The organism is Amycolatopsis sp. NPDC031561 (genome assembly GCF_055580625.1).
Genome location: NZ_JBVILA010000017.1, coordinates 82,932 through 140,136, shown reverse-complemented (window position 1 = coordinate 140,136; position 57,205 = coordinate 82,932). Strand labels below are relative to the sequence as shown.

The window sequence follows — 57,205 nt, the reverse complement described above, 5'->3', positions numbered from 1 at the left end:
CATCACCCAGGAGCCCCAACGCGTCGTCACGGTCGGACTGACCGAGCAGGACGCGCTGCTCGCCCTCGGGGTGGTCCCGGTCGGGGTCACGGAGTGGCTCGGCAAGTTCCCCGGCACCATCGCCCCGTGGGCGACCGACAAACTCGGTGGCGCCGCGCTGCCTGAGGTCCTCAAAGACGTCGACGGGCCGCAGTACGAGAAGATCGCCGCGCTCAAGCCGGATCTGATCATCGCGCTGTACTCGGGGCTCACCAAGGAGCAGTACGACAAACTGGGCCAGATCGGCGTCCCGGTCGTCGCGCAGCCCAAGGAGTACAACGACTACGGCATCCCGTGGCAGGAGGCGACCAAGAAGGTCGGCCAGGCCGTCGGGCGCACGACCAAGGCGAACGAACTGGTCAAGGGCGTCGAGGACAAGTTCGCCCAGGTCCGCAAGGAGCACCCGGAGTTCGCGGGCAAGTCGGGCCTGATGGCCTCGACCTACGAGGGCTACTTCGTCTACGGCAGCCAGGACCCGCGCTCGCGCATCCTCGAATCGCTCGGCTTCAAGCTGCCCGCCGACCTCGACGCCGCGATCGGCGACAAGTTCGGCAAGGCCATCAGCGCCGAGCGGACCGACCTGCTCGACCGCGACGCGCTCGTGTGGCTCATCGACACCCCGGCCAAGGCGCAGGAGATCTTCGGCAAGGACGCGCTCTACACCGGGCTGAAGGTGGCGAAGGAAAAGCGTGAGATCTTGATCGAGAACGAAGGCACCTACGGCAGCGCCGTCTCCTTCGTGACCGTGCTGAGCCTGCCTTACGTGGTCGACCGGATCGTCCCGCAGCTCGCCGCTGCTGTCGACGGCGATCCGAAGACCGAGGTGAAACCCGCTTCCTGAGCCGTTCCGGGCAGGAACAGGGCCGCGAGCTTTCCGCTCGCGGCCCTGTTTCGTGCTGTGGGTCTTTGTCGAGCACGCATTTAGTCCTCTAAATGCGGGGGTGGCGCCACCCGCTCCGTGTCATGAAAGGGGCTTTCAAGACGTTTTTCGTCCTGAAAGCCCCTTTCATGACACTCGCGCGCGCCCGCGGGTCCTGAGAGTCCGCGTTTAGTCCTCTAGATGCGAGTCGGGCGAAGCGGGTCAGGACTCCATGGCCTTGACGAGCGAAGCGGGCCGCAGGTCGGTCCAGTTGGTCTCGACGTACTCGAGGCACTCCGGACGCGAGGCCGGGCCGAACTTCGTGGTCCAGCCCGCCGGGACCTCGACGAACTCGGGCCACAGGCTGTGCTGACCCTCGTCGTTGACCAGCACCAGATACGTGCCGTCGGGGTTCTCGAACGGATTCGTCATGCCTTGTTCTCCTTCTGTGTATCCGGTGAATCGGCCCCGGCCGGTCAGGCGGGCCCGATGCCGCTCACCGCGTACTCGGGCCGGGACGCGTCGGCGGTGCGCCGGTCCACAATGGACTCCAGGATCTCGCCGACCCGGACGGCGGTGTTGGACAGCAGCGACGACGTGATGCCGTGCGAGTGTTCGGTGCCGCCCTGCAGGTAGATCCCGCCGTCCAGCGGCGGTTCGGTGACGATCCGGTAGTCGCGTTCGATCCGGAGCCTGCCCTCGTCGTCACGCAGGCACGCGGAGGCGAGCTCGCCGAGCAACGGGGTCGGATCCGCCGGGCTGTACCCGGTGGCGTACACGACGAAATCGGCATCCAGCCGGGTCCGCTCCCCGGTCTCCAGTGCCTCGATGGTGACCCGGACCTCGGATCCGGTGTCGGTGACTTCGGTGGGACGGGAGACGTTGATCAGCTTCAGCCGCTCGATCCCCTGCACCTTCTCGCGGTAGACGCGGCGGTACAGGTCGTCGATCAGGTCGATGTCCACGGCCGAATAGTTGGTCGCGCCGTGGTAGCGCATCAGGCGCTCCTTGACCTCTTCCGGTGCCGCGTAGAACCGCCCGACCGCCTCGGGGTCGAAGATCCGGTTGGCGAACGCGCTGTCGTCGGCCGGGCTGTAGCCGTAGCGCGCGAACACCGCGCACACCTCGGCCCGGGGGAAGCGGTCGTGCAGCAGCGCGCTGACCTCCGCCGCGCTCTGACCGGCGCCGACGACGACGAACCGGCGCGGCTCCTCGGCGGCCATGCCTTCGAGGCGGTGCAGCATCTCGCTGTTGTGCCAGATCCGAGTGCCCGGCGTCACACCGTCGGGAAGGTTCGGCCGCAGACCGGTGCCCATCACCAGGTTGCGGGCGCGCAGGTTCACCAGTTCACCGTCGGTGCGCGCGTGGACGTCGAAGAACACGATCTCGTCGCCGTCGAAGACCGGCGTGACCGAAAGCACTTCGGTGCCATAGGAAACCAGGTCGTCGACCTTCTCCGCCGCCCATTCGAAGTAGTCGTGGAACTCGATCCGCAACGGGAACAGGTTCTTGTGGTTGATGAAGTCGACCAGCCGGTCCTTGCTGTGCAGGTACGACAGGAAGCTGAAGGAACTCGTCGGGTTCCGCATCGTCGCCAGGTCCTTGAGGAAGGAGACCTGCATGGTGGCGTTGTCGATCAACATTCCGCGGTGCCAGCCGAAACGCGCCTGACGCTCGAGGAAGTGAGCCGTGACGGTCTCCGCCCCCGGCGTGGCGTTGTGTTCGGTGACGGCGATGGCGAGCGCCAGGTTCGACGGCCCGAACCCGACTCCGACCACGTCGTAGACCGGAACCCGTTCGCCGACCACTGCTCGTGCCATCGTGAACCCCTTGCGCGGCTCAGCCGCATCTCGTTAGCTCGCTATGAAGACCAGGGAACCCTAACCTAAGTTAGGTGAGGCTCAACTAGTACTTTCAGTGGTGATGTTCATCCCTCGACCAGGAGGAGGCCGGTCCCATGCGGGTCGCCATGTTCGGATACCAGACCTGGGGACACCGCACCCTGCGGGCGTTGATCGACGCGGGCCACGATGTCGCCCTCGTCGTCACCCACCCGAAGAGTGACCACGCCTACGAGAAGATCTGGTCCGACTCCGTCGCGGATCTCGCCGAGGCCAACGGGATCCGCGCGCTGCTGCGTCAGCGTCCCGACGACGCGGAACTGCTGGCGGAGCTGAAGGAAGCCGATCTCGACCTCATCGTCGCCAACAACTGGCGCACCTGGCTGCCACCCGAGATCTTCGAGATGCCGCGCCACGGCACGCTGAACGTCCACGACTCGCTGCTGCCCGCCTACGCCGGCTTCTCGCCGCTGATCTGGGCGCTCATCAACGGCGAGCCGGAAGTGGGTCTCACCGCCCACATGATGGACGCCGAACTCGACGCCGGCGACATCGTGCTGCAGCGGTCCGTCCCGGTCGGACCGAAGGACACGACGACGGATCTCTTCCACCGGACGGTCGATCTCATCGCGCCGATCACCACCGACGCCATCGAGATCATCGCGAAGGGGGACTTCACGCCGGTCAAGCAGGACAGGTCGAAGGCCAGCTTCTTCCACAAGCGCGCCCTCGAAGACAGTCTCATCGACTGGTCCTGGCCCGCCGAGGAGATCGAGCGGCTGGTGCGCGCGCAGTCCGACCCCTATCCCAACGCCTTCACCCACCACCGCGGCAAGCAGCTTCGCGTCGTCCGTTCCTCGGTGTCGGTGGGCCGCTATGGCGGCACCCCAGGCCGGATCTTCATCCGCGAGGGCGAAGGTGTCGTGATCGTCGCCGGCCCCGAAGCACGCCGCGGCCGGTCGCACGGGCTCGTCATCGAGCGGGTCCGGACCGAGGACGGCACCGAGCTGGCCGCCAACGAGTACTTCCGCACCATGGGCGGTTATCTCACCAACCGGCCCTGACCTGCGATTTCGTGGTCCCGCGAAAAAAGTCATCGCGGGACCGATGAGTCCGGCCGAAGGGCGCCGTTACATCGGGTAAGAACACTCGATGGGAGGCGCCATGACCGAAACGATCGCCGCGGCGAAGGCGGGGGACGAATCCGCCTTCGCCGCGCTCACCGGACGGCACCGGCGGGAACTGCACGTCCACTGCTACCGCATGCTCGGCTCGTTCGACGAGGCGGAAGACGTCGTCCAGGAAGCGCTGCTCAACGCCTGGCGCGGGCTGGACACGTTCGACGGCGGGAACTTCCGCGCGTGGCTGTACCGGATCGCGACCAACGCCTGCCTCGACACGATCCGCAAGAGCGAGCGGCGGGTGCCGTCACTGCGCTCGTTCGCAGAAGTCCCCTGGATCCAGCCGTATCCGGACAGGCTGCTCGACGAGATCGCCCCGCCCGAAGCCGGGCCGGACGCGCTCGCCGTCGCCAGGGAGACCATCGAGCTCGCCTTCCTCGCGGTCCTGCAGATGCTGCCGCCGCAGCAGCGCGCGGTGCTGATCCTGCGCGACGTGCTCGGCTGGCAGGCCAGTGAAACCGCCACCCTGCTGGATCTCTCGGTCCCCGCCGCGAACAGCGCGCTGCAGCGCGGCCGGGCGACCCTGCGCGAACGCCTTCCGCAGCAACGCGGCGACTGGTCCGCCTCGGCACCGTCCGAAGAGGAACGGGCGCTGGTCCGGCGCCTCATCGACGCCCACGACAGCGGCGATTTCAGCACACTGAGCAGCCTGGTCCGCGACGACGTCCGCGTCACCATGCCGCCGGAACCGAACTGCTACATCGGGCTCGAACACCTCGCCAGGCACGGCAGGATCGCCGAAGAGATGGGCGAGTGGCGCGCCGTCGCGGTCGACGCCAACCGGATGCCCGCGTTCGCCTCGTACCTGCGCCGCCCCGGCGACACCGAGTTCCGCGCCTTCAAACTCGACCTCCTCCGTGTCGTGGACGGCAAAGCGGCGGAGTTCACCACGTTCGACAGCCACCTGTTCCCGGCCTTCGGCCTGGACGCCGTTCTGAAGGGATGAAGCGATGCCGGAGAAGATGACCGACGAACAGCGCCGCGCCTTTCTCGCCGAAGGCACCCGCACCGCCGTCTTCGCGACGGTCCGCCCGGACGGCAGGCCGCACGCGGTCCCCGTCTGGTTCGCCCTGGACGGGGACGACGTCCTGGTCAACCTGGGCGCGGACACCGTCAAAGGCAAGGCGCTCAAGGAGAATCCGTGCGTGTCGGTGGTCGCCGACGACCCGCTTCCGCCGTACTCGTTCGTGAGCGTCGAGGGTGTCGCGGAGATCGTTTCGGACCCCGACGGGGTGCGTCGCGGTTCGGAGCTGATCGCGCGGCGGTACCTCGGGGAGGCCGGGCAGGAGGCGATGGAGGGCTGGCTGGCCTACGCGACCTCACCGGGAAAGGTGCTCGTGCGGGTGCGGCCGGAGCATTTCGTGGCGATCGCGAAGGTCGGTGGCTGACACGTCCGGTCCCGTCTCGTGAGTGGTAAGGACGGTTAGAACCGTCCTCACCACTTACGAGGCCCACCGCCCGATGTACCGCTAAGCGGAAGCCGCCTGGCCCCTGTCGCGCATCGGCACCAAGATGGCCTCGTGGCCGAGATCGTTTTCGACGAGAGCACCCGTTCCTGGCTCATCCGCACGGCGGCGACGAGCTACGCGCTCAGGCTGACCGAGGACGACACGCCCGCCCACGTCTATTGGGGTCCGGCGCTCACCTCCGACCAGCTCGCCGACGTCCTCCCCCGGACCAAAGAACGCTGGGACGCCTTCAACGATCCCAACGAGGGACTGGACGAACTCGCCGCCGACGGCGGGACCCGCTACTGGACTCCCGCGCTCCAGGTCCGGTTCGCCGACGGGACCCGCGCCCTCGAATGGCGCTACCTCTCCCACGACATCGGCGACGGGGTACTGCGCGTCCACCTCCGCGATCGCCACTATCCCCTGCGCGTCACGCTCGGCTATCGCGTCCCGGCGGGCACCGACGTCATCGAGCGCTGGACCGAACTCACCCACGGCGGCACGGAAGACCCGATCGAGGTCATCCGGGCCGACTCCGCGACCTGGGTCGTGCCGGTCCGGCCGGACTACCGGATCAGTCACGTCACCGGCCGTTGGGCCGCCGAGAGCCAACTGCTCCGGGAGGCGGTGCCCCACGGCGAGACCACCTTCGGCAGCAGGCGCGGGATCACCAGCCATCACGCCAATCCTTGGGTGATGCTCGACGACGGCGAAGCGACCGAGCGACACGGCGAGGTCTACAGCGCCGCGCTCGCGTGGAGCGGTTCCTGGCGGATCACCACCACCCGCTCGTCCGCCGGCCGCCTCACCGTGACCGGCGGCTTCGGGCAGGACGGCGTCGTCCCCCGGCTCTCCCCTGGCGACACGCTGACCACGCCCGTCTTCGCCGGGCTCTACACCGAAGGCGGGTTCGGCGCCGCGAGCCGCGCATGGCACGCGTACACGGTCGACCATGTCCTCCCGCACCCCGGCGAACTCCGGCCCGTGCTCTACAACTCCTGGGAAGCAACGGGTTTCGACGTCACCGAAGCAGGCCAGCGCGGGCTAGCAGAACAGGCGGCGGCGCTCGGTGTCGAACTGTTCGTGATGGACGACGGCTGGTTCGGCGCGCGGGACAACGACCACGCCGGACTCGGCGACTGGTACGTCAACCGCGACAAGTTCCCCGGCGGCCTCGGTCCGCTCATCGGCGACGTGCACCGGCTCGGCATGAAGTTCGGGCTCTGGGTCGAACCCGAGATGGTCAACCCGGACAGCGACCTCTACCGCGCGCATCCGGACTGGGTCCTGCACTATCCACAAAGGACACGCTCGGAACTGCGGCAGCAGCTGGTCCTCAACTTCGCCCGTCCGGACGTCGCCGAGTGGGCGTTCGGCAGCCTCGACTCCCTGGTCGGCGAGCACGGGATCGACATCCTGAAATGGGACATGAACCGTCCGTTCAGCGAAGCGGGCTGGCCCGCCGACGGCGACCCTGACCGGCTGTGGGTGGAGCACACCCGCGCGGTCTACCGGATCATCGACCGGCTGCGCGCCGGGCATCCCGGGCTGCGGATCGAGGCGTGCAGCGGCGGTGGCGGGCGGATCGACCTCGGGATCATGGCCAGGACGGACCAGGTCTGGACCTCCGACAACACCGACGCGCTCGACAGGCTCGTCATCCAGCACGGCTACGGCCAGGTGTACCCGGCACGCGCGATGGCGGCCTGGGTCACCGACGACCCCAACTTCGTCACCCACCGCTCCACCCCGCTGCGGTTCCGGTTCCACGTCGCGATGGCGGGAGTGCTCGGTATCGGCGGCGACATCGTCAAGTGGCCGTCGGACGACCTCGACCACGCCCGCGAACAGATCGCGCTGTACAAGGAGATCCGGCCGGTCGTCCAGCACGGCAGGCTGTACCGGCTCGTTCCGCCGTCCACAGACGGGGTTTCCGCGCTGCAGTACGTCGCGACCGATGGCGGGCGCGCGGTCGTGTTCGTGTTCCGGCAAGCGGCACATTTCCCCACTCCCGAACGACCGGTCCGGCTCGACGGTCTCGACCCCGCCGCCGGCTATCGCGACGAGGACACCGGAAAGGTGTGGCACGGCGCCTCGCTCCTGGCACACGGCCTGATGGCGGGCCTGCCGGAGGGCGATTTCGCCAGCGCGGTGATCCGGCTGAGCAAGCTCTGAGCACACCGATAGATCAGATGTATCGCCCGTTTCGGGTGCCAGAAGGGGCATCCGGCCGCTTGACATCGCCCTAGACATCCGATCGAATGCCGTCGCAGATGAGACGCCGTGCATCGCCGCGAGAAGGGTGACTGGGGCATGAGAAGGTCCTTCGCGTTGGGAGCGGCGCTACTCGTCGCCGCGAGCCTCACCGGCTGCACGGTCGGCGGCGGGACGGGGACTTCCGGCGGCGAGATCTCCTTCCTGACGTTCGAAACACCGAACCTGCCGCCGTCCTACTGGGACACCGCCATCAAACGCGTGACGGACCGGAATCCCGGCCTCAGCGTGAAAAAGCTGGTCGCCCCGTCGACCGATCGCACCGGGTACGCCAAGCAACTGCTGCAGTCCGGGCAGTTCCCCGACGTCGCGATCGCCGTCGACTCGGCCGGTTTCGCCGAATCGGGCAACCTCTACGCGTGGACGCCCGAGGAGCTCAAGGACTTCCAGTTCCCGGCCGCCAACCCGATCAAGGGCGGGCATCACCAGTTGCCCGCCAACACCCAGACCATCCCGCCGGTCTACTACAACAAGAAGCTCTTCGCCGACGCCGGGATCACGTCGGCTCCGGCGACCTGGGCCGAACTCCTTGCCGCGTCGGAGAAACTGAAAGCGAAGGGCATCACGCCGTTCACCATCGGCGGCGGCAAAGAGGGGTTCCCGTCCGCGATGCTGCTGGACGGGCTGGTCAGTGTCGAGGTCTACGGCAAGACCCCGGACTGGCTTTCCCAGCGGCGGGCCGACAAGGTCAAGTTCACCGACCCGGCCTTCCAGCAGGCGTTCGGCAAGTTCGCCGACCTGGTGGCCAAGGGCTACGTCGACAAGACGCAGGTCTCGCGGGACTACTCGGCGACCGAAGCGGCCTTCCTCAACGGCGAAGGCGCGATGTACCCGATGGGCAACTGGTTCGCCGCCAGCGCCGACGCCAAGAAGCCGTCGTTCGACATCGGCGTCTTCAACTTCCCCTCCGAGGACGGGAAACTCGTCGTGCCCGCCTACACCGGCGGCGGCATCGTCGTGAACGCCAAGTCCCCGAACCTCGACGCGGCGAGGAAGTTCGCGCTCGCATTCCAGCTCGACAAGGAGCAGATCGACGCCTCGGTCAAGGCCGACGGCCTGTTCCCCGCGATCAAGGGTTACACGCCGCCGTCCGACGCGGGCCCGGTTTTCAAGGCGGGCTACGAGCTCTACCGGGAGGCCGTGGCGAAGAACGCTGTCGTGAACGCCTTCAGCTGGGAGACCGCGGACGACGGTCTCCTGCCGGGGATGAAGGACAAGGTCTACCAGGCCGCCCAGGACGTCATCACCGGCCGCAAGACGGTGGCCGACGTGTGCGCGTTCCTGGACGCCGAGTGGGCGAAGGCGCGCTGACGCCACGATGCGGAGAAAACCGATCCTGCCACGGGTGTGGCACTTCGCCTCGTTCGGCGCACCCGGCGTCCTCATCTATCTCTGCTTCGTCATGGCGCCGATCCTCATCAGCTTCGGCTACAGCCTGACGAACCACAACCCGTTCAACCCGCCTTCGGAGTTCGTGGGCTTCGAGAACTACAAGCTGCTGTTCCAGGACGAGCAATTCCTGACCGCGCTCTGGGTCACCACGATCCTGACCGTGATCGTGGTGGTCGTGCCGAACGTGCTCGGCCTCGGCGTCGCGTTGCTGCTCGACCGGAAAGGCTTGCTGTACAACGCTTTGCGGAGCGTGTTCTTCACGCCCGTGATCCTCAGCTCGGTCGTGGTCAGCATCATCTGGACGAAACTGCTCGACGACCGGGGCCCGGTCAACGACCTCCTCCGCTCGATCGGCGTCGACCATCCGCCGGGCTGGTTGTCGGATCCGGATCTCGCGCTGTACTCGGTCGCGTCGATCGTGTGCTGGCAGATGCTGGGATTCTGCGTGGTCGTGTACCTCGCGGGCCTGCAAGGCGTCCCGGCCGAACTGCTGGAGGCGGCGGAGATCGACGGCGCCGGGCCGGTTCGGCGGTTCCGCGCGGTGACCTGGCCGCTGCTCGCGCCGTCGCTGACGATCAACACGGTCGTCCTGCTGATCTCGGCGTTCAAGACCTACGACCACGTCAAGGTCGTCACCAACGGCGGGCCGGGTTCGGGGACCACCGCCACCATCGCCTTCAACGTCCTCGCCACCGGCCTCGACGCGAACCACGTCGGCTACGCGTCCGCGATGGCCGTGGTGATGCTGGTGATAGTGGCGACGCTGACCACGATCGTGCTGCGGTTCCTGCGGCGGCGGGAGGTCGACCTGTGACCACAGTGGACGGTTCACGGCGTTCGTGGCTGCGCCCCACCGCGGCGATCCTGGTGAGCGCGATCTTCTTTGTGCCGCTGTACTACGTACTCGTCAACGTCTTCAAACCCGGCGATCGGATCGCCCAGGAGCCGGCGTCGGTCCCGCTGCCACCGACGCTGACCAACATCCACGCCGTGCTCACCCGGCCCGACGGCCTGTTCTGGGTGAGCCTGGCGAACAGCATGCTCGTCACCCTGCTGTCGATCATCGTGCTGACGGTGCTTTCGGCCATGCTCGGGCACTACCTGGCGCGCTCCGCCAAGCGATGGACCAAGGTACTCGCGCTGATCCTGCTGGCGGGTTTGATGATCCCGCCGCAGGTGATCCTGATCCCGGTCACCGAAGTGCTCCGGCTGACCGGGATGATGGCGACGCTGCAAGGCCTGGTGCTGTTCAACGTCGGGTACTACGTGCCGTTCGGCGTCTTCGTGTTCACCGGGTTCATCCGCGGGGTTCCGGTGGAACTCGAGGAGGCCGCCCTGCTCGACGGGGCGAGCAGGGGCCAGGTGTTCTGGCGGATCGTGTTCCCGCTGCTGCGCCCGGCCACGGCGAGCGTCCTGATCTTCCTCGGGGTGTGGATCTGGAACGACTTCATCGACCCGCTGATCATCCTCGGCCCCAGTCAGGGGACCACGATCACCACCGGGATCTACCGGTCGATCGGCCAGTACCAGGCCGATCTCGGCAGCGTGTTCGCGCTGATGTTCCTGGCGACCCTGCCGGTGCTGATCTTCTACCTGGCGCTGCAGAAGCAGTTCGTGAAGGGACTCACCGGCGGCGCGACCAAAGGCTGACCCAGATAGACCGCGTTTAGTCCTCTAGTTGCGGTAGTGCGTGATGCCAACTACCGCAACCAGAGGACTAAACGCTCAGAGTTCGGTGACCTTCCCGTCGGTCACTTCCAGCCGCCGCGTCGTCGCGACCGCGTCCAGCATCCGCCGGTCGTGCGTCACCAGCAGCAGCGTCCCCGGGTACTCCGCCAGCGCCGACTCCAGCTGCTCGATCGCGGGCAGGTCGAGGTGGTTGGTCGGCTCGTCGAGCACCAGCAGGTTGACGCCGCGCGCCTGCAGCAGCGCCAGCGCTGACCGGGTCCGCTCCCCCGGCGACAGCGTGGCCGCCGGCCGCAGGACGTGCGCGGCCTTCAACCCGAACTTCGCCAGCAGAGTCCGCACGTCGGCGTCGGCGAGCTCCGGGACCTCGCGGGCGAACGCCTCGACGAGCGGCAGGTCACCGAGGAACAGCTTCCGCGCCTGGTCGACCTCGCCGACCACGACACCGGAGCCGAGCGACGCGGCGCCCTCGTCGACCGCGATCCGGCCGAGCAGGGCGGCGAGCAGGGTCGACTTCCCGGCGCCGTTGGCCCCGGTGATCGCGACCTTGTCCGCCCAGTCGATCTGCAGGTCCACCGGACCGAGGGTGAACCCGTCCCGCCGCACCGTCGCGCCGCGCAGGGTCGCCACGACCGCTCCCGCCCTGGGCGCCGCGGCGATCTCCATCCGCAGTTCCCATTCCTTGCGCGGTTCCTCGACAACGTCCAGGCGTTCGATCATGCGGTCCGTCTGGCGGGCCTTCGACGCCTGCTTCTCCGTCGCCTCGCTCCGGAACTTGCGGCCGACCTTGTCGTTGTCGGTGGCTTTGCGCCGGGCGTTCTTGACGCCCTTCTCCATCCACGAACGCTGCATCGCGCCACGGGCCTCGAGCGAGGACCTGGTGTTCGCGTACTCGTCGTACTCCTCGCGGGCGTGCCGCCGCGCGACGGCGCGTTCCTCCAGATAGGACTCGTAACCGCCGCCATAGGTCCGCACCTGTTGCTGGGCGAAGTCGAGTTCGACGACCCGGTCCACCGTGCGCGCGAGGAATTCCCGGTCGTGGCTGACCAGCACGGTCCCGGCGCGCAACCCGGTGACGAACCGCTCGAGCCGCTCCAGCCCGTCCAGGTCGAGGTCGTTCGTCGGCTCGTCGAGCAGGAAGATGTCGTAGCGGCTCAGCAGCAGCGAGGCCATCCCCGCCCGCGCCGCCTGCCCGCCGGACAGCGACAACATCGGCTGGTCGAGGTTGACCGTGAGCCCGAGGTCCGCGACGACCTCGGCCGCCCGGTCGTCCAGGTCGGCCCCGCCGAGCGCAAGCCAGCGATCGAGGGCGATCCCGTAGTCGTCGTCCGATCCGGGTTCGCCCGCGGTCAGCGCCTCGGTGGCGGCGTCGAGCGCGGCTTGCGCGGCGGTGACACCGGTGCGGCGCGAGAGGAACGCGCGAACGGATTCCCCTTCACGGCGTTCCGGCTCCTGTGGAAGGTGACCGACGGTGGCCATCGGCGGGTTCAGCCGGACGCTTCCCTCTTCCGGCGGTACGAGGCCGCCGAGAGTCTTCAGCAGGGTCGACTTGCCCGCGCCGTTCACACCGACGAGACCGATCACTTCGCCCGGGGCGACGACCAGGTCGAGACCGGAGAACAGAACACGGTCGCCGTGGCCGGCGGCGAGATCCTTGGCAACGAGTGTGGCGCTCATGAGATCAGTAAGTCTACGGGGACCGATTGAACGACTCGTGGTCCCTCGGAAGAGTGGCAAGTATCCAAGCGATCACGGAACGTGGGTAACCTGGTTGTTCTTCTGGACCCGAACGAATCCCCGAGCATTGAGGTCGGTGACAGCAAATGGCGGACTCCGCCACCCCGGTCCCCGTCGTCCACCAGCAGAAAGGCGGTGCCCGAAGGCCGACGATGAGCAGGCGGCGGGAAGTCAGTCATGCCAGCGCGCGGTCGCTGCTGATGACGATCCTCGGCGAGTACGTCCTGCCTCGTGACCAGGCGATCTGGACGTCCACGCTGGTCGAAGCGCTGCGCGTGCTCGACATCGAAGAGAAGTCCGCGCGGCAGGCGCTGGCCCGTTCCTCCGCCGAGGGCTGGGTCGTCTCCGAACGTGTCGGCCGAAGAGTGCGCTGGTCTCTCACCCCACCAGGCAGACGCCTCATGACCGAGGGCGCGGAACGGATCTACGCCTTCGGCAACGAAGAAAAGGCCTGGGACGGCCGCTGGCTGATGTTGATCGTCTCGGTCCCCGAAGCGAAACGGGATCTCCGGCACCGGCTCCGCACCCGCCTGACGTGGGCCGGGTTCGGTTCGCCGGTGGCGGGCGTCTGGGTCAGCCCGGATCTCAGCCGCCAGCGGGAGGCCCAGCAGATCGTGCAGGAACTCGGCCTCGACGCGCAGGCGATGTCGTTCACCGCCGCGTACGGCGACGTCGGCGATCAAGAGACGATGGTCGCGCGGTCCTGGGATCTCAGCGACCTCAAAGACCGTTATGAGGACTTCATCGACCGCTTCACCGGCACCCACCCCTCTGGTGAACACGGCATCCTGCGCGCGCAGACCGAACTCGTCCACGAATGGCGCAGCTTCCCGTTCCTCGATCCCCGTCTTCCGCTGAAACTGCTCCCCGACGGTTGGAGCGGCGTGCGCGCGGCGGACCTTTTCCACCGGCAGCACGTCGAATGGCGACCAGAAGCACAGGCCCAATGGGACGAACTCGCGGACGCCTCCGGCTAGGGTCACGGAAAACGATCTAGCGGAGGGACCCCGTTTTGGCCACCTCGATCCGCCTCGACCGCGAGGACGACGTCGCCGTCCTGACCATCGCTTCGCCGCCGCTGAACCTCTACACCGCGGTACTCCAGCGGGAATTGGGCGAGGCGATCGGCGATCTGGAGGCCACCCCGCCGCGGGCGGCGATCATCCGGGCCGAGGGCAAGATCGTCAGCGGCGGAGTCGACGTCTCCCTGTTCGACGCCCAGTCCACCGCGGCCGAGGCGAAGGTGCTCTTCGACGAGATGCTGGCGATCCCCGACCGGATCGCCGCACTCCCGTTCCCCACCGTGTTCGCCGCCCACGGCCTGTGCCTGACCTGGGCCTTCGAGGTCGCGGTCGCCTGCGACATCATCCTCGCGACCGAGAAGGCCAAGTTCGGGCTCGTCGAACGGGTCGTCGGCCTGACGCCGACCATGGGCGGCACCCAGCGGCTCGCCGCCCGCGCCGGTGTCGGCCGCGCGAAAGAGTTCGTGATGACCGGCGCGACCTACGACGCCACGACCCTCGAACGCTGGAACGTGGTGAACCGCGTGCTCCCGGCGGACGGTTTCGACGAGGCCGTCCGCGCTTTCACGAACGACCTCGCGCAGGGGCCGACCAGGGCGCACGCGGCCACCAAGAAGGTCCTCGAACACTACGAGCACGGCGGCGTCGCCGAGGCGAACGAGCACATCACGACGATCGCCGCCGGGCTCTTCGACACCGAGGACCTGCGCGGCGCGGTGAAGTCGTTCCTCGCCGACGGTCCCGGCAAGGCGAGCTTCACCGGCCGCTGATCCGCTACGGCCGCTGACCGACCGCGTCCACCACACCGGACGCGGTCACGGCGGCCGAATTCGTGCCCAGGTACTGGAAAGTGTCCGCGGCGAAGACGATCACGACCGGTTTCGCCACCTTGGGGTCGTCATGCGGCCCGAGCGGCCAGGTGATGCCGACACCGGGCCTGCCCGCGGCGTCCTTGGTGCGGTCGACGGCACGCAGGCCTGGCACCTTGGCCGCCGCGCCGTACAGGGCCGCCCGGACCGCGGGCGGAAGGTAGCGTTCGTTCGCCAGCGCGAGGACGTCCTTGCCCATCGCCTGGTAGTCGCCCTTTTCACCGCTGTGATCGGCATTGCCGGCATTGAGGTGGGCGAACATCGCGTCCGCGCCGGTGGGGAGATCCACCCGGTAGCCGGGCCGTGGCGTGCACGGCTCGGTGACACCCTTGAGCGGCTCCTCGCCCTTGTACACCTGCGCCTGCCCGTTCCGGCAGCCCGGAAGCGGGAAGGAACTTCCGTCCGCCATCTTGATCATCCCGTCGCGGGTGCCGTCCGCCGAAATCCACGATTCCCGCTCACCGTCGGGCTGCTTGGTCTTCGTGTAGACGAACTGGTCCGGTTTCGGCGGTGTGTCCGGTGTCTTCAGTGCGGCCGCGGCGGCACTGCGCAGCACGGCCTCGGGGTCCGCCGTGGCCGCGGGCGGTTCCAGGCCGGCCGGGGTGAGCGCTACGACGGCGGTGATGGCCGCGGCCAGCCCCGCCGCCCCCACTCCGGTCCAGACCCAGCGCCGTCGTTTCTTCAGCGGCACCACGTTTTCCGTCTCGGCGGCGGCGATCTCGTCCATCAACCGCGCACGGGCCGCGGCCAGCGCGGCGGATTCCGCGAGGGGCACCGATCCGGTCCGCTCGGCGATCAGCTTCAGCTCATCCATGATTGGCGATCTCCTTCGAAGTCGTGTTGTCCGGGCGCCCCAGTGCTTCCCGGACCTTCCGGCGGGCACGATTGAGCCGCGAGCGGACGGTGCCGAGCGGGATGTCCAGCGCGGCGGCCACTTCCTCGTAGCTCAGGCCTTCCGCCGCGAACAGCGTGAGCGTGTCCCGGTCTCCGTCCGCGAGCTCCGCCAGCGCGGAGTCCAGCAGTTTCCCCATCGCCCCGGCCGTCACCTGATCCGCGACACGCTCGGCGTGCCCTTCCTCCTCGGGCGGCGGCCCGAGAGCTGCCCGAAGCTTCAGCTCCTTGACCTCGTCACGACGCCGCTGCGCCACGAGGTTCGTCGCGATCCCGTAGAGCCAAGGCCGGGCCTCGCGACGCTCGGTGTCGTACCCCTCGCGTTTGCGGAACGCCACCAGGAACGTCTCCCCCAGCGCGTCCTCCGCGGCGGCCGGGCCGACGCGTCTGACCAGGTAGCGGTGGAGGTGCGCGGCATGCCGGTCGAAGATCGCGGAGAACCACTCAGGCGCGGTCACCGACCTCGCGATCAGCTCCGCGTCGTCCAAATCCCCCGGATCCGCCCCAGATGTGCTCATGAACCGCCCTTCGTCGTCCGTCAGTGTCACTTGTTGTCCGCATCCGGGGCCGAACAGGTTCACGACCGACGAATCGGTCTAGACCTTTTATGCAAGCCGCGCTACATTCATCTGTGGTCTAGACCACACGCGCCATTTTCAGAGCAGGTCAGTCTCGCCGCCTCTTTTGGAGAGAACCGCCATGAGACGCACCAGAAAACGACTACTCAGCGCACTCACCGTGACACTCCTCGCTGCCGGGCTCCTCGTGGCCGCGGGTACTCCGGCGATGGCGGCGGGCCGCCTCCGCGCCGCCTTCACCTTGACCGGGACCACCGGTGAGTACACCGTCACGAACCCCAGCAGCGAAACCGTCGCCGACTGGTCCATCACCTTCACCCTCCCCGCCGGCGTGACCGCCACGAGCGGTTCCAACGCCACGGTTTCCCAATCGGGCAACCAGGTCACCCTCGTCCCGGCGTACTACATCAAATCCCTCGCGCCGGGCCGTTCGACCTACCCGTACAGCCCGTCCTTCCGGCTCAGCACGGCGGTCAACCCGACCACGTGCCGGATCGACGACGCCAACTGTGACGGTTCGGGCGACGCCCCGCCGTCGACCCCGGCCAACCTGCGCCTCGTGGCCAAGACGACCACGACCGCCGCGCTGGCCTGGAACGCGGCGGCACCGGGTTCGCTGCCCGTCACCGGCTACGACGTCTACCAGGGCACCACGCTGGCGGCGTCGGTCACCGGCACCGAAGCACGGATCACCGGGCTGACGCCGAACACGGCCTACAGCTTCACCGTCGTCGCCAAGGACCGGAAGGACGCCAAGTCCCCGCCCACCCCGGCGCTCGCGGTGACCACCAACAACCCGGGCGACGACACCCAGGCGCCGACAGCGCCGTCGAACCTCCGCTCGACCGCGGTCACGTCGAGCTCGGTCTCCCTGGCGTGGAACGCGTCCACCGACAACACCGGCGTCGTCTCCTACGACGTCTACCGCGGCGCGGACCTCGTCACCACGGTGGCCGGGACGACCGCGACGGTGAGCGGGCTTTCACCGTCCACTTCGTACTCTTTCACGGTCAAAGCCCGTGACGGGTACGACAACGTCTCCGCGGCGAGCGCCGCCGTCAGCGCTCGCACCGGCGACATCGTGAACGGGTACGCCCGGGTCGGCTACTTCGTCCAGTGGGGTATCTACGGCCGCCAGTTCTTCGTCAAGAACCTGGTGACCAACGGATCCGCGAGCAAGCTGACGCATCTGCTGTACGCGTTCGGCAACATCGACCCGGTCAACCACACCTGCCTTTCGGGTGTCACCAAGGGAACGACGTCCAATCCCCAGGACCCGAACCAGGGTGACGGCGCGGGCGACGCGGAAGCCGACTACTCACGGCCGATGTCCGCCGCCCAGTCCGTCGACGGCGTCGGCGACACCGGCTGGGAAACGTTGCGCGGCAACTTCAACCAGCTCAAGAAGCTCAAGGTCAAGAACCCGAATCTGAAGATTCTCATCTCCTTGGGCGGCTGGACCTACTCGAAGTACTTCTCCGACGTCGCGGCCACCGCCGCGTCACGGCAGAAGTTCGTCGCGTCGTGCATCGACACCTACCTGAAGGGGAACATCAAGGCGTACGGCGGGGCCGGCGGGCCGGGAACGGCCGCGGGCATCTTCGACGGCATCGACATCGACTGGGAGTGGCCGGGCAGTCCGGACGGGCATCCCGGAAACCACTGGAGCGCCAACGACAAGACGAATCTGACGGCCCTGCTGGCCGAGTTCCGCACGCAGATGGACGCCTACGGCGCCACCACCGGCAAGCGGTACGAACTGCAGGCGTTCACCCCCGCCGACCCGGCGAAGGTGAGCGGTGGCTGGGAGATCCCGAAGATCTTCGACTACCTCGACGTCGCCAACGTGCAGGGCTACGACTTCCACGGCTCGGGCAGCGACAACTCGTGGGAGCCGAACCGCACCGGCCATCAGGGGAACCTCTACGCCGACGCGGACGACCCGTACAACTTCAAGTTCAGTGTGGAGTCGGCGATCAACGCCTACACCAACGCCGGGGCCAATCCACGGAAACTGACCCTCGGGCTCGCCTTCTACGGGCGAGGATGGCAAGGGGTCGCGGACGGCGGCAAGAAGGGCGAATGGCAGAGCGCGACCGGAGCCGCGCCGGGCCAGTTCCCCGAGGAAGCAGGTACTCGTGGCTACGCGAATCTCTTGGCCAGCGTCCCGAACTGCACCGTCCAGCACGACACCGCGGCCGTGGCCACGGCGTGTTATACGGGCAACGGCGGGCAATGGTGGACCTTCGACGACGCCTGGTCCATCCAGCAGAAGGTCGCCTGGCTCAAGACCAGAGGACTGCTCGGAGTCATGGCATGGGAGATGTCGGGTGACACCGGATCCCTCATGACCACAGTGGACAACTCGCTGAAGTAAAGGTTCCCGGGGTGCCGGTGTTCGTCACCGGCACCCCGGGCTCCTAGATCGAGTCCTTGGTCGCCGCATACGCGGGCCTCCCTGGCGACCCGATCAGGGCCACCGCGGCGAGCTGAGACCATTTATGTCGCACGGCCGTGGTGCGCAGCGCAAAAGGGCCCACACGGTGCTTTCTTGAGCGTATTCTCTCCTCGTGGAGGAGTTCCCGGATCCGTCTGGTCCGCCTTACCGCTACGAGTACCCGCTACCCGAGCAGGTCAAGGCCGAGCATCGGCGCGCCGAGCAGCACTTCGGGCGGAAGCTCGATTACTGGAGGAGCCTCCAGACGGCTCCTGCCCAGATATGTGTGTTACTCGCCGGAGCATGGGTGGCCACTGAGGACGATTACCTGTCGGGGTCGGCGCTGGTCATCTCGCTGGTCGTCTGTGGCGTGTTGCAGCTGGCCCTGGGCTACCGGATCATGGTGTTGTCCAGCGCGAAGGACAAGCACTTGAACCTGCTGAAGGCCTATGGTGTTCTGGCCCCTGGCACCGAAAGAGCGGCGCTGGTCGCGGAGTCCAAGGACTTCGACAGGATGCACGAGGTACTCGGCAAACCGCTTTCCCCCGAAGAGGCGGCACCTCAGCCGACACCGCGAAAACCCGACCAGAGCCTCTACGGCGAGACGCCCGTGAACGGGAATCCGTACAGCGGGGTGATCCGGCTCAGCCCGCCTCGGCCGCGTCGCGAACTCGATCAATAAGAAAAGCTCCGAACGCGGACCGTGAAGTCGTGCGCAATGCCCGCCCTGCCCCGACAGGAGCCATCCAAGATCAACTTCACGACTGACCTTGATCACGAAGAAGGCCCGTGAGCAGTGGTTATGCTGCTCACGGGCCTTGCGTCTTCCGGTCGGGCTGACAGGATTCGAACCTGCGACCCCTTGACCCCCAGGACTTAGCGGTATGCGTGACCTGCGAAAACAGTGACACCTGCGGTCAAGTAAAGCTGCTCAACTTGCAGGTTTCGCCCTCATCGCCGTGGCACTGGTCCACAAGTGGTCCACGCGCACCGACGTCGCAGAGGGCGAACTATCTCATCCGCAAGCGTTGCGGCGCGGTCACTGTTTTGCCGGTTCCGAGGCCGACCCGGCCACGGAGGTGGAGAGGGCCTTCGATCTTGAACGCCCTCGCCGACGTGTCGACGAGTTCTTCAACCGCCGCCAGTTCGACGGCCCAAGTCTCCTCGGTTCCTGGTTCCATGCGGTGAGGCAGTGATGGTCCGATCGACGTAGCGACTGGACGGCTGCTGACTCCTTTCGGTTCGAGCTTGACCGACCATTCAGTGACCGTGACAGGCAAGCGGCCGACGTTGCGGACCTGGACCACAATGACAGGGTGGAGGTAACCCTGCTCGGCCTGGTGAACACTCAAGGCCTGCCGCCAGTCCGCTACCGCCGCGTGAACGAGGCCGCTCCCGTTCTGGTGCATAGCGCCGACTCGCAGTTCGACCTTGACGCGTCCCCCTGTCAGGAACCATGTGGACGTCTGCCAGCCGAGCGACAGGGCTGACAACACGAGGGCGACGATCGAAACCGCAGTCTGCATGACCGGCGACTCTAAACTGCCCCTGTCGAGATGCCAGAGGGGAGCCGCCGACGCCGAAGGTCAAGCGGCAGGACTGCACATCGATACGAGAGGATGCGACACGTGGAGGAACTAGTGTTGACCGAGGGCCGCCGAAACGAGTTGCTAGTGCTGCTGGACAACGACAGCCGGCTGCCATGACGAGCGGGCCGCATTTTCCGTTGCGGTCAGGTGGTTATTTCACGACTGGCCGTTTTTACTGCGATTTGCGGCGAAACCTCGTGCTAACTCCACGAGCAGATGCCCCGTCGCTTCCGCAAGCTCGACCAGCCATGCACACGCGTACAGGGCTTCGACATCACCTTTAAATCGTGCCGCCGTGGTCCAGGCAAACTGCTTGTCATTGATCATGCGGAACGATGCAAAAATCGACGCTGAAGCCGGATGGGCATATTCGCTCAGTTGGCCATAAATGTGCTTGAAGTTGGCGAACCTTTTGGACGCATGGTTTGTGATCTTACCAATTCCGACCTGTGGGCCCCGCCAAAAGTTGCTGATCTTACTGGGGTGCTCTTTGAGGTAGAAGATTGCTGCCGCAGTCTCTGCGTAGGCACGAAGTAAGGTGAACGTCGCGTGCGGGTCGCCCGCTTCGATTTCCCTCAAGATGGCGTTATGTAGATTCGTTGCGCGTGCGGCGAGTCCGGCGAAGATCATGTGCAGGGGCGTAAATTCGGTAGTATTGCCCAAGATGGAACGCACTGCGTCGGTAACATGCTTCCGGGCTTCACGGGCTCGGGCCAGTCCAGATTGTAGATCGTTGATCCCGAGCAGATTGAGCCCGTGAAGTGCGGCGTCAGTTGAGCCTGCGGCCGGCGTTGACTCTGGTGTGGTCAACGCTGAATCTCGCGAAGTTCGGCGACGAAATCGGCGGCCAGGGTTTCGCGTGGGTAACGTTCCTGAAGGACGTTAGTGAGGTCGCGTGACACCATCGTTAGTGACGGTAGTGATCGTCGACCGTTGGACAGTGCGCGGCGTCCGTGCGCTACTGCACCGTCGAGATCGCCCTCGCGTGCCGCCGTCACGCCGAGCGTAATCTGAGCCTCTGCGATCCGCATCGGCCAGCGGTCGTGATCCTGGAAACCTGAGCTTACTCGGATCACCTCCTCTGACAGTTCCTTCGCGAGGCGGTCCTCGCCGACATGCCGAAAGCAATCCATCACATAAAAGTCATATTTCGAGGGGTCGACGACGAAGTGGTTATCGATGTTCGACGGGTACTCAAGCTTGTCGAGCGCCACGCGTCCACGATCCAATGTGGACTTCATCTCGTCGGCCATTCCCATGCGCGCGTAGGCTTTCGCCTGTTGTGCGATCAGCTGTACTGACACGCTGTGGGTTCCGGCGACCTGTTCGCCGGCTTGTCCAGCAGCAAGGACACCTCTGAAGTCGCCTGCGGTAAGGGAGAACCAGGCAGTCATCTCGTGTGCCCACCCCATGATTCCGGAGCTGCCGACCTCTTTGCCGAGACTGAGGGCCGCTTGTCGGGTGCCCTCGGCAGCTCGACGGTCGCCGAGGTCGTACTCAAGGCAGCCCACCAGCAGCGCGAGCCAACCGGCAAGCTCAAGGGTGTCGCGTCGTTGTCGGAAGTTCAACCGCTGCTCCTGCATTTCCACAAGTCGGCGCAACCATTGTCGTCCCTCGGTGATCAGCTCGAATGGGGGTTGACGCGCGTACTCGGAGCACAGTCGGTCAACGGTAATTCGAACTGCTTGCAGAGTCGAGTCGTTCACGTCTGAGGCTTGAAGTCGGCTAACGATTTCAAGTGTGTCCATTCCCGTCGCGCTGAGCAGTTCTGCTGCGTCGCTGCGGGGCACCTCAGGTGGGAAGAGGGCCTTTGTTGCCGTGTTCAAAGTGGCAGCGATGAGGGGTGCGTAGTGGCCGCCAGGCTTGTTCTCGCCAAGCTCCCAGGCTTTCCAGCGACGCAGCAGGTTGTCGTGATCGGGAAGTCCTCTGTCCGAGTGTCGGCGCATCTGCTCGACAGCCTCGGCCTGCGACCAGCCCCGCGCCTCCCGCATGCTGCGAATCCGTCGAGCCCAGTTCGGCTGACCGTCGCCCATGCTCTACCTCCCCGGCCTAATCGGCACCCGACGTCTCCAGTGTGTCACTTCTTCGGGGATGTCAGCAGTGATGCGGTGGTGATGTTCGCGTATCACCACATCACCCGACTGTCACTATTGGTGACACTGTCGTGCGCTCTGCGTAGTTGAGACCTTGGTGACATGGACATCCGCGACACCAGCGCAACGACGTCAGTCTGCAAAAAGGGGCACCCGCCCATCGGCGGCGACATGTATCGGCGTGCTCCGCCTCCTTCAATCTCGCTCTTCGAGCTTGGCTTCGATTGCTGCAAGTCGGCTTGCGATCTCCTTCAGGGATTGCATGACTTCCGGCCAGTAATCGACGTCCTGGGTGTCACTGCCGAGCGTTGTTACGTCGAGATCAGCGCGCACAGTCGAGCCGGTCCCGTGACGCGTCGTGATCACGCCTTGCTCTCGGAGGCGGCCGATTGCGCTTTGCACTGTGCCAACGGCAACGCCGTGCTCCTCTGCCAGGGCCTTGTAGCTCGGCAACGCATCGCCCGGCGCGTACTGACCGCTACGGATCGCCTTGATCAATGACTCGGCGACTTGCAGGTAGGGCGGACCGGGTCGATTCACATCGGGTTGTCCCATGTTGCAGACAGTACAGCCAGGTCGCCTAAGTCTGTCGGTTTGCTAGATATATTGACTCTCTTGACTGAGCTAGCTAACGTCGCTGTTGTTGCAGGCCTTGCCGCAACTGCTGCTGAACAGCAAGACGCCCCGGCCAGTGCTGGAACACCGACCGGGGCTTGCACCGGAACTTTGGGAGAAACGATGCAGGTTGAGCTTACCCGGTCGTACCGGGTTCGAGAGGTCGCCGATGGCCTGGCGGTGTCGGCGGCCACGATTTATCGGGCAGTGGAGACGGGCGCGCTGCGTGCGCGCCGGGTCGGCACTGGGAAGGGTGCGGTTCGGATTCCGGGTGACGCACTCGAGATCTACCTCGCCACGTGCGAGTTGGCCGCGGTGACGCAGGCGCCGGGCTTGGAGGACGCAGCCGAGGACGTGGCCTGATGCGCGGGCGCGGAAACGGCACAGAGGCCAGGTGGTTCGCCGACACAGCTGCGCGGCCGGTCGAGTGCCTGGAGTTTGTTGTCGCGTGGCTGACGGCTGTGGTCGAGGAGGCCAGGGACTGGCTCGGCGAGCGAGGGTGCACGACTGACCGCGTCGGCGACTCGGGGTATGAGAGTCGGTGGTCGCGGTGATCACCACGACCGTTGAGCGTGGGTACGCGCCGGGCTTGGGTGGTCTCAGTGAGGCCGAGGCGCGGGGGTTGATGGCCCGTGCGGCGTCGGGAGACCGGGCCGCGTGGGGCGCGTTGTATCAGCACGGGCGCGTGGCGGTGACCAAGTATCTGGCTAGCCGGATCTCGGATCGGGCCGTTGTGGACGATCTCGTGCACGACGCGTTCCTGCGGTTGCCGGAGAGGGCGAAGGAGGCCGGGCCGGACGACGCCAGCGGGGTCGGTTCGTGGCTGTGCGGCCTCGCCTCGTATGCGCTGACAGCAGATGGGCAGCGGCGGTGGCGGGACAACGCCGCGGTGGACGAGACGATCCGTGTTTCCCGGCTGGAACCGGCGGAGTCGGCGGACGAGCGCGAGTCACAGCCGTTGTCGGCTCGGGTGGCTGCGGCGCTGGAGAAGTTGACGCCGACGCAGCGGCAGAGTGTGGAGCTGCGGTATCTCGACGGCTTGTCCAGTGATGGCGCCGCGAGCGCGGCGGGGGTCAGTGCCGAGACGATCGCCAATCGCTGCCACCGCGCCCGTGCGCAGCTGCGGACCGAACTTGCCGACCTGGAACCTGCGGCGCGGTCGTGGGTCGCGGAGTTGAGCAAGAAGGACGCGGTGTACGAGGCGTTCGGTGCGGTCGGCGAGGACGACGTGCCGAAGGTGGCGGCGTGGCTGCGCAAGCACGGCGTGCAGGTGTCGCCGAGCCACATCCGCAACGTTCGCAGTGGCATGTTCGGGCCGCCGCCCGCCGGGGTCGCGGCCGAAGCGGTCCGGCCGGCGCGGCCCAAGCGACCGACGAAGATGGACCAGGTACGCGATGCGGCCCGACGGTTCCGCGAGACGCACGGCGAGCTGCCGACCATCGAGCAGCTGACTCTGGAGACCGGGGTCTTGCGTCGGTACGCGCGAGCCGCGCTTGACACCGTCCGCGCCGACGGTGACTCGTCCGCCGATGGCTCAGCGAATGAGTTGCTGGCCAAGCAAGTGCGCCGTTCCGGGGACGCGGTGCGCGAGGCGGAAGCCGCCATGGAACGCGCGAACGGCAGCGCGGTGGACGAGGACGGGGAGCTGACTGAGCGGCTGGCGCGCTGGCATGCCGAGGACCGCGCCGCCGAGGACACGGCGGCCCAGACTCAGCTCACGGACGCGGCCTGATGTCGACCACGTCAACAGCTCGCGGGCCTGCCGCTGGGTTCGGGGAGCTGACCGAGGACGAAGCGGCAGCGCTGGTGGCCAGGCTCCGAACCGGAGAAGCGGACGCGCTCGGGGACCTGTATCGGCATGGCCGGGAGCGGGTCCGCCGGTATCTGGCGGGCCGGATGGCCGAGCAGGCTGATGTCGAGGACGTGGTGCAGGAGACGTTCCTGCGGGCGCCAGAGATGGCGGCGGACTTCGACCCGGACACGACCGAGGTGGGGGCGTGGCTGTGCGGGCGGGTGGCCCGTTGGGCGTTGATCGATCACAGCCGCAAGGAGCGGTTCGGGCAGCTGTCGGCCGCCGAGGCCGCTGCGGACGTCGCACGCATCACACCCACTCGTGACGACACAGGTGTGGTGGCGGCCGAGCGCGAGGCCACGCCGTTGTCGCCGCGGATGGTGTCCGCGCTGGCGGGGCTGACGCGGTCGCAGCGGCGCGGAATGCAGCTGCGGTTCCTGGACGAGCTGGACCCAGCCCAGGCCGCCGAGGTCGCGGGGACGAGCGCGGCGGCGATCGTGACGGCGTGCTCGACCGCTCGTAAGCGGCTGCGGACCGAACTCGCCGACCTGGTCGAGGAGCCGCCCGTGGCGCCTGAGCTGGCCGGGTTGAGCAAGGCGGACGCGGTGCGCGCAGCGCTGCGCGAGACCGGAGAACACGTGCCCGAGGCGCTGGCGTGGCTGGCCGAGCGGGGTGTCGCTGTCGACTCCTCGTACGCCTACGGAGTCCGCAACGGCCACAAGACAACAGCGAAGGCAGACAAGGGGCCGTGGCCGCAGCGGAAGCGGGACGCGGCACGCGCGGCCTTGCGGAAGTACGTGGCCGAACACGGGGACCTGCCGACCGCGGCCCGGTTGGCGGAGCTGGCGGGGGTGTCCGCCGGGACGACCGCGACCGTGCTGGCCGAGATGCGCGACCAGGCCGAGCGGACGGTCGAGGAGCACGACGACAGGCCCGAGGCGGCCGTCGACATTCCGGCGCAGCGAGCGTCGATGGAGGGTGACGTGAACCGGGCGGCAGTGGCCGAGCAGGCCGAGGCGACGAGCAAGCCCATGCTATCGACGGGCACGGACGCTGTTCAGGTCGAGGACGACGGGTTGGTGTGCGTGCCGTGTCCGTCGTGTGTCGGGGTGCCGGGTCGTAAGCCGTGGTCGGCACCGGGCACGGCGTGCGGGATGTGTCTGGGCGAGGGCGAGCTGCGGATCGGGATGGACCCGGACGAGCACCCGGGCATGGATCGGGACACGGCCCGCAAAGTCAGCGAGAAGGTGGCCGCGTCGGTGCGGGCGTCGGGTGACGCGGTGCGCGAGGCGGAAGCGGCCATGGAACGCGCGAACGGCGGCGCGGTGGACGAGGACGGCGACCAGGCCGAACGGCTGGCGCGGTGGCAGGCCGAGGACCGTGCCGACGATGACGCCCAGGACTCCGGGCACGGACTGGAGATGGCGTCATGACGACCGAACAGACGCCCAGCGCCGAGGCTGCCCGCCCAGCCGTGCCCGGCCCGGAAATCAGTGAGGACGTGTCGGCGGGCTGCGGGTGCGCGGAGGTGGCGCAGCTGCGCGGCGAGGTTCGCGCGCTGCGGGTGGTGGCCGAGGCGGTGCCGGATCTGTTCGAGCAAGTCGAGCAGCTGGCCGTGATCGTGGCGCACCTCGCGCAGCGCGCCGGTTTGCCGGTCCCCACCGCACCGATGGACGTGCCGAGCGCCGAAGGGGAGCGTCGATGAACAGGTACGTGTTGTCCACTGCGGACGTTCAGTCGGAGACCGTCCAGTCGTCCACAACGGCACGCGTCCAGTCCTCAGGTGTACAGCCTGTTCGGTTGAACGCGTCCAATGCGGTGGTGACGGCTGGACGTCCGACCGTCGCGGCCTCGTTTGTCCAGTCTCCGCAGCAGCCCAGGCGACCTTTGGCGGTGGCGGCGCGCAGTCGCTCGACCACAGCGCCTAAGGCTTGGGACCTCTTCACAACAGCTACTGCCTTGTCTGCCGACCTGTCTCCGTCGCGAACAGCCCTCAACGCGCCTCAAAGCGTCCTCAGCCACCTCGCCATCGACTCAGACCCCTGGAACACCCAAGCGCCTTTCATTGCCAGCCAAAGCCCTACAACCACTCACCCTCAAAACCACCACCACCACCAGCAACCAGAACTCAGCACCCCAACAGCACCCACCACCGAAGAACCATCAAGCAAGCCACCAACTCAGACCAAGACACCCATCAGCACCTCACCTCAGAAGACAACCCAAGAACCAAGAACGAAGGCACACCTTTGCATCACGATCCGATGGGCCGCTGCGCCCTGGCGGGCGCGCGGAAAAGCAGCCGCCGTTGTTGATCTTCGACTGTCGCTAAATGATCTTGGGGAGGGGTGCTGATGCTGTCGATCGGCAACGGCTACTCGGTGAAGTACCTGACGGACGAGGTCGCGAAGGGCCGGGAGAATTACTACACGGACGCGGTGGCGGCCGGTGAACCTCCGGGCCGCTGGTACGGCGGCGGCGCCGACAAACTCGGCCTCACCGGGTTCGTCGACGAGCAGGACATGCGCGCGGTCTACGAGCAGTTCGTCGACCCGCGCGACGAGGCGTTCAAAGATCCAGCGCGGTGGGCGGAGGCGTCCACTCTCGGCCACACGGGCCGGAAGTATCCAACGGAGGACGAGTTGTACGCGGCAGCGTTGGACAAGGAGCCGCACGCGACTCCTGAACGCCGCGAGGAGTTGCGACTGGAGGCAAGCAAGTCCGCGCGGCAGAACGTGGCCTTTTTGGACGCCACGTTCAGCGTCCAGAAGTCAGTGACGGTGCTGCACACCGCGTTCGAGGCGCAGCAGGTTCGCGCTGAACGGACGGCTGAACGACTGTCGGATACGCTCGCCGCCGCCACGGCGTCGGGCACGAGCCCGGACGAGTTGGCGGAACTCGCACGACAGCGGGAGGATGCGACGGCCGCCGCACAGTCGTGGCGGGCGCACCGCGACGCGGTGGAGGATGCGATCTGGGCCGGGAACCGCGCGAGCCTGGACTATCTGTCTGAACACGCCGGGTATTCCCGGGTCGGACATCATGGTGGCGCGGCTGGGCGGTACATCGACGCGCACGACTTGGTGGTGGCGTCGTTCTTTCAGCACGACTCGCGCGACCACGATCCGCAGTTGCACATCCACAACGCGATTCTCAACCGCGTGCAGGGCAGCGACGGCGAGTGGCGCACCCTCGATGGGCGTGCCCTGTACGCGTATCGCGGTGCGGCTGCGGCGGTCGGCGAGCGCACGATGGAGGAACACCTGTCGCGAGCGTTGGGGGTGCGGTTCGCTTCCCGGCCGGATGGCAAGTCCCGCGAGGTTGTCGGGATCGACCAGCCGGTGATGGATCTGTTCTCCTCGCGCCGTCGTGCGATCACGAAGAAGACCGCGAGTCTGGTTGAGGCGTTCGAGGTCAAGTTCGGGCGTGAGCCGAACTCGCTGGAGCTGAACAGGTTGCAGCAGCAGGCGACGTTCGCCACTCGTAAGGCCAAATCGCATGACGGGGAAACGACGGAGGAACGTCTGGAGCGCTGGGATCGGCAGCTGCGCGCCGAGGTCGCCGACGGGCTGGCCGGCGTGGCCCGGCAGGTCCTCGACCTCGACCACGGTCCGCGCGACGCTACAGCGTGGTCTCCGGAGGATGTGCTGAAGACCGCGCTGGCCGAGGTGCAGTCGAAGAAGTCCGGGTGGAACGCGCCGGACCTGACTCGCTCGATCAGCAACGCCTTGCCTGACCATCTCGGCGAACTCGACGGCGCCCAGGTGGCCCAACTGCTCGACACTCTGACCGCCGAGGGGCTGAAGCTGGCGACTCCGCTGGCGACCGACCGGCCCGGAACGGCGGTGCTGCCGGATTCCCTGAAGCTCGCCAACGGCGAGTCGGTGTACGAAGCACCGGGCCGCAAGCTCTACGCGACACCGGAACACGTCCACACTGAACGGGCCCTGGTGGCCGCGACCGCTCGTGGCGGGGCTCCGGCGCTGGACGTGTCCGGAGTGGACAGGTTCGTGACCGCGCTGGCCGACGCGGGCGTGGTGCTTGGAGCGGACCAGGCCGCCGCGGTGCGCGGCGTGCTGACCTCCGGCGCGGCGGTCGAGTCGCTGGTCGGACCGGCCGGGACCGGGAAGTCCTTTGTCGTCGGCGCGCTGGCGAAAGCGTGGCAGGACAACGAACTCTGGGACGGGCAGTCCCGCCGCGTGGTCGGCTTGGCGTCCAGCCAGGTCGCCACCGACGTCCTCGCCGCCGAAGGGCTCACGGCGCGGAACATCGCGCGGTGGCTGACCGCGCAAGAGCGCCTCGAAGGCGGCAGCACGCACCCGGAGCACGAGGCGTGGCGACTGGCCGCCAGGGACCTGGTAGTGGTGGACGAGTCGGCGATGGCCGACACCGCCTCACTGGCGAAGATCCACCACCACGTCGAGCGGGCCGGGGCGAAACTCCTGCTGACCGGCGACCACCACCAGCTCGCGGCGGTCGGCGCCGGGGGCGGCATGGAACTCATGGCCGACGCGGGCGCGGCGTACGAACTCACCGACGTCCGCCGGTTCGCCGCCGAGTGGGAGCAGGCCGCGTCGTTGCGGCTGCGGGACGGTGACGATTCTGCCCTGGAGGACTACCACAAGAACGGACGCCTGATCGACTCCGGCACCCGCGAACAGGCCGAAACCGCAGCCGGGAAAGCGTGGCTCGCCGACACTGTGGCGGGGAAGCACTCGATTCTGATCGTGGACACCAACGAGCAGGCCGCGCACCTGTGCGCGGAGCTGCGCAACGAACTCGTGCGACTGGGCAAGGTCGAAGAGTCCGGGGTGCCGCTGGGGCAGCAGGGCACCTGGGCCGGAGTCGGGGACCTCGTCCAGGCTCGCAAGAACGGGTGGAACCTGGTCGGGTTCGAGGGCAACGGGGAAGCTCCGGTGAACCGCAAGCAGTACCGGGTGCTGGACACCCGCGAGGACGGCGGCCTGGTCGTGGCCCGCGTGCTGGGCCGTGAGGACGGCGTCGGTGAGGTGCTGGGTCAGCGGATCACGCTGCCCGGCTCCTATGTGGACGAGCACGTGACACTCGGCTACGCCTCGACCGTCCACAGCGCCCAGGGGCTCACGGTCGACACCAGCCACGCCGTGGTGAGCGAGTCGACCGGACAGGAAGCCCTCTACGTCGGCCTGACCCGAGGCAGGCACGGCAACACCGCGCACGTGGCCACGGTCGCCGTGCCGAAGGACGCGCCCGACGGCGCGGCAGCGGACGCCGTCCGCCGAACGCCTGCTGCGGTGCTGGCGAAAGCGTTCGAGGGCACCGGCCCGCAGCGCTCCGCGTTGCAGGAGGCCACCGAGGCCGCCGCCGCAAACGAGGCGATCAGCACCCCGGCCGAGCTTCTGGCCGACGCTACCGAGATGGCCACCGCCGGACGCACCGCGCGCTGGCTGGACGACCTCGTCGCCAAGGGGAAGCTCACCGGCACCGAAAGGGCGAGGATCGCGGCCGAGGACGGCGGGCCGACGCTCGCGCGGCTGCTGCGCCGCGCCGAGCTCGCCGGTCATGACCCGCGGCAGGTCCTGGACGACGCGGTCACGGCGCGGGACTTCGCTGGAGCGCGGGAACTGTCCAATGTGCTCCACGGACGGATCGAGAAGGCCGTACGCCTCGACCCTTCCGGCGACTCCTACGCCGACTGGCTCCCGAAGGTGGACGACCCGCAGATCGCCGCCTACCTGCGGGACCTCGCCAACACCGCCGACGGCCGCCGCAACGAGCTGGGCCGCCAGCTGGCCGAGAACCCGCAACAGTGGGCACTCGAAGCGTTCGGGCCCGTACCCGAGCACACCGAGGCCCGCGCCGAATGGGTGCAACGAGCCGCAGTCGTCGCCGCACACCGCGAACTGACCGGACACGACGACGCGACGACACCGCTCGGCCGCGCACCGCAGGCCGGACAACCCGAGGCCTACGCGTCGTGGCGGGCCGCGTGGCGCGCACTCGGCCAGCCCGAATCCAGTCTGGCAGAACAGGAGATGACCGACGGCCGCCTGCTCATGCGCGTGCGCGCGTGGGAACGAGAAGAACCGTGGGGCCCGGACTTCGTCGGCAACGAACTCGCGGGAACCCACCAGGCCCGCGACACCCGCCGCCGGGACGCGACCATGCGCCGCGCCGAAGCCGACGCTGCCACCGACGAGACGGAACGGCAGCGGCTGTTGCAGGAGGCAGTTGAGGCCGATGCCCTGGCTGACACCCTCGATCGCCGAGCGGCCGAGCTGGGAGCTGCGGACGAGGCACGCGGGCTGTGGCTCGCCCACACCGCCGAAACCCGCGCCGCCGCCGACCGCGCCCGACAGGAACTGTCGAAACGAGCAGTCGGCACAGAACCGGCAGAGCTGGTCACCGCCGACGAATGGCTCGACGTCCACAACCAGCACACCGAAGAGGAGGACGCCTACCGCGACGTCACCGACGAACACGACCTCACCGATGTCACGAAACAGCGCGCCGACGACCTCGCCACCGTCACGGAACAGGCGGCCGAGGAGACCGTCCATTCCGCAGAAACGGCTGTGGCAGACGTACGAGAAGTGGCAACCGGGGAACCCGCCGTCAAGCACTCGACGGAAACCCGAGTGCCCTCAGCAGCCGAGACCGCCGAGAAGATCGACCACGCCCAGCGAGCACTGCGCGAGGTCCAGGCCCGCGAAGCCGCCGACGCCCGCCGCGCCGCCGAGGAAGCCCAAGTCGCGGAAATGCACCGCCGCAACACCCTCGACGCGACCGAAGCCGCTGCCAGCGTCGACGACGACGCGGAGGTGGCCTGGTGAACTGGCTTCAACCCCGGCTGGATACCGGTTCGGGAACCGCGATCGGCGGTTCTCCCGACCGGTGCCACGCCCACGCGAACGTCTCGTGCACCGCCAACAGCCAGCCCGGCTGCGCGGCCAGCCAGGCCGGCTCCGGATCCCGGCCGAGCAGCTTCGCCGCGGCCAGCACCTCGGCCTCGATCGTCTCGGCGTACGCGGTGCCGAACCGGCCTGTCACCGGCGCGTCCGCCAGGTACGTCCGGCCGGTTGAAGAACGCACGGTGGCCCGAGCCAGCCACCGGCAGGTCTGCGCGATCCCGAAGTACCGCCAGCTGGTCGGCTCGGCGTCCAGCGCCCGCTCGGCCGTCAGCCACAGCCGAGCGAACTCGACCACGGGGACGTTCAGGTTTCTGGGAGGAATCCGGTCGAAATCCTGTCCCGTCAGCTCCATACCCACGATGGTGACACCGCCCACCGACAAGAACCGCCACCAAACAGGCGGAACCCGGACCGCGCAGACGACCAGCTTCGCGGCGACAGAAGAAAAGACATGTCTTCGCCGGACGGGCAGGTCTCCGGGATGGGCGGGAAACCATGATCGGTTACGTCCGTGCGTGCCTGTCGTCCATCCCATCGACCTCCACAAGGGCTATCAAGCCTGTCAAGGGGGCACACCGCACACACGCCCACCACCGCAGGAAAGCGCCCCCTTGACAGACTTGATCGGGCTCACGCCAGGTCGACGGGATGGACGAAGAGGCCCCCACTTGAGGGTGGCAAAGGAAAAGCGGCCTGTCGGCCGTAAAGAACCCGGCACGTCCGGGGATGAATCAGCACCAGGAGCGCCCGGATGAACATCGAGAAGAGCCAGAGCAACGAGATCAGTCAGCCGATTGGCATCGAACTCGCTGTCGACGTCGAAGAACTGGAAGACCGAGCGAAACCGTTCCGGGCACGCGTTCGTTGGACGGATCCGGTCACGAAGAGGCGCCGTTCACTGTCGCGATCGCAAGCGTCCCGCGAAGAGGCCGAGGGTTGGTGCGACGAGATGCGCAAGCTCGCCGCCGGCGGCCTCAACCCAGATGTCGCTACGATGCCGCTCGGTTCGTACGGCGATCTAAATCTTTCCCTCGCGCTAAGAGGGCTGGCCGCAAAGACGACTGACCCATACTTGGCGGGCTGGCGTAAACGTGTGAAGCCCACACTCGGCCACATCCCCGTCAAGATGGTGACATATGGCGCGGTCGATCGCGCGGCAATGAGCTGGATTGCGGATGGATGCACCAAATCAGTGATCAAGAACAGTTTGGCAATGCTAGTCCGAGTCATGGAACAAGCGTTTCGCGATGGACTCGTCGACAGGAACCCGGCCAGGATTACCGGCTGGCAACGCGAGTTTCGGCTGGCCGAGGACGAACTCGACGATCCGCGGTCGCTTGCCCTTCCGGATTGGGAGACATTGGACCGCCTTGCGTGTGCACTTGTGGCGCGTGCGGCTGACAACTTCGCAGGCTGGGGCAATGTTGTGAAGTTCAAAGCGTGCACTGCTGCACGAATCGGTGAAGTCTCTGGCATCCGGGCCTGCGATATCGACCGTGATAGCTGGATCTGGACCGTACGTCGGCAGACGACACCCGGCCCAGGTGGGTTGCTGAACACCTCCACGAAAGGCCGCCGGGCACGCAAAGTGCCACTGATCGAAGAGATCCGTCCATTGGTCGTCAGCCGCCTTGACGCCGTTGGCCCTGACCCAATGGCCCGATTATTCGTGGGACCGCGCGGTGGGTGTGTGACCACGGCGATTCTTCGAGACGCCACTCACTGGGACGAGGTGGTTACCAAACTGGGATACGAGCACCTTCGGCGCCATGACCTCCGACACACCGGGCTTACCTGGCTAGCTGACTCAGGGGTTCCGGTCCATGTCCTCCGATTAATTGCGGGTCATGGTTCACTTAGTACGACCCAGCGATATCTTCACCCAAGTTTGACATTGATCCAGGATGCAGGAGATCTGCTGAGTGCACACCTTTCCGCGCCGAAGCCGGACCGTCATCCGCGTCTTCGAGCAATCTAAAAGCTACAATGCTTCAAGTATGACAAGAAGATCGTGGGGTGAAATAATCTCGACACCACAAATCTTCTGCACCTGATCGCGACGGTTGGCGTCAAGGTGTTTCTTCTCTGTTGTTGCAAATAGCCCGGATGTCTTATGGGTGACGTGCAGGAAGCTAAGGTCGGCTGGATCGAACTGTATTCTATGGAGTCGATCGAGAGTGCGCTTGGATAACTTTTCCGACCTATAGGATATTTGATTGTATTTTTGTGCACACTTCACTATCATTTGGGCTAGGTCTTTCCCCTTGAGATTTCTTGAATACTGACCGAGTATATCTCGGTCGGTATCGACCAAAAGTTCACACAGGCCTTGACGCAAAGTTCTTATTAAGTGGTGGGTAAGTTCTACTCCAGCGTAAGCCGTCTCGCCGTGAAAGTAGGACTCGTCTTGAAGTCTGGCAAGTAGGCAGGTGTCGACAGCGACGAGGACAGGGTTCATTTGCTGTCCTTGGCTGCCGCCTTCGCAATCGCAATCGTGTCGAGCCAGTCCTCTTCAAAGAAATCTTCGGGGAACGCTGTTAGGTCGAGTTGACCACGCTTGTTTACCTCTGCGACGCAGACTTTACCCTCGTTTACAACAAGGGCCTGAACATCATTGTGCGATAATTTCCCATTTGCGACGCGCTTTCGAAGGCGCAGTAACATGCTTTCGCTGTGACTTTCGATAAGCAAATTTACGCGATTGGCGTTGGCGAGATCAATCATTGCGTCGAGCAGGGCCCCTTGTGTTTCAGGGTGAAGATGTAGTTCGGGCTGCTCTATCATGACCAGGCTATTTGGGCCAGCGGTTGCGATCCTGGCTAGAATGGGAAGCACCTGCGATACGCCAAATCCGACGTCCGCAAGACTGTCGCGACGACCGGTCTGAAGATCTTGAATTGAAATTCCCGAGTATCCAGGCGCGAGTTCGTTGATGTCGATGCTGCGCGCCATCTTCATTTGTCGTAGCGCCTTGCTTACGGCATTTATTGCGCCGCGTTCACCGGAGAGCATGCTTAGAACTGTTTTTGTGCTTTCGTCGGAGTGGCCGATCTGGTCAGTCCTATATGCCCTTTCGGGCATGTCGCGAAGAGGGCCTACGTGATGTACATTCTCAAGCGCCATATTTATGGCTTGCGTCAGGAAGACGATTTCGTACACCCGCATGCGGTCTTGCCGATCATCGGGAGAGAGTAGATCAAATTCAAGTCGCCGGAATGTTCCGAAAGTCAGCTCGGATCCAATTTTCATAGACCTTGATACGTCCAGATGCGGGATGTCGAGCTGAACCTTTCCGGGTCCAAGGCGTCGCATGGACACGATGGGGCTGCCGCTCGCTGAGTGGATGCCAATCTCAGAAAACTGCACATGCCTGTAGGTCTTATTCCAGTGCAGAATCATTCCCACGACCACATCGCCGGAAATGAATTGATTGCTTCGCGGGCCGAGGTAGGTGGTTAAATAGCTGTCGACGTTGAATCCGAGTGACAGGATGATATCTTTGGACGTGAGCGAATCGGTTACCGATTCAGAAAATGAACCGAAGTCCACGTGAGGACCTGTCAGGGCGTTATTTATTCCACGAGACGAACTTGCTTCCAATAGTTGGCGAAACAGGAGGATCGATCGCAGGAGTGTGGTTTTTCCTGAGCTGTTCTTTCCGAAGACGAAGTTGTAGGGCCGCAAGCTGATGTCTCCAGTGTCCGTAAACCGGCGAAGGTTACAGACTCTCAGGCTCAAAACCGGGATCGAGCTCATTGCTACCTTGCTTCCTTGTGGCGGCGCTACGTGCTGCCAGCCTACTACTGGCGATGATCTGTCCGCTGGCATGAACTAGCACCCGCGTCGCGCCGCTGTGAGTGGTCGATGGGTCTGACTGACAGCACAGCGCGAGAGCCGCCTGTGGTCCACAGATGGTCCACAGATGGGGCCCCAGATAGCCCACCTAGGACAACTAGTTAGGATGCGAAAAAGCCGCTTGGCTTGGGTTTTTAACCCAAGCCAAGCGGCTCTTCTGTCCGTCGGGCTGACAGGATTCGAACCTGCGACCCCTTGACCCCCAGTCAAGTGCGCTACCAAACTGCGCCACAGCCCGGACCCGCACTCCGTGGAGTGCGATATGAGTACTTTAGCGGGTCCCGAACAGGGCCTTGCAACCAGGGGTCACTGTGTGTCTGAGCTGGGAAAACGGACCGTGAGGGCCACCCTGCCGCAATCGGGCGGCCCTCACGGAGTCACTGTGGGTTGTCGGCGTGCGTGAGGGTCTGCCAGGAGACGAACAGGCTGTTGGTGCCCGCCGGGCGCTGGCGGAGGGTGAGAGCCTCGGTGTTGCTCATGGTGTGCCCGAGGCGCGTGTGGAGGTGGTTGTAGCCGATCTCGGTGATCGGGCCGAGGCCGAGCTTCAGGCTGCCGCCACAGAGCCACGACGGGACGGCGGCGCCCATCTGGTACTTCGCGTGGAAGCCGAGACCTTCGCGGAGGCGGTCGGCGATCTCGGGATAGAGGTCCTGGCCTTGGATGCGGCTGGTCTCGGCGAAGTTCGCGATGGCGGCGAGGCCGTAGCCGGTATGGGTGAAGTCGCGGCAGGTCTCCTGCGAGAGGCCGTTGACGAACGTCGTCTGGCCTTGCCAGTACTTAACGATCTTGTCGCGGGTGTCCAGGCCGCTGCCGGGCGCGGTCTTCGGGAGCGCGCCGTCGCCGGTCAGGTAGAGGTAGGCGGGGACGCGGGTGCGGAACTTCGCGACGGCCTTGTCATAGCTCGCCTTGTCGTCGAGGAACACCGAGATGCCGATCGCGGCCTCGGTCATGCTGAGTTCCCAGTTTCCGTTGCTGTGACTGCCGTTGATCACCTCGGGCAAGTACACGTTCCGGAGCATGGTGCCGAAGCGGCCGGAATTCGGCCAGCTGGTGTAGGTGTGCTTGATGATCTCCGCCGCGCGTGGCCACGAGGAGGCCGACCACGCCGATTGCAGGGGCGCGTTGCTGTTCGTGTGGTCCTTCAAGACCGCGGACCAGGCATCCATGATCTCGATCGCCTTCGTCGCGTATTTCGCGTCGCGCGTGATGTACCAGGCGAGGGAAAGGGAATACGACGCGATCGCGTCTTGCCGTTCATCGGTGCAACCGAGATTCGGATTCGAATAGGGGCCACATTCGACGACGGCGCGCGGTTTCGGTGACCGGGACAATGAGGCGTACGAGCTCGACATCATCGCGTCGTAGGCCTGTTTCCACGGTTGTGCGCCGACTTGGACCTTGGCGCGCACGAAGTCCAGCTGCGGGCGGCTGACCAGTACGCCTGGGTGGGTGAACGTGGCCGGTGCTGCTTGCACAGGGGCGCTGAGCAGGCCCAGCGCCAACGGGAAGAGCGTGGTCAGGGCGAGCAGTTTCCTCGGTAGGGACATGGTTCTCCTCGGACGGGTGTGAGCCAGGTCACCGGCGGCGTGCGATTCAGTGTCATGGTCTGAACCAGTTGCGTCAAGACCTTAATTCGCCCTCAAAAGAAAGGAGGTCCCGCTGACCGGAATCAGTGCCGCCAAGGGCCGACGAATGCCGGGCTCCCGATCGGATAGCTGCCGATCAAGCGCCAGGTCGCGAGTTCGTAGGCCTGGACCACGTTCTCACTCTGCGAAGCAACATAACAATGCTCGCCGACGACGGAGAAATGCCGCGGCCATTCGCCTGTCCCGTGATCGGCGACGGCCTTCGGGAGGACGCCGTCGAAAGCGAACTCCGTGATCGTTTCGGGGCCCCGGTTCGACAGGAAGAGCCGATCGCCGTGCAGGACGAGCTGCCCTGGGAGGTTCTCGCCGCCGGGCGCGAGCGTCGCGGGAGTCGAGTTCTCCACGGAGAACGTGCCTGGCGGCTCTTCGCGCACTGTCACCAGCGAAGCGGCCAGTTCGCCGACGACGTACGCGTGGCTCGTGCCCGGGCGCCGGACCAGCTGCCGGGGTCCGGTCCCGGCGGGCAGCGTCGACACCGCGACGGGGATCAGTTCGCCTTCCTCGCCGAGGCGGTAGCTGCGGATCTCGTCGGTGCCCAGGTCGACCGCGCTGACCAGCGTCCCGGTCTCGTCGACCACTGCCATGTGCACGTGTGCGGCCTCCTGCCGCTCCGCGTTGGGCCCGGTGCCTTCGTGCTGGACCAGTGCTGTGCGCACGGCGGGAACCCCGTCAGGCCCCAGCGCGAACGCGGCCAGGCTGCCACCGCTGTAGTTCGCGCACACCAGGTACCGGCCATCGGGAGTGATCCCCAGGTGGCACGGATCGGCCCCGCCGGTCGGGAGCGAGTTCAGGGCTTCAAGGGTGCCGTCCTCGCCGACCGCCACGGCGGTGATCGCGCCTTCGGCCGTTTCGTTCACGGCGTAGAGCACCGGCAGCGTCGGATGCGGGGTCAGCCAGCTCGGCGAGTCCAGTTCGAGCGAGCCCGCCGGGGTCAGTCGCCCGGTCCGCCCGTCGCGCCAGAAGGTGTCGATGCCTTCGCCGTCGCCGTCGCTCGCGGCGGTGTAGGAGCCGACGATGAGCAGTGTCCGGTCGTCGTTCGCAGGAGTCACTAGGCACACTGTGCAGCAACCCGCGGTCGAGGTGAATCCCTTTTGACCACATCCTGTGCGATCGTTTCGAGAGAGGCGTCCGTCGCCCACCTCCCCTGTGCCAGCCCGGACAGCGGCCCGGCAATTCCGGACTACAGGTCGAACTCCCCCGGCGCGAGGCTGCGTGCCAGGCAAAGCTCGTTTCCTTCCGGGTCGGCCATGACATAGCCCAGTACGCCGCACCAGAAATCCGCCAATCGCCGCGGATCCACGCTGTCGATGGCCACCCGTTCGAACCGACTCGTCATGCACAATGCCTTTCCATGTCGGAGCTACCGAGCGCCAACGGTGACCGACGGCGACGAAGCCAAGGGAACCAGCAGCCGCGCCCCGCCGGTGCCGTCGGCGGGCACAGACCAGATGTCGCTTTCCTTGCCGTTCCCCCGCGGCAGGCTGTAGGCGATCGTGTCCTTGTCGAGCCAGACCACCTGGTCGTCCACGCTGCGCGTCTCCGCGAGCGGGGTCTCCCGCATCGTGGCCAGGTCCAGCACGTGTTCCCGCCAAGGCCGGGCATCGCCGTCCGCCACGCGCTTCTTGAACGCGAGTTTCGTGCCGTCCGGCGACAGCGACGGGCATTCCGCGTTCTCCCGCAGGGTGCGCGCCTTCCATGCCTCGTTGTCGCCCTGCACCAGGAATGTCCGCCCGCCGGTCGCGACCGTGGCGAAGAACGTCCGCTCGTCGGGGGCGAAGGTGACACCCCAGTAGTTGACGTCCTCGCCGCGGTGCTGCTCGTCCCCGATCCGCAGCGGGATGCCCTCGATGTTGCTCGACAGCTCGTTGCGCTCGCGGTCCATGATGGCCGTCCGGGTCGAGAAGGTGCCGGGTTTCGAGTAGGAGTCACCGGTGACGAAGGTGGTCCAGCTGCCCATCCGGCCGCCGGGCGAGAGCTTGGCGCGGTTGGGGATCCCAGGGACGTCCACCCGCTTGACCTCGCCGAGCGCGGAGTCGACGAACCGGGCGACCGCGCCGGCCATCGGCGTGGGTTCTTTCGCCAGGCACAGGCCGCCGTCCGCCGCGGTGTAGAACCGCTCGCAAGCGAGCGAACTGATTCGTCGCGGGCTCCCTGGTTCGAAGACGGGGACCGAGGCGACATTGCCGTATCCCGGCCCCGGAGCACCGTTGCGGAACAGCAGCCTCCCTGTCTCCCCCAGCGAAACGGGTTGTGCGGAATCCACCTCGATCGCCACGTCGGCCGTCTGCCGCTCAGGGCTGTTCACCTTGGCCTGCACCACGTACACCACCGAGGCGGCGGCGAGTGCGACGACACCCGCCACTGCCACGACGAACTTCACCGGAAGCTTCACGCCGTCTCCTTTTCCCGTCACCGGCAGCGGTACGGGCCTGCTTTGTCGAGCAGTTCCCCGTTGGTGCCGATGATCTCCCAGGAATAGGTCTTTCCCTTGAGCACCAGCTTCATCACCCCGTGCTTGCCCAAGATCTTCTCGACGCCTTCACGGGCCTTGTAGTCGAGATAAAGGCTGTCGCCGCCGATCCCGGCGATGACCGACCGCACGCCGTTGGCCTCGTCGACATGCCCGTTGACGTCCAGGGGCTTTGTCCGCTCGTAATGGTGATCGTGCCCGGCGAAGACGACGTCCGCCTTCGCTTTGGCCAGCTCGTTCCACAACGGCGCGATGCTCTTCGCGTCTCCGGCGTTCCCGGAATTGAACCGCGGATGGTGCCAGTATCCGACGACACAGGACTTCTTGGTCCTCGCGAGGTCCTTGCGCAACCAAGCCACCTGTTCGGCACCGCCGCCGTTGTACACCGGGTCCGAATCCAGCGCGACGAAATGGAAGGCGCCGACGTCGAAGCTGTAGTACGGCTTTCCCTTGGGTGTCGCGATCTTCCCGAAGTACTGCTTGTATCCCGCCAGATCGTTGTTCCACTCGTGGTTGCCCGGCGTGGGTTTGGTGATCCTCTTGAACTTGCCCCAGGTCTTGTCGTAATAGGACCGGAACTCTTCGATGGTGCCGTCGACGTACTGATTGTCGCCGACAGTCAGCACGTACCGGGGTTTGATCTTGCCCACCAGCTCCGCCGTCCGCTGGTGCTCCGACGGCAGTTCCGCTTTCGCGATGTCACCGGCGAGGGCGATGACGATGCCATCGGACGCCGACGGCCGGGTCGACGCCTTCACCGGCGAGGTCGATCCGGACAGGTTCCCCGCCGCGTCCCGCGCCCGCACCGCGTACTGGAAGTCGAAACCCGACGCCAGCGACGTGTCGGTGTAGGAGGTCGTCGCCGACCGGCCGATGACGTTGCCGTTGCGCAACACCTCGTATTCGACGACGCCGACGTTGTCGTTCGCCGGGTTCCAGCCGAGCGTGATGCTCTCAGTGGTGGACGACTTCTGCCGGAGGCCGGTCGGCACCGACGGCGGCTGGATGTCGCCGTCGCCGGTCCGGACGCCGTAGACCTCCAGCTCCCATAGCGAGTATCCGTACACGGTCGCCCGTGCGGTACCGAAGATCCGGACGTGCCTCGCGGAGGTGTTCAGGCCGGCGAACTCGTCGAGGCCGCCGTCGCTGCCCACGACGGTCTTGACGTCTCGCCAGGTTTGGCCGTCGTCGGATGCCTGGACCTGATAGTCCTTCGCGTGGGCCGATTCCCAGAAGATCTTGATCCGGCTGATGTCGGCGGGACCGCCGAGGTCGACCGCGATCCATTGTGGATCACCCTCCAGGCTCGCCCAGCGGGTCGTCGAATCACCGTCGACGGCGAGCGCGCCGCCGAAACTCTCGTTCTCGACCGTGGACGTGGTGGTGCGTTTGTTGACCGACAGCAGTGATTCCACCGGTCCGGCCGCGGCGCTGGAAGCGGTCACGGGCTGAGCGAGCAGGACGATCGCCGCGATCGCGGCGATGCCCGGCTTCACCATTCGATTCACCTGTACTCCTGGATGGGCCTACGTCGTCGTGGACAGCAAGCCGGGTCCGGTGCCGCGCACGGCACCGGACCACGGCCGTCAGCGGCAGGTGTACGGACCCGCCTTGTCGAGCACCTTCCCTGCGGTGTCGTAGATCTCCCAGGAATACGACTTCCCGTTCAGCACCAGCTTCATCACGCCGTGCTTGGCGAGGATCTTCTCGACCCCTTCGCGCGCCTTGTAGTCGGTGTAGAGGTAGTCGCCGCCGATACCGGCGATCACCGACCGCACGCCGTTGGCCTCGTCGACGTGCCCGTTGACGTCCAGCGGCTTCGTCCGTTCGTAGTGATGGTCGTGCCCGGTGAACACCACGTCCGCCTTCGCCCTGGCCATCTCGTTCCACAGCGGCGCCATCTGCTTCTTGTCGCCGGAGTTCCCCGAGTTGAAGCGCGGGTGGTGCCAGTACCCGATGACGCAGGACTTCGTGTTCTTCGCCAGGTCGTCGCGCAGCCAGGCCACCTGTTCGGACCCACCGCCGGTGTAGATCGGGTTCGAGTCCATCGCGACGAAGTGGAAGTCACCGATGTCGTAGCTGTAGTACGGCAAGCCCTTCGGGTACGCGATCGCGCCGAAGTACTCTTTGTATCCCTTGAGCTGGTCGTCCCACTCGTGGTTGCCCGTCGTGGGCTTGGTGATGCTCTTGAACTTGCCCCACGTCTTGTCGTAATGGGCGCGGTACTCGGAGATGGTGCCCTTGTGATACTGGTTGTCGCCCACGGTCAGCACGTACTGCGGGTTGATCCAGGCGACCTGGTTCGCCGTTCCCTGGTGCGTGGAGAAGAGTTCGGGGTTGGCGATGTCACCCGCCAGCGCGATGGTGACGGCGCCGGTGCCCCCGGGTTTGGTCGCGGCCCTGATCGCCGGACTCGCCGCGGAGACGTTGCCCGCCGCGTCCCGTGCTCGCACGGAGTAGCCGAACTCAGCTCCGGACGCCAGCCCGCTGTCGGTGTAGGTGGTCGCCGCCGTGGTCCCGACGACGTTCCCGTCGCGGAGCACCTCGTACTCGGTGACCCCGACATTGTCGGTCGACGCGGTCCAGCCGAGGGTGACGCTGTCGGCGGTGGTGGCCGTCGCGGCGAGGCCCGTGGGCACCGTCGGCGCCTGCGTGTCGCCGCCGCCGACGCGGTCGCCGTAGACCTCCAGCTCCCACAACGAGTAGCCATAGGTCGTGCCGCGAGCCGTACCGTGGACGCGGAGGTGGCGCGCGGAGGCGTTGAGGCCCGGGTGTTCGTCGATGGCGCCGTCACCGCCGGTGACCGACTTGATGTCGGTCCAGGTCCTGCCGTCGGCCGAGCCCTGGATCTTGTAGGTCTTGGCGTAGGCGGCTTCCCAGGTCAGTTTGACCTTGGTGACGGTCGCGGCGCTGCCGAGGTCCACGGCGATCCACTGCGGATCGACCGCCTCCTCGCTCGCCCACCTGGTCGTGGCGCTCCCGTCGACGGCGTTGGCGCCCTCGAAGCCGGAACCCTCGACCGACGAGGTCGTGGTCGGTTTGCCCGCGGACAGCAGAGATTCCGCTTGTGCGGCGGTACCCGAAGAGATCAATGTCTGCCCTAGCAGCGCCAGGGTCGCCACCGCGACACCGGCCAGGGGTGTTCTCCGTTTCATGCGAACTCCTCGACGTTGCGGAGTCGCGAGTACCGGCGTGGGCGGCGTCGGGTCGGCCGGAGTCGCTTCGTTAAGTAAGTTTCCTAACGATCGCAGTGTAAAAGGTTCTTAAACTCCCAGTCAACGGGTGACCGCGCGGTGCCCTGCACCATTCGGTGGCAAGGTCGCCGCTCGACCAACGGGGGTCCGGGACGCTCGACGCAAGTCGCTCTCTCCCCTCGCGCCCCGCGATCTCTCCGGTGAGCCCGAGGCCGTGTCATTCCTCGACCGCCTTCACACCATCGAGCGGCAGATGTAGCCCGACCGGGTCAGCCGCCCAGCGCCGGCCCGATCCAGCGCCGAACGAGCGCGCGCAACTCCTCATCGGTGTGCGCGGGCTCCGAGGGGTACTGCAGGAACGAGAGGAACAGCCGCATCAGCATCTCGGCGAGCCCTTCGAAGTCCTCATCGGACTCGACGCCAGCCGAGGTCCAATCGACCGGCACGTTCCGCAGGATCCTCGCGCCGAGGGAGAAGGACTGCGACGACGTCACCGCCACGGTGAAGACGTCGGCTTCGCCCGCCTTCAACAGCAGTCCCAGGTACGGCTCGTCAGGAACCACCCGGACGCCGAACACCACGGACTCCACGGCGACCTCGGCGGCGGTGCCGAACGTGGTCAGGTGCCGCTCCATCCGCCCGGCGAACTCTTCGACGCGGTCCAGCGCGACAGCGCCGAGGATGTCGGCCAGGCTCGCGAAGTAGCGATAGACGGTCTGCCGGGTGATGCCGGCCTCCGCGGCGACGTCGGAGAGGCTGGTCTTGGCGAGGCCGACGCGGTCGATGCAGGCCGTCGCCGCTTCGACGATCCGGCGGCGCGCCTCGCGCTCGGTTCCGGGCGGGTTGCCCTGCCATCCGTGGTGCCCCATGACCCCATCTTCCCCGAAGGAGAAGCTCAGACGGCGGCAGGTGCCTCGCGCCGCACGCGGTACAGCGCGGCGAGCATCAGCCCGGCGCCGAGGAAGCAGGCGAGCGCGTAGAGGCCGCTGCCGATCGGGGTGCCGTCTTCGGTGATGCCGTCCTCGGCGGAGAGGAAGGAAGGCAGCGCGCCGAGCCAGAACACGGCCATGACGCCCAGGTAGACGGCGGGATAGAACCTGACGAACGCGGACAGGGGGACGCCGGGGCCTCGGTGCCGGACGAAGATCCACGTGCCTGCCAGCCACAGCAGGGCCAGTTCGGCTCCGAGCACCCAGGCCTGCGCGGTGGTGTTCCCTGCGAACAGGCTCGACGGGAGCCCGGCGATCGCCATGGTCAGCGGGGTGAGCACACCGGCCAGCAGGATGCGCGCCGCGAGCGGCCATCCGCGCCGTGTGCCGGTCAGGCGCACGACGAGGTAGGTCATCGCCCCCATGGAGACGGAGGCGAAGAGCAGCATGCTGTTCATGGGCACCGAGTCCAGCGCGGGCTGGTTGACGATCCGGTTGTTCCCGTTCCAGGCCCACCACTTCAACTGAGGCCCCAGATGATCGAAGACCTCGTAGAACACCTGACAGGCGAAGGCGACCGCCACCGATCCGATCAGCGCGCCGCGGGCGCGGAAGATCCCGAGTGACCGTACGAGCTCGTAGGCGAGCTGACTGATCATCGGATAGAAGGCCACGATGTAGAGCGGCAGCCGATCTGCCATGAACTGCACGCTGAACCGGTTGTGGGCGAAGATGAATCCGTACTGCCGCTCGAGGCCGAACCACTCCGGGAAGTACAGCGGCGGCTCGATGACGAAGAGGTAGACCAGGGAGGCGCACCACAGCGCCAGGTTGACCGGATCGCCCGCGCGGTGACGGCGGATCGCGTGCACCAGCGCGAAGACGGCGCCGCCGATGACGAGCAGTTCCAGTGGCGGCATCGTCCAGTGGGCGGCTTCCCAAGGAGGGCGGATCGAGAGCCAGGGAGAAACGTCGTGGCAGTCGAACCCGAGCCCGCGGGTGACGGCCTCCGCGTCCGGCCCGCAGACGGCGCTCATCGGGAAGCAGCCGGCGAGTAGTCCGTGACCGGCGGCTCGGCGCGGGCATCGAAGTCGAAGGGAACCCGGTGCCGCCCCAGCGCGGCGCGGATCCGGTAGCGCAGGAGCCCCGCGAGCACCCGGGGGTTGGTCATCATGTCGCGCAGTGACTCGTCGAGGTTGAACACCTTCGCGAAGTGCTCGTCGATCACGTCGTCCTCGCGGGCCGCGCCGACGATGAGCCGGAACGCCGGGCCGGACACCGCCGCGAGGAGACGCCGCTTCCACTCCCCCGCTTTTTCGGTACCCACCGCGCAGGCGTATCCCTGATCTCTCGCCATCGCCAAGCTCCAGGGCACGGCGAGCAGTTTCCGTTGCGCGGCCAGGAAACGGGCGGAGAATCGGGTGTCGAGACGGTCGGCACCCGCGAGGTGCCCTCGCAGCAGCAGCGCCGAACCGGCGGCGGAACTGATTCCCTGCGCGTAGAACGGATTGAACGCGCAGATCGAGTCACCGACGAACGCCAGGCGCCCCGGCGGGGTGCGAAGACGGTCGTAGCGGCGCCATTTGTTGCCGGTCGACCGGGTCAGGTGCACCTCCGACGTCGGGGTGGACCGGTCCATCGCGGCCGCGAACAGCGGCGCCCGCACCCGGCGGGCCGACTCGACGAACGCCTCGGTGGTGCGCGGCATCTCGAGTCCCCACGAGCCCATGCACGCGATGACGCGGTTCTCTTCGATGGGGAAGAAGTTGACCAGGAACTCGTGCTCGGCGGGATGCTCGCCCTTGTCGGGGGTCGGCATGATCACCAGATGCCGCCACCACCAGGACGCGGGCCGCTCGTCGCGGGACGGCAGGTCGTACCAGCGCGAGGTGTAGGTGACCTTGGCGTCGAGGGTCCGCACCTCGGGCTCGGGCCACCCGGCGGCCGCCAGCCAGACGCCGGCCGAGGAGCCGCGGCCCATCGCGTCCACCACGAAATCGGCGTCGACGTGCTCGTCTCCGTCGCGTGTGGAGAACCAGACCCCGGTGACGTCGCCGTCCCGGGTGGTCAGCCCACTCACCGCCACGCCTTCTCGGATCACCACCCCGGGCAGGGCACGGACCTTGTCGCGCAGCACGCGCTCGATGAGGATCCGCGAGCTGTAGATCATCGTCATCGCGCTGCGTTTCCGCGCCGACCAGCCCGCTCCGTCGAGATAGGCGGCGTCCATGGACGGCATGAGATGCAGTCCCCCGGCGGCGATGAGGTCGTCCTCGAACCCGGGGAACAGTTCGCCGATCGCGCGGCGGCCCGAGTTCAGCAGGAAGTGCGGGTGTTTGCTCTGCGGCACTCCGCGCCGGTGTTCGGCCTCGGCGGGCAGTTCGTCCCGTTCGAGCACCAGGACTTGGTCGAAGTAGGGGGCGAGTGCGCCCGCGGTGCAGAGGCCGGCGGCACTGCCACCGAGGACGACGGCGGTCTTGCCGAGTCGCATGCGGATCAGCTCCCAGCGTCATTCATACAAAGTGACAACGCCTGTATGAATGTATGAATGACGCCGGGGGCTGTCAAGGCATCGGTCAGCGGATGTCGCGGACGAGGTCACCGATGGCGACGTCGACGTCCTGCCACTTGTACTCGTCCGTGTTGATCAGGAAGGTCACGGACCGCTGGCCGTCTTCGGTGACGGCGTTCCTGAACTCGTGGCCGCTCGGCATCCCGCCGCTGTGCCCCCAGGTCACGAGACCCGGCGTGAGTTCGTAGCGCTCGACGCCCAGGCCGTAGCCCTCGCCCGAGCCGTCGTCGACGGTCTTCTTCAGCTCGGCGAGCTGGGCGGGCGCCAGCAGTTTCCCGGTCAGCAGCGCGTTCCAGAAGACGGTCGCGTCCGCGCCGGTCGAGATCAGCGCGCCCGACGCGTCGGCGTCGGACGTGTTCCATTCCGTCCTGTCCGCCAGTGCCCCTTCCCTGACCACGTAGCTCCGCAGTTCCGGCTTGGGGAGCGTGGTCCGGTCGCCGGGCCAGCTGGTGCCGCACAGGCCGAGGGGCCTGATGATCCGTTGGGTGATCTCGGTGCCGATGCTGCGGCCGGTCACCTTCGTGACGATCATGCCCGCCAGGTTGTAGTTGGTGTTGGAGTAGGCGAAGCCCGACGGGGCCCGGTCGTCGGGCGGGGGCAGGGCCAGTGCCTGCCGGACCGTCTGCAGGGGCTCGATGTGATCCCAGCGGTGCGCTTCCTCGTCTTCCCAGAACGGCGCGTCGAGGAAGTCGGGCAGGCCGCTGGTCTGCTGGAGGAGCTGCCGGACCGTGATCTTGCGCCCGTCGTAGTCCTTGGTGCGGATGAGTTTCGGGAAGAAGTCCTCGACGGTGTCGTCGAGATCGATTCTGCCTTCGCCGACGAGCTGGAGTACGACCGTGGCCGTCCAGGTCTTGGTGTTGCTGCCGATCCGGCTGTGCTCGCCGCCGGTGAGCTTGCGGCCCGTCGCGCGGTCGGCGACACCGACGCCGCCGGTCCACACGCCGCAGCGAGGGCTCTTCACCGTCACGGAGACCCCGGGGATACCGGCTTTCTTCAGTAGTCCCAACGCGGTCTGGATGGGTTTGGTGTCACATCGTGGCGCCGCGGACGACGAGACGGGCACCGCCACCAAAGAAGCCGTGACCGCCAAGGTCGCGGCGACAGTGGTCCAACCTCGCATGATGTCTCCTTTCACAGTTGGTACAACTTCCGAGTCGTGACGGCGTAGCGTTTGAGCACCGTGGGCAGCACGGTGACCCCGCTGCCCGGACCGTCCGGAACGGACAGTGAGCCGCCGTCGAGCCGGAACTCTTCGGTGAGATCCTCCGCGTAGTAGCGGCTGGACGCGGAGATGTCGTTCGGCAGCACGAATCCAGGCAGCGCGGCGAGCGCCAGGTTCTGCGCGCGGCCGATCCCGGTCTCGAGCATTCCGCCACACCAGACGGGGATCCCGTGCGCCACACAGACATCGTGGATCCGGCGGGCCTCGAGGTAGCCCTCGACCCGGCTGGGCTTGATGTTGACGATGCGGCAGGCGCCCAGCGCGATCGCGGTGGCGGCGTCGCGCGCGGAGTGGATCGACTCGTCGAGGCAGAGGGGTGTGCGCAGCAGCTTCGCCAGCTCGGCGTGGCCGCGCAAATCGTCCTCCGCGAGCGGTTGTTCGATCTGGACCAAGCTGAAGTCGTCGAGGCGGCGCAGGTGTTCGGCGTCGGTGAGCGAGTAGGCGGTGTTCGCGTCGACCTGCAACGCGATGTCGTCACCGAACTCCTGGCGGACGGCGCGAACGGGCTCGAGGTCCCAGCCCGGTTCGATCTTGAGTTTGATCCGGACGTAGCCCTGCTCCAGGTAGCCCGACACGGTTTCCAGCAGGTCCGCGATCGTGTCCGTGATCCCCACGGACACCCCCGCGGCGACGCGGTCGCGCACCGCGCCGAGGTAGGTCGCCAGCGGCATCGCGTGGGCACGGCATTCGGCGTCGAGGATCGCCGTTTCGAGCAGTGCCTTGGCCATGGGGTTGCCTTTGACCGGGGCCATCGCGCCGGCGATCCGGGCGGCGGTCGGCCGGTCCAGCGCGGTGACCCTCGGCACGAGGTGATCGGCGAGGACACGTTCGGCCCCGGCGGCGAACTCCGCGCTGTACATCGGTTCGGGGTCGCCCCCGAACTCCGCCCAGCCTTCGGCGGCGTCGGTCACCACGTGCAGCAGCAGGGTGCGCCGCTCGGTGTCGACCCCGCACGAAGTCCTGAAAGGACGGACGAGGGGAAGGCGGACCTCGATGAGTTCGACGAGTTCGATCTTCACGGCTGCTCCGTTCTGGTCAGGCGGTACCAGCCGGCCCTGCTGAAGCCGGTCACGGTGAAACCCGCGTCGAAGGCCGGGAGCAGGACACCGCGGACCGCTTCCCGCCATGCGGCCGCGAGTTCCCTGTCCTCGCGGCGGGTGGCGATGATGTCGGCGGGAACCCGGCACCAGTGACCGTTTTCGTCCCGGGCACTGAGCGCTCTACCGTCCGGAGCGCGTGCCTCATCGACTTCCGCGCTCCCGAAGTCGGGCCCGATGACGTGATCCGGCCGTGGCTCGGCGAGTGACCAGACGGCGGTGAGCCGATCGGTCTCGTCGTGCCCGTTGACACCGTCGTCGATGTGGCCGAAGAAGTTCACCCGGTACTCGCCTGCGGTCGCGCCGAGTTTGGCCAGGTTGAAGTGGGCGTTGCGGCTCACCAGCGGATCGAAGGTCCAGATCATGGAGGTCGCGCCGTGGTCGAGCGCCCACACCCGCTGCGCCTGCTTGAGGGCGAAACCCACTCCGCGATCACTCGTGCGTGCGGCGGCGATCATCGAGTAGACAGCTTGGGAAGCGGGTCGGCAGAACAACAGCACGGAAGCCGCGATGACCTCGTCCCCGTCGCTGGAGTAGTGCACGGCGCCGCCGGCGTGGGCGAAGGCGCGCAACGCGTCGACCCCGAGCGGTGGCTGATGTTCGGGGGTCTGCCATACCCCGGCGAGGAAACGCGAAACCGCCTCGACCGTGACGAGGTCTTCGGCCAGCCGGATCCGGACACCCGCACGGGTCGCGGCACGCGCGGCGACTTCGACGGCACTCGCCCGGGCCGCCGTGGGTACTGTCGTCGGGGCGGCCCGCGGCGCCCTGCCTGGAAGGTGCATGCTGACAGCCTCACGTCCACACTGGCCACCCGCCTACGAGTGCCGGTCCAGAGAATTCGTGAATGTTTTGTGCGACCGGCCAAAGAGGTGAGCATGCTCGACACTGAGGAACCGGACCTCGGACAGGTCCTCGACGCACTGGGCACTTCCTTGGTCCGGCCGTTGACCGCGTTGCCGGACCGGCCGGTCCCGGTCTCGAGTGTGCTCATCCACGAGCGGCGTTCCCCGCTGCCTCCGATGAAGGGCGCGATCCTGCTCGCCGTCGGGGTGGGCACGGCCGAGCCGCAGGCGAAAGACCTTGTCGAAGCCGCGGCCGAGGCCGGTCACGCGTGCGTGGTGGTGAAGAGTTTCGGCGAGCCGGTCGCGGAACTGACCGAAGCCGCACAGCGGTCCGGTCTCGTTCTGCTCGCCGCCGACGAAGCCGTGGCCTGGCACCATCTCGACGCCATGATCTCCTCGGCCCTCGCCTCCGCGGCGCGGGTCACGCAAGGCACCGGCAGCTCGGCCGTCGGCGATCTTTTCGCACTGGCCAACGCGATCGCGGGCATGGTCGGCGGGGCGACCACGATCGAGGATCCGTACCGGCGCATCCTTTCCTACTCGACGCTGCCCGGTCAGGGCATCGACGAGGGCCGCCGCCAGGGCATTCTCGGCCTCCAGGTGCCGGACGCCCCGGACCATTACGACGAGCAGTATCAGGCGCTCACCCAGGCTCGGCGCACCTGCCGGTTCCCGGCCATTCCCGGCGGTCTCCCCCGCCTCGGGGTCGCGGTGCGCGCCGGGAACGAGGTACTCGGGTCGATCTGGGTCGTCGACGCGGAAAACGGTCTCGACCAGGCGGCCGAACAGGCCCTCTTCGACGCCGCCGACATCGCCGCGCTGCATCTGCTCGCGGCCCGGACCGCGGACGACGCCGTCCGGCGCCGTCGCGCGGACCTGGTGCGGCGGCTGCTCGCCGACCCGGGCAGTGTCACCGCCGTGGCCCCGCAACTCGGCCTGGACCCGAACGCCGGGGTGGCGGTGGCCGCGTTCGCGATCGGTCCCGAAGACGCCGACGAGGTGCTCGCGGTCCACGCGGCCACCCGGCTCGCCGACCTGGTGAGCCTGCACTGCGAGGCCCACTACGGCAAACACGGCTGCGCGCTGATCGACGGCACGGTCTACGCGCTGTTGCCGGGCGGGCCGGCGCCGAACGCGCACCGCGACCTCGTCGCCGGGATCGCCCGGCGAGCGCACGGCGCGCTGCGGGTGCGCGTCCAGGCGGGTCTCGGTTCGCTGGTCCCCGACCTCCGCTCGATCGCGGACTCGCGCGCCGACGCGGACCTGGTCCTCCGCGCGCTCACCGAACGGCCGGACGAGCCGGAAGCCTGTCAGGTGGCTTCGATCGACGAGGTGTGGGCAGGCGCGACGCTTTCCGCCCTGGCCCAGATCCTCGTCGCGCACGAGGCACTGCCCCGCAGGCTCGGGCCGTCGATCCGTGCTCACGACCTCGAGCACGGCACGACCTACGCGTCCACCATCCTCGCCTACCTGGACTCCAACAGCGATACCGCGGCCGCGTCCAGCCTGCTGTCCGTGCACCCGAACACGATCCGGTACCGGCTGTCCCGCGCCGAGGAGATCTTCGGCTTCGATCTCGCCGACCCGGACGAACGTCTGGTGCTGTGGCTGCGGTTGCGGCTGGGCGACCAGCTCGGCTGGTGAGCGTCACCGACGCCGTCGGAGCGCCCGTCCGGCGAGTGTCCCGGTCGGCTTGCCGTCCTGGAAGGCGATACGGCCGTTGACCAGGACGTGGCGCATGCCATCGGCGTAGCGGTGCGGCTCGAGGTACGTGGCGTTGTCCTGGACCTCCTCGGGCACGAAGACCGTCAGATCCGCGAATGCCCCGGGGCGGACCACGCCGCGATCGGCCAGCCTGAGGTTCTCCGCGGGCAGGCTCGTCATGCACCGCACGGCTTGTTCGAGGGTCAGCACTCCCTCACGGACGTAGCGTCCGGCCACGCGGGCGAAGGCGCCGTACGTGCGGGGGTGGATGGAAGTGTCGGTGAACGGCGGCTCCGCGGCGAGGGCCTCCGAGTCCGTGCACACCGACACCCACGGGAACCGGAGCGCGCGCAGGACGTGTGCCTCGGACGAGGTGAACTCGGCAACCAGGAGCTTCGGATGCGCGGCGACGATGTCGAGCAGGGTGTCGAGAGGGTCGCTGTCACCCCAGGTGCCGCTGACCTCGGCGAGTGTCCTGCCTTTGAGGTCTCCGTCGCCGAGCAGGAGGATCCCGTCCGCGCCGCCCGATCCGAGGTACAGGTTGTCCCAGTCCCTCCCGGGGCTGCCGATGGCCGCCTTGATCGCGGCCCTGGTTTCCCCGTCCGCGATCCGGGCGGCCAGTTCGCCGTGACCGCCCTCGTGGAACTTCGGCGGGATGAACGCCGAAAGGAACGTGGACCCCGCCTCGTACGGGTAGACGTCCGCGGTCACCTGGATCCCGGCCGCTCTCGCCGCCTCCACCCGTTCGTACACACTGTTCATCGCGGGCCAGTTCTCGCGGCCGGATGCCTTCAGGTGGTAGATCTCCGCCCGGGCGGAGGACTCTCTCGCGATCCGGATGAGTTCGTCGACGGACTCCAGGAGCCTGTCGGACTCGCCCCTGATGTGGGAGATGTAGAGCGCGTCGTGCCGGGCGAGGACCCGCGCGTACGCGATCAGTTCCTCGGTGGAGGCGTAGCTTCCCGGCGAATAGATCAACGCGGATCCGACGCCGAGGGCTCCGTCGGCGAGTTCGGCGTCGAGCAGCTCGCAGGCGGCGGCCAGTTCGTCGTCGGTCAGCGGCCGGTCCTCGTTACCGGCGAAGGGCATCCGCAGGTTCTCCGCGCCGACGAAGCTGCCGACGTTCATGCCGACCCCGGCCTTCTCGAGGTCGCCGAGGAAGCCGCCGAGACGAGGCCAGCTCGTCCGGACGCCGTACTGCTGCGGCTCGCCGCCGACGATGTCGACCATCTTGCCGGTGACCGGCCCCAGGGACCGTCCCTCGCCGAAGATCTCCGTGGTGATCCCCTGGTACAGATCGGAAAGGCCCCGGGGGTCCAGTTGCAGGGTTTCGTAGCCGTGGCTGAGGACATTGATGAACCCCGGCGCGACCACGCAGCCCTCGGCGTCCAGCACCGGGCATCCCGAGTCGGGAAGCTCTCCGACGGCTTCGACGCGGTCTCCGGAGAGCGCGACGTCGGCGCGGCGGGCGGGGGCTCCCGTGCCGTCGACGACCGAACCTCCCCGGATGACGAGTTCTGGAGGCACTGTGTGTCCTTTCTCGAGTGGGCCTCGTGAGTGGTAAGGACGGTTATTGAGGGGAAGGGCAAACGGGGCGTGCTCGTGCCGTTTGCGGTGTCGGTTGTGGGCGGGTGTTGTGTGGGTCGCACAGCCGCCCGGGGTGTCGCGAAAGTGGCTTTCGCGACACGGCCACTCGGCATCGAGCGCGACAAAGGGCGCCTTCATCCCGTCACCGGCCCACCCCACGAACACGCCACCTTTGACTCACCTCTCAATAACCGTCCTTACCACTCACGAGGTCAGGCGTGCAGGCAAGCGACTTCGTGGCCGGAACCCGCGTCCCCCGGCCCGGCACCCAGCACCGGATCCGAGATCTCGCAGTCCTTTTCTCCTACCGGGCAGCGGGAACGGAACCGGCATCCCGGCGGGATGCCGACCGGATCCGGGGTCTCGCCGGTGAGCAACCGCGGCTTCGTCCGCTGCCCCAGCTCCCGTTTGGGCACGGCGGACAGCAAAGCCTTGGTGTACGGATGTTTGGGATGGTGCACCACGTCGTGGGCGCGTCCCTGTTCGACGATCCTGCCGAGGTACATCACGACGATCCGGTCGGCGAAATGGGCGGCCGTGGACAGATCGTGGGTGATCATCAGGATCGCCGTGTCCCGGTCCTTGCGGAGGGTGTCCAGCAACGTGAGCACCCCGGCGCGGACGGAGACGTCCAGCATCGAAACCGGTTCGTCGGCGAGTAGGACGTCGGGATCGAGGACGAGCGCGGCGGCGATGGCGACCCGTTGCCGCTGGCCCCCGGAGAGCTCGTGCGGGTAGCGGTCGAGGAAGGCCTTGGCAGGCGCGAGTCCACTGCGTTCGAGGGACTCCTCGATCAAGGTGGCGCGCCCTTCCTTGGAGTCACCGATGCCGTGGATCAGCATCGGTTCCTCCAGGATGTCCCGGACCCGGCACAACGGATCCAGTGACTCGTACGGATCCTGGTAGATCATCTGGACCCGGCGGCGGACGGGCCGTTTCGCGCGCTCGGAAAGCCCGCTGATCTCCGCGCCGTCGAGCCGGACCGATCCGGCCGTGGGACGGACGAGGCCGCAGATCGCCGAAGCGGTGGTGGACTTCCCGCAGCCGGATTCGCCGACGACGGCGACCATCTCGCCGCGGCCGAGGCGGAAACTGACGCCGTCGACCGCGTGCACGACGCTTCGGGGACGTCTGGCCAGCGTCTGGACCACGCCGCGCCGCACCGGGTAGTGGATCGCGAGGTCCTCGACCTCGAGCAGGGCCTGATTCATCGTGACTCCACCGGTTCTTCGTTGCGGAAACAGGCGGCACGATGGCCGGGCCCGGCGGTGAGCAGCAACGGATGCTCGCCGCCACAGCGGTCCATCGGCACGTCGCACCGGGGCTGGAAGGCGCAGCCGGTGATCTCGGCGTCCAGCCTCGGCGGAGCGCCGGGAATGGAGACGACCGGTTCCCGCCCGTACAGATCCGGCGTGGCCGCGAACAACAGCCGGGTGTACGGATGCCGGGAGGCCGACGTGAGCTCGTCCGCCGGACCGTCCTCGACCATCTTCCCCGCGTACATCACCGCGGCCCGGTGGCAGAACTGCGTCACCACCGGCAGATCGTGCGTGACCAGGACCAGCGCCATGCCGAGTTCGTCGGTCAGCCTGGTGAGCAGTTCGAGGATCTGTGCCTGGACCATCACGTCCAGCGCCGTCGTCGGTTCGTCGGCGAGCAGGATCTTCGGTTCGCAGGCCAGCGCCATCGCGATGGAGAGCCGCTGGCGCATGCCGCCGGAGAACTCGTGCGGATAGCGGTTCGCGGCCGCGGCGGGGATGCCGACGAGTTCGAGCAGTTCCCGGACCCGTTCACGGGCCCGCTTCCCGCGGGCGACGCCGTGGTGGGCCATCGGTTCGGCGATCTGCCAGCCCACCGTCTTGACCGGGTTGAGCGCGTTCATCGCGCCCTGGAACACCATCGCGATGTCCCGCCAGCGGTGGCCGCGGACCGAGTCCTCGCCGTCGGCCAGGATGTCCGTGCCGTCGATCCGGACCTGGCCGGAGACCGACGCCGTCGCCGGGAGCAGTCCCATCAACGCCAGGATGGTGGTGGTCTTCCCGCAGCCGGACTCGCCGACGAGGCCGAACCGCTCGCTGGGCTCGAGCGCGAAACTCACGCCGTCGACCGGGTGGACCTGGCCGCCGTGCGGCAGGTCGAACCAGACGTGCAGGTCGCTGACTTCCAACACGCTCATCGGGCGTTCACCCCCTTCGCGACGAGGGCGCGCAGACGCCAGCGCCGCCCTGAGAGATGCGAGACCTTGAGCCGGGGGTTCAACGCGTCTTCGATGGCCCGCCCGAGCAGGAAGCAGCCGATGCTCACCGCGGCGATGACGAAGCCGTCGGGCACGATCGCCCACCACGCACCGGAACTGATCGCGGTCCGCGCGAACGCGTGTTCCAGGATCGTTCCCCAGGTCGTGACGCTGGGATCCTGCAGGCCGAGGAAGGCCAGCGCGGTCTCCAGGTAGATCGCCGCCGAAACGGTCAGCACGGTGTTGGCGATCAGCAGCGGTCCGACGTGGGGAAGGATGTGCCGGACGATCACCCGGCCGTTGCTCGCGCCGAGTCCTCTCGCGCGTTTGACGTAGGCGCGTTCGCGCAGCGACATCACCTCGGCGCGGACGATCCGGGCGGTGGAAGTCCACTGCAGCAGGCCGATCACCAGGATCACGTGGAACAGGCTCGGCCCCCACACCGCGGCGATCACCATCGCCAGCACCAGATCGGGCAGGACCAGCAGGACGTCGGTGACCCGCATCAGGACGGTGTCGGGCCAGCCGCCGAAGTAGCCCGCCACGATGGCGACCGTGCCGCCGATCGCCATCGAGACCAGGGTCGCGGTGAACGCGACGACGAGCGAGGTCTGCCCGCCGTGCATGAGCAGGGAGACCATGTCGACGCCGCCGTCGTCGCAGCCGAGCCAATGCCGCGCGGACGGGGGTTCGAAGACGGCGCAACTGCTCTCGACCGCGCTGTGCGGCGCAAGGTAGGGCGCGAGGATCGAGACCACCACGAAGATCGCGATGAGCGCCAGGCCGACCGCCGCGGACTTGTGGTCGCGCAGCACTTTGCGGAAGATCCCGGCGCCGGCCCGGCCGTCGGCCCCGGTGTCGCCGATGCGGACGCTCATGCGCTCACCCTTCGGTCGAGACGGAAACAGACCAGATCGGCGACGAAGTTCAGCAGGATCACCGAGACGGTCAGGATCAGGAAGGCGCCCTGGATCATCGGGTAGTCCCGCTGGCCGATCGCGGTGAAGGTGGCCATGCCGAGACCCGGCCAGCTGAAAATCACCTCGACCAGCACCGCGCCGCCCACCACGTAGCCGAGGTCGAGCGCGACCATGGTGACGATCGGCAGCAGGGCGTTGCGGACGGCGTGGCGCCAGACGACCCGGCGGGCGGGAATCCCCTTCGCCCGCGCTGTCAGCACGTAGTCCTCGCCGAGTGTCTCCAGTACCGAGGACCGGACGACCAGCGTGTAGCCGCCGTACGCGGTGAGGATCATGGTCGCCGCGGGCAGGACCAGGTGGCCGCCCACGTCCGCCGCGTGCTGCCAGAACGGCGGGCTGTCGAACAGGAACTGATCCGACATCCCGCCCGCCGGCAGGACCCCGGCGAAGAGGATCAGCAGGACGAGGCCGAGCCACTGCGCGGGGAACGAATAGACGAGGGTCGCCACGCCGGTGTTGAGGTGGTCCAGCGGGGATGACCGCCGCCAGGCCGACATGACGCCGGAGAGGATCCCGATGACGATCGCTCCCAGCGTGCCGACACCGGCGAGCAACACCGTGTTCTCGAGGTCGTCCAGCAACAGGTGACTCACGGATTCCTGATAGGTGAAAGAAACCCCGAGATCACCGTGCAGCAGGTTCTTCAGGTAGATCAGGTATTGGTCCCATTTGGACTTGTCCAGGCCGAACCGGACCATCAGGGCGTGCTGCAGTTCCGGGGTGGAATGGGGCACCTTGGCCAGATTGCTCACCGCGTCGCCGGGCAGCACCCGGAACAGGAAGAAATTGCCGGTGATCGCGAGGAAGATCGTCACCACGGAGAAGATCCCCCGGCGCAGTACGTACTCCAGGACGCGCATGGCTCAGCCCGCCCGTCGCACGGAAAGCAGCGGGATCTTCGACTCCGAGGAGAACGAGTTGCCGCCCACCTGCGGGAGATCGACCCACTCCCGGGAATGCGCTTCGATCGAATCGGGATAGGCGAGCACCAGCAGCACCCGTTCGCGGGCGGCGAGCCGCTGCATCTCGTCGACGATCCCGTGCCGTTCGGCGGGCGTCATCGCCGCACCCTGCCGCGCGTACAGGTCGTCCCATTCCTCGCTGCAGTACCCGGTGTCGTTGAGGATCCCCCAGCTTTGACAGGTCAGGTAGTTGAGCGTGTCGTCGGGGTCGCCCGTCCCGCCGCTCCAGCCCCACATGGTCATCGCGAAGTCCTGGGACTCGTTGGCCATCACCGCCTCGTTGGCAGCCGCGTTGTCCAGCAGCTTCGCGGTGAGGCGCACGCCGATCTTCGCGAAGTCGGACCGGATGATCTGGAACGAGCGCAGGCCCGCGCCGCCGTAGGTGTCCTCCGGCAGGATGACCGGGTAGTCCATCGGGTGGCCGTTCGCGATCCGGGTCCCGTCCGGGCCCCGCCGGTAACCGGCCTGGTCGAGCAGCCGGTTCGCGGCGCCGAGATCGAACGGGGTCGGCTGGAGCGAGCGGTCGGCCCAGTTCGCGGTGCCCGGCGGGATGATCGACGCCCCGGGGCGGCCGTGTCCGAGCAACGAGGTCTCGACGATCTGCGCGCGGTTGATCGTGTGGTCGAAGGCCTGGCGCAGCAACGGATCGGCCAGCTCCCGGTGCTCGGGT

Annotated in this window: 49 protein-coding genes and 1 tRNA gene (2 of these 50 only partly in view); 19 read left to right on the top strand and 31 right to left on the bottom strand. The window is 67.1% G+C overall.

The features are described from left to right. Window positions 1-880 carry the 3' portion of an iron-siderophore ABC transporter substrate-binding protein gene (locus tag ACZ5IK_RS28955; RefSeq protein WP_465490584.1) on the top strand. The gene continues 206 nt to the left of window position 1, outside the view, so the window shows 880 of its 1,086 coding nt (coding positions 207-1,086); the start codon falls outside the window, past its left edge; it ends in the stop codon at window positions 878-880. 240 nt (window positions 881-1,120) lie between these two features. Here ACZ5IK_RS28955 and ACZ5IK_RS28950 read toward each other — a convergent pair whose 3' ends face one another. Both ACZ5IK_RS28950 and ACZ5IK_RS28945 read right to left on the bottom strand, forming a co-directional pair. Further along, window positions 1,121-1,330, bottom strand: a complete 210-nt coding sequence (locus ACZ5IK_RS28950) for an MbtH family protein (RefSeq protein ID WP_007029404.1) — start codon at window positions 1,328-1,330, stop codon at window positions 1,121-1,123. Between the two features lie 44 nt (window positions 1,331-1,374). Next, on the bottom strand, window positions 1,375-2,718 hold the full coding sequence (locus ACZ5IK_RS28945; protein ID WP_465490583.1) for a lysine N(6)-hydroxylase/L-ornithine N(5)-oxygenase family protein: 1,344 nt from the start codon (window positions 2,716-2,718) through the stop codon (window positions 1,375-1,377). 137 nt (window positions 2,719-2,855) lie between these two features. On the opposite strand from ACZ5IK_RS28945, the gene ACZ5IK_RS28940 reads away from it, so the two are divergent. The 7 genes from ACZ5IK_RS28940 to ACZ5IK_RS28910 all read left to right on the top strand — a co-directional run bounded on the left by ACZ5IK_RS28940 (window position 2,856) and on the right by ACZ5IK_RS28910 (window position 10,687). Then, window positions 2,856-3,803 (top strand): methionyl-tRNA formyltransferase, encoded by a 948-nt coding sequence (locus ACZ5IK_RS28940; protein ID WP_465490582.1) that lies wholly within the window; start codon window positions 2,856-2,858, stop codon window positions 3,801-3,803. A 100-nt stretch (window positions 3,804-3,903) separates the two neighbouring features. After that, on the top strand, window positions 3,904-4,866 hold the full coding sequence (locus tag ACZ5IK_RS28935) for an RNA polymerase subunit sigma-70 (protein ID WP_465490581.1): 963 nt from the start codon (window positions 3,904-3,906) through the stop codon (window positions 4,864-4,866). A 4-nt stretch (window positions 4,867-4,870) separates the two neighbouring features. After that, window positions 4,871-5,308, top strand: coding sequence for a PPOX class F420-dependent oxidoreductase (locus ACZ5IK_RS28930; protein WP_465490580.1), 438 nt, complete (start codon window positions 4,871-4,873; stop codon window positions 5,306-5,308). 132 nt (window positions 5,309-5,440) lie between these two features. Next, window positions 5,441-7,546 carry an alpha-galactosidase gene (locus ACZ5IK_RS28925; protein WP_465490579.1) on the top strand — a complete coding sequence of 702 codons (2,106 nt, stop codon included), beginning with the start codon at window positions 5,441-5,443 and terminating at the stop codon, window positions 7,544-7,546. Window positions 7,547-7,684: 138 nt separating this feature from the next. Next, a complete protein-coding gene (locus ACZ5IK_RS28920; RefSeq protein WP_465490578.1) occupies window positions 7,685-8,956 on the top strand; it encodes an extracellular solute-binding protein in 1,272 nt (423 codons plus the stop codon). A gap of 34 nt (window positions 8,957-8,990) precedes the next feature. Then, window positions 8,991-9,851 carry a carbohydrate ABC transporter permease gene (locus ACZ5IK_RS28915; RefSeq protein ID WP_465490577.1) on the top strand — a complete coding sequence of 287 codons (861 nt, stop codon included), beginning with the start codon at window positions 8,991-8,993 and terminating at the stop codon, window positions 9,849-9,851. Next, window positions 9,848-10,687, top strand: a complete 840-nt coding sequence (locus ACZ5IK_RS28910; RefSeq protein WP_465490576.1) for a carbohydrate ABC transporter permease — start codon at window positions 9,848-9,850, stop codon at window positions 10,685-10,687. The genes ACZ5IK_RS28915 and ACZ5IK_RS28910 overlap by 4 nt, the downstream gene beginning before the upstream one ends. Before the next feature lie 75 nt (window positions 10,688-10,762). On the opposite strand, the gene ACZ5IK_RS28905 is transcribed toward ACZ5IK_RS28910, so the two are convergent. Further along, window positions 10,763-12,400 carry an ABC-F family ATP-binding cassette domain-containing protein gene (locus ACZ5IK_RS28905; RefSeq protein ID WP_465490575.1) on the bottom strand — a complete coding sequence of 546 codons (1,638 nt, stop codon included), beginning with the start codon at window positions 12,398-12,400 and terminating at the stop codon, window positions 10,763-10,765. A gap of 146 nt (window positions 12,401-12,546) precedes the next feature. Here ACZ5IK_RS28905 and ACZ5IK_RS28900 point away from each other — a divergent pair, with 146 nt between their 5' ends. Together ACZ5IK_RS28900 and ACZ5IK_RS28895 are read left to right on the top strand one after the other, a co-directional pair. After that, window positions 12,547-13,437 carry a PaaX family transcriptional regulator gene (locus ACZ5IK_RS28900; RefSeq protein ID WP_174720409.1) on the top strand — a complete coding sequence of 297 codons (891 nt, stop codon included), beginning with the start codon at window positions 12,547-12,549 and terminating at the stop codon, window positions 13,435-13,437. Between the two features lie 35 nt (window positions 13,438-13,472). Then, window positions 13,473-14,252, top strand: coding sequence for an enoyl-CoA hydratase/isomerase family protein (locus tag ACZ5IK_RS28895; RefSeq protein ID WP_465490574.1), 780 nt, complete (start codon window positions 13,473-13,475; stop codon window positions 14,250-14,252). Window positions 14,253-14,256: 4 nt separating this feature from the next. Here the strand turns inward: ACZ5IK_RS28895 and ACZ5IK_RS28890 are convergent, their stop codons facing one another. Both ACZ5IK_RS28890 and ACZ5IK_RS28885 read right to left on the bottom strand, forming a co-directional pair. After that, entirely contained in the window at window positions 14,257-15,165 is a 909-nt protein-coding gene (locus ACZ5IK_RS28890) for a CU044_5270 family protein (RefSeq protein WP_465490573.1), read from the bottom strand. Further along, window positions 15,158-15,760: an RNA polymerase sigma factor gene (locus ACZ5IK_RS28885; RefSeq protein ID WP_465490572.1), complete on the bottom strand. Its 603-nt coding sequence runs from the start codon at window positions 15,758-15,760 to the stop codon at window positions 15,158-15,160. Before ACZ5IK_RS28885 ends, ACZ5IK_RS28890 begins: the two co-directional genes overlap by 8 nt. Window positions 15,761-16,028: 268 nt before the next feature. Between ACZ5IK_RS28885 and ACZ5IK_RS28880 the strand changes: the two genes are divergently transcribed. Then, window positions 16,029-18,197: a glycosyl hydrolase family 18 protein gene (locus tag ACZ5IK_RS28880; protein WP_465490652.1), complete on the top strand. Its 2,169-nt coding sequence runs from the start codon at window positions 16,029-16,031 to the stop codon at window positions 18,195-18,197. Window positions 18,198-18,390: 193 nt separating this feature from the next. After that, window positions 18,391-18,939 (top strand): hypothetical protein, encoded by a 549-nt coding sequence (locus ACZ5IK_RS28875; RefSeq protein WP_465490571.1) that lies wholly within the window; start codon window positions 18,391-18,393, stop codon window positions 18,937-18,939. A gap of 328 nt (window positions 18,940-19,267) precedes the next feature. Here the strand turns inward: ACZ5IK_RS28875 and ACZ5IK_RS28870 are convergent, their stop codons facing one another. The 4 genes from ACZ5IK_RS28870 to ACZ5IK_RS28855 all read right to left on the bottom strand — a co-directional run bounded on the left by ACZ5IK_RS28870 (window position 19,268) and on the right by ACZ5IK_RS28855 (window position 22,494). Continuing rightward, on the bottom strand, window positions 19,268-19,783 hold the full coding sequence (locus tag ACZ5IK_RS28870; protein ID WP_465490570.1) for a hypothetical protein: 516 nt from the start codon (window positions 19,781-19,783) through the stop codon (window positions 19,268-19,270). Between the two features lie 219 nt (window positions 19,784-20,002). After that, the gene (locus ACZ5IK_RS28865; RefSeq protein WP_465490569.1) at window positions 20,003-20,656 is read right to left on the bottom strand and encodes a hypothetical protein; all 654 of its coding nucleotides are present in this window, start codon (window positions 20,654-20,656) and stop codon (window positions 20,003-20,005) included. Further along, a complete protein-coding gene (locus ACZ5IK_RS28860) occupies window positions 20,653-21,879 on the bottom strand; it encodes a helix-turn-helix domain-containing protein (RefSeq protein WP_465490568.1) in 1,227 nt (408 codons plus the stop codon). Before ACZ5IK_RS28860 ends, ACZ5IK_RS28865 begins: the two co-directional genes overlap by 4 nt. A gap of 255 nt (window positions 21,880-22,134) precedes the next feature. Further along, window positions 22,135-22,494: a GntR family transcriptional regulator gene (locus ACZ5IK_RS28855; protein ID WP_465490567.1), complete on the bottom strand. Its 360-nt coding sequence runs from the start codon at window positions 22,492-22,494 to the stop codon at window positions 22,135-22,137. Between the two features lie 183 nt (window positions 22,495-22,677). On the opposite strand from ACZ5IK_RS28855, the gene ACZ5IK_RS28850 reads away from it, so the two are divergent. From ACZ5IK_RS28850 to mobF, 5 genes are all read left to right on the top strand, one after another. Further along, window positions 22,678-22,917, top strand: a complete 240-nt coding sequence (locus ACZ5IK_RS28850; protein ID WP_465490566.1) for a helix-turn-helix domain-containing protein — start codon at window positions 22,678-22,680, stop codon at window positions 22,915-22,917. 187 nt (window positions 22,918-23,104) lie between these two features. Further along, on the top strand, window positions 23,105-24,286 hold the full coding sequence (locus ACZ5IK_RS28845; RefSeq protein WP_465490565.1) for an RNA polymerase sigma factor: 1,182 nt from the start codon (window positions 23,105-23,107) through the stop codon (window positions 24,284-24,286). Then, window positions 24,286-25,779, top strand: a complete 1,494-nt coding sequence (locus tag ACZ5IK_RS28840) for an RNA polymerase sigma factor (RefSeq protein ID WP_465490564.1) — start codon at window positions 24,286-24,288, stop codon at window positions 25,777-25,779. Before ACZ5IK_RS28845 ends, ACZ5IK_RS28840 begins: the two co-directional genes overlap by 1 nt. Next, a complete protein-coding gene (locus tag ACZ5IK_RS28835) occupies window positions 25,776-26,051 on the top strand; it encodes a hypothetical protein (RefSeq protein ID WP_465490563.1) in 276 nt (91 codons plus the stop codon). The genes ACZ5IK_RS28840 and ACZ5IK_RS28835 overlap by 4 nt, the downstream gene beginning before the upstream one ends. Before the next feature lie 649 nt (window positions 26,052-26,700). Further along, window positions 26,701-31,158 carry a MobF family relaxase gene (mobF, locus tag ACZ5IK_RS28830; RefSeq protein ID WP_465490562.1) on the top strand — a complete coding sequence of 1,486 codons (4,458 nt, stop codon included), beginning with the start codon at window positions 26,701-26,703 and terminating at the stop codon, window positions 31,156-31,158. Between the two features lie 7 nt (window positions 31,159-31,165). On the opposite strand, the gene ACZ5IK_RS28825 is transcribed toward mobF, so the two are convergent. Continuing rightward, window positions 31,166-31,588 (bottom strand): hypothetical protein, encoded by a 423-nt coding sequence (locus ACZ5IK_RS28825; RefSeq protein WP_465490561.1) that lies wholly within the window; start codon window positions 31,586-31,588, stop codon window positions 31,166-31,168. A 399-nt stretch (window positions 31,589-31,987) separates the two neighbouring features. Here ACZ5IK_RS28825 and ACZ5IK_RS28820 point away from each other — a divergent pair, with 399 nt between their 5' ends. Further along, on the top strand, window positions 31,988-33,214 hold the full coding sequence (locus tag ACZ5IK_RS28820) for a tyrosine-type recombinase/integrase (RefSeq protein ID WP_465490560.1): 1,227 nt from the start codon (window positions 31,988-31,990) through the stop codon (window positions 33,212-33,214). Window positions 33,215-33,217: 3 nt separating this feature from the next. Here ACZ5IK_RS28820 and ACZ5IK_RS28815 read toward each other — a convergent pair whose 3' ends face one another. The 15 genes from ACZ5IK_RS28815 to ACZ5IK_RS28745 all read right to left on the bottom strand — a co-directional run bounded on the left by ACZ5IK_RS28815 (window position 33,218) and on the right by ACZ5IK_RS28745 (window position 49,006). After that, on the bottom strand, window positions 33,218-33,694 hold the full coding sequence (locus ACZ5IK_RS28815; protein ID WP_465490559.1) for a hypothetical protein: 477 nt from the start codon (window positions 33,692-33,694) through the stop codon (window positions 33,218-33,220). Continuing rightward, entirely contained in the window at window positions 33,691-34,992 is a 1,302-nt protein-coding gene (locus tag ACZ5IK_RS28810; protein ID WP_465490558.1) for an AAA family ATPase, read from the bottom strand. The genes ACZ5IK_RS28815 and ACZ5IK_RS28810 overlap by 4 nt, the downstream gene beginning before the upstream one ends. Before the next feature lie 263 nt (window positions 34,993-35,255). Then, a tRNA-Pro gene (locus ACZ5IK_RS28805) sits at window positions 35,256-35,329 on the bottom strand. Window positions 35,330-35,468: 139 nt separating this feature from the next. Next, complete coding sequence (locus ACZ5IK_RS28800; RefSeq protein WP_465490557.1) at window positions 35,469-36,638, bottom strand: alginate lyase family protein; 1,170 nt, start codon at window positions 36,636-36,638, stop codon at window positions 35,469-35,471. A gap of 122 nt (window positions 36,639-36,760) precedes the next feature. Further along, window positions 36,761-37,786, bottom strand: a complete 1,026-nt coding sequence (locus ACZ5IK_RS28795; protein WP_465490556.1) for a lactonase family protein — start codon at window positions 37,784-37,786, stop codon at window positions 36,761-36,763. Between the two features lie 131 nt (window positions 37,787-37,917). Next, window positions 37,918-38,073, bottom strand: coding sequence for a hypothetical protein (locus ACZ5IK_RS28790; RefSeq protein WP_465490555.1), 156 nt, complete (start codon window positions 38,071-38,073; stop codon window positions 37,918-37,920). A gap of 24 nt (window positions 38,074-38,097) precedes the next feature. Further along, window positions 38,098-39,129 (bottom strand): TolB-like translocation protein, encoded by a 1,032-nt coding sequence (locus ACZ5IK_RS28785; RefSeq protein ID WP_465490554.1) that lies wholly within the window; start codon window positions 39,127-39,129, stop codon window positions 38,098-38,100. A 17-nt stretch (window positions 39,130-39,146) separates the two neighbouring features. Continuing rightward, complete coding sequence (locus tag ACZ5IK_RS28780; protein WP_465490651.1) at window positions 39,147-40,706, bottom strand: discoidin domain-containing protein; 1,560 nt, start codon at window positions 40,704-40,706, stop codon at window positions 39,147-39,149. 87 nt (window positions 40,707-40,793) lie between these two features. Further along, window positions 40,794-42,362: a discoidin domain-containing protein gene (locus ACZ5IK_RS28775; RefSeq protein WP_465490553.1), complete on the bottom strand. Its 1,569-nt coding sequence runs from the start codon at window positions 42,360-42,362 to the stop codon at window positions 40,794-40,796. 308 nt (window positions 42,363-42,670) lie between these two features. Continuing rightward, the gene (locus ACZ5IK_RS28770) at window positions 42,671-43,270 is read right to left on the bottom strand and encodes a TetR/AcrR family transcriptional regulator (protein WP_465490552.1); all 600 of its coding nucleotides are present in this window, start codon (window positions 43,268-43,270) and stop codon (window positions 42,671-42,673) included. 26 nt (window positions 43,271-43,296) lie between these two features. After that, on the bottom strand, window positions 43,297-44,367 hold the full coding sequence (locus tag ACZ5IK_RS28765; RefSeq protein ID WP_465490551.1) for a hypothetical protein: 1,071 nt from the start codon (window positions 44,365-44,367) through the stop codon (window positions 43,297-43,299). Further along, window positions 44,364-45,821 carry an FAD-dependent oxidoreductase gene (locus tag ACZ5IK_RS28760; RefSeq protein ID WP_465490550.1) on the bottom strand — a complete coding sequence of 486 codons (1,458 nt, stop codon included), beginning with the start codon at window positions 45,819-45,821 and terminating at the stop codon, window positions 44,364-44,366. Before ACZ5IK_RS28760 ends, ACZ5IK_RS28765 begins: the two co-directional genes overlap by 4 nt. An 85-nt stretch (window positions 45,822-45,906) precedes the next feature. Beyond that, entirely contained in the window at window positions 45,907-47,022 is a 1,116-nt protein-coding gene (locus ACZ5IK_RS28755) for a serine hydrolase domain-containing protein (protein WP_465490549.1), read from the bottom strand. An 11-nt stretch (window positions 47,023-47,033) separates the two neighbouring features. Beyond that, window positions 47,034-48,143 (bottom strand): o-succinylbenzoate synthase, encoded by a 1,110-nt coding sequence (gene menC / locus ACZ5IK_RS28750; protein ID WP_465490548.1) that lies wholly within the window; start codon window positions 48,141-48,143, stop codon window positions 47,034-47,036. After that, entirely contained in the window at window positions 48,140-49,006 is an 867-nt protein-coding gene (locus tag ACZ5IK_RS28745; RefSeq protein ID WP_465490547.1) for a hypothetical protein, read from the bottom strand. Before ACZ5IK_RS28745 ends, menC begins: the two co-directional genes overlap by 4 nt. Before the next feature lie 93 nt (window positions 49,007-49,099). On the opposite strand from ACZ5IK_RS28745, the gene ACZ5IK_RS28740 reads away from it, so the two are divergent. Further along, on the top strand, window positions 49,100-50,710 hold the full coding sequence (locus ACZ5IK_RS28740) for a PucR family transcriptional regulator (protein ID WP_465490546.1): 1,611 nt from the start codon (window positions 49,100-49,102) through the stop codon (window positions 50,708-50,710). 3 nt (window positions 50,711-50,713) lie between these two features. Here ACZ5IK_RS28740 and ACZ5IK_RS28735 read toward each other — a convergent pair whose 3' ends face one another. From ACZ5IK_RS28735 to ACZ5IK_RS28710, 6 genes are all read right to left on the bottom strand, one after another. Continuing rightward, window positions 50,714-52,297 carry an N-acyl-D-amino-acid deacylase family protein gene (locus ACZ5IK_RS28735; RefSeq protein WP_465490545.1) on the bottom strand — a complete coding sequence of 528 codons (1,584 nt, stop codon included), beginning with the start codon at window positions 52,295-52,297 and terminating at the stop codon, window positions 50,714-50,716. A 272-nt stretch (window positions 52,298-52,569) separates the two neighbouring features. Further along, window positions 52,570-53,568: an ABC transporter ATP-binding protein gene (locus ACZ5IK_RS28730; RefSeq protein ID WP_465490544.1), complete on the bottom strand. Its 999-nt coding sequence runs from the start codon at window positions 53,566-53,568 to the stop codon at window positions 52,570-52,572. Further along, window positions 53,565-54,533, bottom strand: a complete 969-nt coding sequence (locus ACZ5IK_RS28725; RefSeq protein ID WP_465490543.1) for an ABC transporter ATP-binding protein — start codon at window positions 54,531-54,533, stop codon at window positions 53,565-53,567. The genes ACZ5IK_RS28730 and ACZ5IK_RS28725 overlap by 4 nt, the downstream gene beginning before the upstream one ends. After that, window positions 54,530-55,471 carry an ABC transporter permease gene (locus ACZ5IK_RS28720; protein WP_465490542.1) on the bottom strand — a complete coding sequence of 314 codons (942 nt, stop codon included), beginning with the start codon at window positions 55,469-55,471 and terminating at the stop codon, window positions 54,530-54,532. The genes ACZ5IK_RS28725 and ACZ5IK_RS28720 overlap by 4 nt, the downstream gene beginning before the upstream one ends. Beyond that, window positions 55,468-56,433, bottom strand: a complete 966-nt coding sequence (locus ACZ5IK_RS28715) for an ABC transporter permease (protein ID WP_465490541.1) — start codon at window positions 56,431-56,433, stop codon at window positions 55,468-55,470. The genes ACZ5IK_RS28720 and ACZ5IK_RS28715 overlap by 4 nt, the downstream gene beginning before the upstream one ends. A 3-nt stretch (window positions 56,434-56,436) precedes the next feature. Continuing rightward, window positions 56,437-57,205 carry the final stretch of an ABC transporter substrate-binding protein gene (locus tag ACZ5IK_RS28710; protein ID WP_465490540.1) on the bottom strand. Its footprint extends 872 nt past the window's final position, so only the last 769 of its 1,641 coding nucleotides appear in the window; its start codon lies beyond the right edge, outside the window; the stop codon is at window positions 56,437-56,439.

Excerpts from the sequence above, each read along its gene's own strand:
- ACZ5IK_RS28950 (WP_007029404.1), bottom strand. The coding sequence starts at position 1,330 with ATGACGAATCCGTTCGAGAACCCCGACGGCACGTATCTGGTGCTGGTC.
- ACZ5IK_RS28945 (WP_465490583.1), bottom strand. The coding sequence starts at position 2,718 with ATGGCACGAGCAGTGGTCGGCGAACGGGTTCCGGTCTACGACGTGGTC.
- ACZ5IK_RS28940 (WP_465490582.1), top strand. The coding sequence starts at position 2,856 with ATGCGGGTCGCCATGTTCGGATACCAGACCTGGGGACACCGCACCCTG.
- ACZ5IK_RS28935 (WP_465490581.1), top strand. The coding sequence starts at position 3,904 with ATGACCGAAACGATCGCCGCGGCGAAGGCGGGGGACGAATCCGCCTTC.
- ACZ5IK_RS28930 (WP_465490580.1), top strand. The coding sequence starts at position 4,871 with ATGCCGGAGAAGATGACCGACGAACAGCGCCGCGCCTTTCTCGCCGAA.
- ACZ5IK_RS28920 (WP_465490578.1), top strand. The coding sequence starts at position 7,685 with ATGAGAAGGTCCTTCGCGTTGGGAGCGGCGCTACTCGTCGCCGCGAGC.
- ACZ5IK_RS28905 (WP_465490575.1), bottom strand. The coding sequence starts at position 12,400 with ATGAGCGCCACACTCGTTGCCAAGGATCTCGCCGCCGGCCACGGCGAC.
- ACZ5IK_RS28900 (WP_174720409.1), top strand. The coding sequence starts at position 12,547 with ATGGCGGACTCCGCCACCCCGGTCCCCGTCGTCCACCAGCAGAAAGGC.
- ACZ5IK_RS28890 (WP_465490573.1), bottom strand. The coding sequence starts at position 15,165 with ATGGATGAGCTGAAGCTGATCGCCGAGCGGACCGGATCGGTGCCCCTC.
- ACZ5IK_RS28885 (WP_465490572.1), bottom strand. The coding sequence starts at position 15,760 with ATGAGCACATCTGGGGCGGATCCGGGGGATTTGGACGACGCGGAGCTG.
- ACZ5IK_RS28880 (WP_465490652.1), top strand. The coding sequence starts at position 16,029 with ATGGCGGCGGGCCGCCTCCGCGCCGCCTTCACCTTGACCGGGACCACC.
- ACZ5IK_RS28870 (WP_465490570.1), bottom strand. The coding sequence starts at position 19,783 with ATGCAGACTGCGGTTTCGATCGTCGCCCTCGTGTTGTCAGCCCTGTCG.
- ACZ5IK_RS28860 (WP_465490568.1), bottom strand. The coding sequence starts at position 21,879 with ATGGGCGACGGTCAGCCGAACTGGGCTCGACGGATTCGCAGCATGCGG.
- ACZ5IK_RS28855 (WP_465490567.1), bottom strand. The coding sequence starts at position 22,494 with ATGGGACAACCCGATGTGAATCGACCCGGTCCGCCCTACCTGCAAGTC.
- ACZ5IK_RS28850 (WP_465490566.1), top strand. The coding sequence starts at position 22,678 with ATGCAGGTTGAGCTTACCCGGTCGTACCGGGTTCGAGAGGTCGCCGAT.
- ACZ5IK_RS28840 (WP_465490564.1), top strand. The coding sequence starts at position 24,286 with ATGTCGACCACGTCAACAGCTCGCGGGCCTGCCGCTGGGTTCGGGGAG.
- ACZ5IK_RS28835 (WP_465490563.1), top strand. The coding sequence starts at position 25,776 with ATGACGACCGAACAGACGCCCAGCGCCGAGGCTGCCCGCCCAGCCGTG.
- mobF (WP_465490562.1), top strand. The coding sequence starts at position 26,701 with ATGCTGTCGATCGGCAACGGCTACTCGGTGAAGTACCTGACGGACGAG.
- ACZ5IK_RS28825 (WP_465490561.1), bottom strand. The coding sequence starts at position 31,588 with ATGGAGCTGACGGGACAGGATTTCGACCGGATTCCTCCCAGAAACCTG.
- ACZ5IK_RS28820 (WP_465490560.1), top strand. The coding sequence starts at position 31,988 with ATGAACATCGAGAAGAGCCAGAGCAACGAGATCAGTCAGCCGATTGGC.
- ACZ5IK_RS28815 (WP_465490559.1), bottom strand. The coding sequence starts at position 33,694 with ATGAACCCTGTCCTCGTCGCTGTCGACACCTGCCTACTTGCCAGACTT.
- ACZ5IK_RS28810 (WP_465490558.1), bottom strand. The coding sequence starts at position 34,992 with ATGAGCTCGATCCCGGTTTTGAGCCTGAGAGTCTGTAACCTTCGCCGG.
- ACZ5IK_RS28800 (WP_465490557.1), bottom strand. The coding sequence starts at position 36,638 with ATGTCCCTACCGAGGAAACTGCTCGCCCTGACCACGCTCTTCCCGTTG.
- ACZ5IK_RS28790 (WP_465490555.1), bottom strand. The coding sequence starts at position 38,073 with ATGACGAGTCGGTTCGAACGGGTGGCCATCGACAGCGTGGATCCGCGG.
- ACZ5IK_RS28780 (WP_465490651.1), bottom strand. The coding sequence starts at position 40,706 with ATGGTGAAGCCGGGCATCGCCGCGATCGCGGCGATCGTCCTGCTCGCT.
- ACZ5IK_RS28775 (WP_465490553.1), bottom strand. The coding sequence starts at position 42,362 with ATGAAACGGAGAACACCCCTGGCCGGTGTCGCGGTGGCGACCCTGGCG.
- ACZ5IK_RS28770 (WP_465490552.1), bottom strand. The coding sequence starts at position 43,270 with ATGGGGCACCACGGATGGCAGGGCAACCCGCCCGGAACCGAGCGCGAG.
- ACZ5IK_RS28765 (WP_465490551.1), bottom strand. The coding sequence starts at position 44,367 with ATGAGCGCCGTCTGCGGGCCGGACGCGGAGGCCGTCACCCGCGGGCTC.
- ACZ5IK_RS28760 (WP_465490550.1), bottom strand. The coding sequence starts at position 45,821 with ATGCGACTCGGCAAGACCGCCGTCGTCCTCGGTGGCAGTGCCGCCGGC.
- ACZ5IK_RS28755 (WP_465490549.1), bottom strand. The coding sequence starts at position 47,022 with ATGCGAGGTTGGACCACTGTCGCCGCGACCTTGGCGGTCACGGCTTCT.
- ACZ5IK_RS28745 (WP_465490547.1), bottom strand. The coding sequence starts at position 49,006 with ATGCACCTTCCAGGCAGGGCGCCGCGGGCCGCCCCGACGACAGTACCC.
- ACZ5IK_RS28740 (WP_465490546.1), top strand. The coding sequence starts at position 49,100 with ATGCTCGACACTGAGGAACCGGACCTCGGACAGGTCCTCGACGCACTG.
- ACZ5IK_RS28730 (WP_465490544.1), bottom strand. The coding sequence starts at position 53,568 with ATGAATCAGGCCCTGCTCGAGGTCGAGGACCTCGCGATCCACTACCCG.
- ACZ5IK_RS28725 (WP_465490543.1), bottom strand. The coding sequence starts at position 54,533 with ATGAGCGTGTTGGAAGTCAGCGACCTGCACGTCTGGTTCGACCTGCCG.
- ACZ5IK_RS28720 (WP_465490542.1), bottom strand. The coding sequence starts at position 55,471 with ATGAGCGTCCGCATCGGCGACACCGGGGCCGACGGCCGGGCCGGCGCC.
- ACZ5IK_RS28715 (WP_465490541.1), bottom strand. The coding sequence starts at position 56,433 with ATGCGCGTCCTGGAGTACGTACTGCGCCGGGGGATCTTCTCCGTGGTG.